Annotated in this window: 49 protein-coding genes and 2 pseudogenes (1 of these 51 only partly in view); 29 read left to right on the top strand and 22 right to left on the bottom strand. The window is 68.7% G+C overall.

The genetic code is table 11. The annotated features are described in order from the left end of the window. The 7 genes from C4B68_RS38860 to C4B68_RS38835 all read left to right on the top strand — a co-directional run. Window positions 1-1265, top strand: the 3' portion of a protein-coding gene (locus C4B68_RS38860) for an ABC transporter substrate-binding protein (protein WP_099506532.1). 142 nt of this gene lie to the left of the window's left edge; 1265 of the gene's 1407 nt are visible here — the last part of the coding sequence; the start codon falls outside the window, past its left edge; the stop codon is at window positions 1263-1265. A 31-nt stretch (window positions 1266-1296) separates the two neighbouring features. Beyond that, complete coding sequence (locus C4B68_RS38855) at window positions 1297-2316, top strand: carbohydrate ABC transporter permease (protein ID WP_099506533.1); 1020 nt, start codon at window positions 1297-1299, stop codon at window positions 2314-2316. Between the two features lie 14 nt (window positions 2317-2330). Continuing rightward, complete coding sequence (locus C4B68_RS38850; protein WP_373682287.1) at window positions 2331-3197, top strand: carbohydrate ABC transporter permease; 867 nt, start codon at window positions 2331-2333, stop codon at window positions 3195-3197. A 19-nt stretch (window positions 3198-3216) separates the two neighbouring features. Next, window positions 3217-4416: an ROK family transcriptional regulator gene (locus tag C4B68_RS38845; protein ID WP_167459253.1), complete on the top strand. Its 1200-nt coding sequence runs from the start codon at window positions 3217-3219 to the stop codon at window positions 4414-4416. A gap of 33 nt (window positions 4417-4449) precedes the next feature. Beyond that, entirely contained in the window at window positions 4450-5343 is an 894-nt protein-coding gene (locus tag C4B68_RS38840) for a Gfo/Idh/MocA family protein (RefSeq protein ID WP_099506536.1), read from the top strand. A gap of 126 nt (window positions 5344-5469) precedes the next feature. Then, window positions 5470-5868: a hypothetical protein gene (locus C4B68_RS41505; protein ID WP_143674551.1), complete on the top strand. Its 399-nt coding sequence runs from the start codon at window positions 5470-5472 to the stop codon at window positions 5866-5868. Next, window positions 5865-6653: an SAM-dependent methyltransferase gene (locus tag C4B68_RS38835; RefSeq protein WP_099506537.1), complete on the top strand. Its 789-nt coding sequence runs from the start codon at window positions 5865-5867 to the stop codon at window positions 6651-6653. Before C4B68_RS41505 ends, C4B68_RS38835 begins: the two co-directional genes overlap by 4 nt. A gap of 1372 nt (window positions 6654-8025) precedes the next feature. Here C4B68_RS38835 and C4B68_RS38825 read toward each other — a convergent pair. Continuing rightward, complete coding sequence (locus tag C4B68_RS38825; protein ID WP_099506539.1) at window positions 8026-8388, bottom strand: SDR family NAD(P)-dependent oxidoreductase; 363 nt, start codon at window positions 8386-8388, stop codon at window positions 8026-8028. Between the two features lie 585 nt (window positions 8389-8973). Here C4B68_RS38825 and C4B68_RS38820 point away from each other — a divergent pair. Next, on the top strand, window positions 8974-10413 hold the full coding sequence (locus tag C4B68_RS38820) for a dihydrolipoyl dehydrogenase family protein (protein WP_099506540.1): 1440 nt from the start codon (window positions 8974-8976) through the stop codon (window positions 10411-10413). Window positions 10414-10455: 42 nt separating this feature from the next. Here C4B68_RS38820 and C4B68_RS38815 read toward each other — a convergent pair whose 3' ends face one another. Next, window positions 10456-11436, bottom strand: a complete 981-nt coding sequence (locus C4B68_RS38815; protein ID WP_240634620.1) for a LysR family transcriptional regulator — start codon at window positions 11434-11436, stop codon at window positions 10456-10458. 354 nt (window positions 11437-11790) lie between these two features. Between C4B68_RS38815 and C4B68_RS38810 the strand changes: the two genes are divergently transcribed. Continuing rightward, complete coding sequence (locus C4B68_RS38810) at window positions 11791-12573, top strand: SDR family NAD(P)-dependent oxidoreductase (protein WP_099506542.1); 783 nt, start codon at window positions 11791-11793, stop codon at window positions 12571-12573. Window positions 12574-13240: 667 nt separating this feature from the next. Further along, window positions 13241-16018, top strand: a complete 2778-nt coding sequence (locus C4B68_RS38805; RefSeq protein WP_099506543.1) for an AAA family ATPase — start codon at window positions 13241-13243, stop codon at window positions 16016-16018. Between the two features lie 446 nt (window positions 16019-16464). Here C4B68_RS38805 and C4B68_RS38800 read toward each other — a convergent pair whose 3' ends face one another. The 11 genes and pseudogenes from C4B68_RS38800 to C4B68_RS42275 form a co-directional block, all read right to left on the bottom strand. Then, complete coding sequence (locus C4B68_RS38800; protein ID WP_167459252.1) at window positions 16465-17103, bottom strand: isochorismatase family protein; 639 nt, start codon at window positions 17101-17103, stop codon at window positions 16465-16467. Window positions 17104-17609: 506 nt separating this feature from the next. Next, complete coding sequence (locus C4B68_RS38795) at window positions 17610-18848, bottom strand: CaiB/BaiF CoA transferase family protein (RefSeq protein ID WP_099506545.1); 1239 nt, start codon at window positions 18846-18848, stop codon at window positions 17610-17612. A gap of 5 nt (window positions 18849-18853) precedes the next feature. After that, window positions 18854-20068 (bottom strand): acyl-CoA dehydrogenase family protein, encoded by a 1215-nt coding sequence (locus tag C4B68_RS38790; RefSeq protein ID WP_099506546.1) that lies wholly within the window; start codon window positions 20066-20068, stop codon window positions 18854-18856. A 1-nt stretch (window position 20069) separates the two neighbouring features. Then, window positions 20070-21020, bottom strand: a complete 951-nt coding sequence (locus C4B68_RS38785; protein WP_099506547.1) for a 3-hydroxyacyl-CoA dehydrogenase NAD-binding domain-containing protein — start codon at window positions 21018-21020, stop codon at window positions 20070-20072. Continuing rightward, entirely contained in the window at window positions 21017-21763 is a 747-nt protein-coding gene (locus tag C4B68_RS38780) for an acetoacetate decarboxylase (protein WP_099506548.1), read from the bottom strand. Before C4B68_RS38780 ends, C4B68_RS38785 begins: the two co-directional genes overlap by 4 nt. A 1-nt stretch (window position 21764) precedes the next feature. After that, window positions 21765-22532 (bottom strand): crotonase/enoyl-CoA hydratase family protein, encoded by a 768-nt coding sequence (locus tag C4B68_RS38775; protein ID WP_099506549.1) that lies wholly within the window; start codon window positions 22530-22532, stop codon window positions 21765-21767. A gap of 160 nt (window positions 22533-22692) precedes the next feature. Continuing rightward, window positions 22693-22922 (bottom strand): annotated as a pseudogene (locus C4B68_RS43890) (HoxN/HupN/NixA family nickel/cobalt transporter); the annotation flags it as partial. A gap of 5 nt (window positions 22923-22927) precedes the next feature. Further along, the gene (locus C4B68_RS43885; protein WP_180289402.1) at window positions 22928-23077 is read right to left on the bottom strand and encodes a hypothetical protein; all 150 of its coding nucleotides are present in this window, start codon (window positions 23075-23077) and stop codon (window positions 22928-22930) included. A 660-nt stretch (window positions 23078-23737) separates the two neighbouring features. Next, window positions 23738-24397 (bottom strand): response regulator transcription factor, encoded by a 660-nt coding sequence (locus C4B68_RS38760; protein WP_099506551.1) that lies wholly within the window; start codon window positions 24395-24397, stop codon window positions 23738-23740. A gap of 119 nt (window positions 24398-24516) precedes the next feature. Then, window positions 24517-24753: an MmyB family transcriptional regulator gene (locus C4B68_RS44930; RefSeq protein WP_373682288.1), complete on the bottom strand. Its 237-nt coding sequence runs from the start codon at window positions 24751-24753 to the stop codon at window positions 24517-24519. Between the two features lie 410 nt (window positions 24754-25163). Next, complete coding sequence (locus tag C4B68_RS42275) at window positions 25164-25304, bottom strand: hypothetical protein (RefSeq protein ID WP_167459250.1); 141 nt, start codon at window positions 25302-25304, stop codon at window positions 25164-25166. A 114-nt stretch (window positions 25305-25418) separates the two neighbouring features. Here C4B68_RS42275 and C4B68_RS38755 point away from each other — a divergent pair, with 114 nt between their 5' ends. Further along, window positions 25419-26171, top strand: coding sequence for a sigma-70 family RNA polymerase sigma factor (locus C4B68_RS38755; RefSeq protein ID WP_167459249.1), 753 nt, complete (start codon window positions 25419-25421; stop codon window positions 26169-26171). Next, entirely contained in the window at window positions 26158-26829 is a 672-nt protein-coding gene (locus tag C4B68_RS38750) for an enoyl-CoA hydratase-related protein (protein ID WP_099506553.1), read from the top strand. The genes C4B68_RS38755 and C4B68_RS38750 overlap by 14 nt, the downstream gene beginning before the upstream one ends. Before the next feature lie 452 nt (window positions 26830-27281). Here C4B68_RS38750 and C4B68_RS38745 read toward each other — a convergent pair whose 3' ends face one another. The 3 genes from C4B68_RS38745 to C4B68_RS44250 form a co-directional block, all read right to left on the bottom strand. Continuing rightward, entirely contained in the window at window positions 27282-28703 is a 1422-nt protein-coding gene (locus C4B68_RS38745; protein ID WP_104880052.1) for a CHASE3 domain-containing protein, read from the bottom strand. A 220-nt stretch (window positions 28704-28923) separates the two neighbouring features. Continuing rightward, window positions 28924-31305, bottom strand: coding sequence for a SpoIIE family protein phosphatase (locus C4B68_RS38740; protein ID WP_206337105.1), 2382 nt, complete (start codon window positions 31303-31305; stop codon window positions 28924-28926). A gap of 225 nt (window positions 31306-31530) precedes the next feature. Next, window positions 31531-31653 carry a hypothetical protein gene (locus C4B68_RS44250; RefSeq protein WP_257217528.1) on the bottom strand — a complete coding sequence of 41 codons (123 nt, stop codon included), beginning with the start codon at window positions 31651-31653 and terminating at the stop codon, window positions 31531-31533. A gap of 13 nt (window positions 31654-31666) precedes the next feature. On the opposite strand from C4B68_RS44250, the gene C4B68_RS38735 reads away from it, so the two are divergent. Continuing rightward, on the top strand, window positions 31667-31828 hold the full coding sequence (locus C4B68_RS38735) for an HNH endonuclease (protein WP_180289392.1): 162 nt from the start codon (window positions 31667-31669) through the stop codon (window positions 31826-31828). Window positions 31829-31935: 107 nt separating this feature from the next. Beyond that, window positions 31936-32028: pseudogene (locus C4B68_RS42270) on the top strand (IS5/IS1182 family transposase); the annotation flags it as partial. Window positions 32029-32417: 389 nt separating this feature from the next. On the opposite strand, the gene C4B68_RS38730 reads toward C4B68_RS42270, so the two are convergent. Then, entirely contained in the window at window positions 32418-32774 is a 357-nt protein-coding gene (locus C4B68_RS38730; RefSeq protein ID WP_099506273.1) for a LytR/AlgR family response regulator transcription factor, read from the bottom strand. Window positions 32775-33676: 902 nt separating this feature from the next. Between C4B68_RS38730 and C4B68_RS38725 the strand changes: the two genes are divergently transcribed. Continuing rightward, complete coding sequence (locus C4B68_RS38725) at window positions 33677-34150, top strand: VOC family protein (RefSeq protein ID WP_099506278.1); 474 nt, start codon at window positions 33677-33679, stop codon at window positions 34148-34150. A gap of 67 nt (window positions 34151-34217) precedes the next feature. Here the strand turns inward: C4B68_RS38725 and C4B68_RS43880 are convergent, their stop codons facing one another. Continuing rightward, window positions 34218-34823 carry a LysR substrate-binding domain-containing protein gene (locus C4B68_RS43880; protein WP_240634773.1) on the bottom strand — a complete coding sequence of 202 codons (606 nt, stop codon included), beginning with the start codon at window positions 34821-34823 and terminating at the stop codon, window positions 34218-34220. Next, entirely contained in the window at window positions 34820-35056 is a 237-nt protein-coding gene (locus C4B68_RS43875; RefSeq protein ID WP_240634780.1) for a hypothetical protein, read from the bottom strand. The genes C4B68_RS43880 and C4B68_RS43875 overlap by 4 nt, the downstream gene beginning before the upstream one ends. A 374-nt stretch (window positions 35057-35430) precedes the next feature. On the opposite strand from C4B68_RS43875, the gene C4B68_RS38715 reads away from it, so the two are divergent. The 14 genes from C4B68_RS38715 to C4B68_RS38635 all read left to right on the top strand — a co-directional run bounded on the left by C4B68_RS38715 (window position 35431) and on the right by C4B68_RS38635 (window position 52437). Next, entirely contained in the window at window positions 35431-36219 is a 789-nt protein-coding gene (locus tag C4B68_RS38715) for an SDR family NAD(P)-dependent oxidoreductase (protein ID WP_099506272.1), read from the top strand. A 103-nt stretch (window positions 36220-36322) separates the two neighbouring features. Beyond that, window positions 36323-36670 (top strand): carboxymuconolactone decarboxylase family protein, encoded by a 348-nt coding sequence (locus C4B68_RS38710; protein WP_099506271.1) that lies wholly within the window; start codon window positions 36323-36325, stop codon window positions 36668-36670. Window positions 36671-37585: 915 nt separating this feature from the next. Beyond that, window positions 37586-38281, top strand: coding sequence for a hypothetical protein (locus C4B68_RS38700; protein ID WP_099506270.1), 696 nt, complete (start codon window positions 37586-37588; stop codon window positions 38279-38281). Between the two features lie 5 nt (window positions 38282-38286). Next, on the top strand, window positions 38287-38979 hold the full coding sequence (locus C4B68_RS38695; RefSeq protein WP_099506269.1) for a DedA family protein: 693 nt from the start codon (window positions 38287-38289) through the stop codon (window positions 38977-38979). 6 nt (window positions 38980-38985) lie between these two features. Beyond that, complete coding sequence (locus C4B68_RS38690; protein ID WP_099506268.1) at window positions 38986-41085, top strand: PEP/pyruvate-binding domain-containing protein; 2100 nt, start codon at window positions 38986-38988, stop codon at window positions 41083-41085. Beyond that, window positions 41082-41975, top strand: coding sequence for a hypothetical protein (locus C4B68_RS38685; RefSeq protein ID WP_240634619.1), 894 nt, complete (start codon window positions 41082-41084; stop codon window positions 41973-41975). Before C4B68_RS38690 ends, C4B68_RS38685 begins: the two co-directional genes overlap by 4 nt. Before the next feature lie 28 nt (window positions 41976-42003). Continuing rightward, window positions 42004-42402, top strand: coding sequence for a MarR family winged helix-turn-helix transcriptional regulator (locus C4B68_RS38680; protein ID WP_240634618.1), 399 nt, complete (start codon window positions 42004-42006; stop codon window positions 42400-42402). Between the two features lie 853 nt (window positions 42403-43255). Further along, window positions 43256-44068, top strand: a complete 813-nt coding sequence (locus C4B68_RS38675; protein ID WP_099506267.1) for an SGNH/GDSL hydrolase family protein — start codon at window positions 43256-43258, stop codon at window positions 44066-44068. Window positions 44069-44953: 885 nt separating this feature from the next. Continuing rightward, a complete protein-coding gene (locus C4B68_RS38660; RefSeq protein ID WP_167459248.1) occupies window positions 44954-46378 on the top strand; it encodes an ABC transporter substrate-binding protein in 1425 nt (474 codons plus the stop codon). A gap of 7 nt (window positions 46379-46385) precedes the next feature. Then, the gene (locus C4B68_RS38655; RefSeq protein ID WP_099506265.1) at window positions 46386-47465 is read left to right on the top strand and encodes a carbohydrate ABC transporter permease; all 1080 of its coding nucleotides are present in this window, start codon (window positions 46386-46388) and stop codon (window positions 47463-47465) included. Further along, window positions 47462-48295: a carbohydrate ABC transporter permease gene (locus C4B68_RS38650; protein WP_099506264.1), complete on the top strand. Its 834-nt coding sequence runs from the start codon at window positions 47462-47464 to the stop codon at window positions 48293-48295. Before C4B68_RS38655 ends, C4B68_RS38650 begins: the two co-directional genes overlap by 4 nt. Further along, the gene (locus C4B68_RS38645; protein WP_099506263.1) at window positions 48292-49110 is read left to right on the top strand and encodes a carbon-nitrogen hydrolase family protein; all 819 of its coding nucleotides are present in this window, start codon (window positions 48292-48294) and stop codon (window positions 49108-49110) included. The genes C4B68_RS38650 and C4B68_RS38645 overlap by 4 nt, the downstream gene beginning before the upstream one ends. Continuing rightward, window positions 49107-50987 carry a glycoside hydrolase family 125 protein gene (locus tag C4B68_RS38640; protein ID WP_099506262.1) on the top strand — a complete coding sequence of 627 codons (1881 nt, stop codon included), beginning with the start codon at window positions 49107-49109 and terminating at the stop codon, window positions 50985-50987. The genes C4B68_RS38645 and C4B68_RS38640 overlap by 4 nt, the downstream gene beginning before the upstream one ends. Window positions 50988-51003: 16 nt before the next feature. Further along, window positions 51004-52437 carry an extracellular solute-binding protein gene (locus C4B68_RS38635; protein ID WP_099506261.1) on the top strand — a complete coding sequence of 478 codons (1434 nt, stop codon included), beginning with the start codon at window positions 51004-51006 and terminating at the stop codon, window positions 52435-52437. Between the two features lie 589 nt (window positions 52438-53026). On the opposite strand, the gene C4B68_RS38630 is transcribed toward C4B68_RS38635, so the two are convergent. The 3 genes from C4B68_RS38630 to C4B68_RS38620 all read right to left on the bottom strand — a co-directional run bounded on the left by C4B68_RS38630 (window position 53027) and on the right by C4B68_RS38620 (window position 57392). Then, window positions 53027-53989, bottom strand: a complete 963-nt coding sequence (locus tag C4B68_RS38630; protein WP_099506260.1) for a sensor histidine kinase — start codon at window positions 53987-53989, stop codon at window positions 53027-53029. Beyond that, entirely contained in the window at window positions 53986-54330 is a 345-nt protein-coding gene (locus C4B68_RS38625) for an STAS domain-containing protein (protein WP_099506259.1), read from the bottom strand. The genes C4B68_RS38630 and C4B68_RS38625 overlap by 4 nt, the downstream gene beginning before the upstream one ends. A 224-nt stretch (window positions 54331-54554) precedes the next feature. After that, the gene (locus C4B68_RS38620; protein WP_099506258.1) at window positions 54555-57392 is read right to left on the bottom strand and encodes an AfsR/SARP family transcriptional regulator; all 2838 of its coding nucleotides are present in this window, start codon (window positions 57390-57392) and stop codon (window positions 54555-54557) included. Between the last annotated feature and the right edge of the window lie 279 nt (window positions 57393-57671).

The raw sequence follows: 57671 nt of genomic DNA, 5'->3' as shown, positions 1-57671 counted from the left end.
ACCTGCCGGACCGCGTCGCGGCCCAACAGAAGATCATCGACGGGTTCGAGAAGGAGACGGGGGTCAAGGTCCGTCTCGTCGGGGTCGACGAGGGACAGATGCCTCAGCTGATCATGTCGGCGGCGGCCTCCGGCACGCTGCCGGACGTCATCGGCGCGGCCCCGATGGGCCAGGTCTGGCAGATGTACACCAACGGCCTGCTCAACACGAGCATCCCGAAGGAGATCATCAGCGAGCTGGGGAGCGGCACCTTCAACGCCAACGCCCTGGACCTGACCTCCGACGGGAAAACCAGCCTCGGAGTGCCCTCCGACGCCTGGCTCCAGCTGCTGGTCTACCGCAAGGACCAGTTCGACCAGAAGCAGCTGGCGGCCCCCGACACCTACGATCGGGCCCTGGGCGCCGCCAAGGCGCTCACCACCAAGGGCCACGACGGCATATCGGCCGCCACCGACCCCGGTGACGTCTTCACCTCGCAGAGCTTCGAGAGCCTGGCCCTGGCCAACGACTGCCAGCTGGTCGACACCAGCCACGAGGTCGCCCTCGAATCCCCGCAGTGCGAGACCGCCTTCAAGACCTACGACGAGCTCGCCCGCACCTACGGCGCCCCGGGCACCCAGACCGTGGACTCCACCCGGGCCACCTACTTCGCGGGCCAGTCCTCGATGATCATCTGGTCGTCGTTCCTGCTCGACGAACTCGCCGGTCTGCGCAAGGACGCCCTGCCCAGCTGCCCCGAGTGCCGCAAGGACCCGGAGTACCTCGCGTCCAACAGCGGCATCGTCACCGCGATGAAGGGTCCGGACGCCAGCGAGGCGGCGCAGTTCGGCGAGATCACCTCCTGGGTGACCACGAAGACCGCCGAGACCGCCGCCTCCCGCGAGTTCATCGAGTACATGATGGGCACCGGTTACGAGTCCTGGTTCGGCATGGCGCCCGAGGGCAAGATCCCCGTCCGGCAGGGCACGGCCACACAGCCCGAGCGCTACATCAACGCGTGGCGGCACAGCGAGATCGGCGTCGACACCAAGAAGCCCTTCGACCAGGTCTTCCCCGCGAGCCTGCTCAACCAACTCGCCGACGGCGTCAGCAACATGCGTCGCTGGGGCATCACCCAGGGCGAAGGCGCGCTCGTCGGCGCCACCAACGGTGAACTGCCCGTGCCCAAGGCCATCGGCGCCATGACCACCGGCCAGACCTCCCCCTCGGAGGCGGCACGCGAAGCCGGCGACGAGGTCGCCGCCCTCAAGAAGTCCCTGCAGTAGCCGCCCGCCTGCACGTCACGAAGGTCCCCTCATGACTACAGCTCCAGCCGGCGCGCCGCAGCGCCGGGACACCAGCCCCGGGCCGGCCGACCGGCCCGCTCCCCCGGGCCGCCGCCCGATGACCGCCAGCCGTCGCGAGAACCGCGCGGGGCTCGCGTTCGTCTCACCCACCTTCCTCGTGGTCCTCGTGGTGGTCATCCTGCCCATCCTGTGGACCGTGCTGCTCGCGTTCCAGGACGCCAAGCTCGTCGACATCCAGGGCATGGGCCTCTTCGGCAACTGGTCCCTGGACAACTTCGCCGAGGTCTTCGACTCCGCCGGCTTCTGGTCCAGCCTGACCACCACCCTCATCTACACCGCGGGTGCCACGATCGGCTCCGTCACCCTCGGACTCATCGCCGCGCTCGCGCTGCGCAAGCCCTTCCGCGGCCGCGGTCTGCTGCGCGCCGCGATGCTGCTGCCGTATGTCGCCCCCGTCGTGGCCGTGGCCTTCGTCTGGGAGGTCGCGCTCAGCCCTCAGTACGGCGTGGTCAACGACTGGGGCCGGCGCCTGTTCGGCTGGGACGACCCCATCGCCTTCCTCTCCACCCGCGAGTACGAAGTCCACCTGCTCGGCCTGCACTTCGACATCCCCCTGGCGCTGCTGACCGTCATCGCCTTCGAGTGCTGGCGCTACTTCCCCTTCGCCTTCCTGTTCATCCTCGCCCGGCTGCAGGCGGTCCCCGACGGCCTGGAGGAGGCGGCCCTGGTGGACGGCGCCACCCCCACCCAGCGCTTCCGCCACATCCTGCTGCCCCAGCTCATGCCGGTCATCGCCCTGTTGTGCGTGCTGCGGTTCATCCTGACCTTCAACAAGTTCGACGACGTCTACCTGCTGACCGGTGGTGGCGCGGGCACCGACGTGGCCGCCGTCCGGGTCTACGACTTCCTCACAGCCCGCTACGACGTGGGTGCCGCGGCTGCCCAGGCGCTCGTCCTGGCCGTCGTGCTCATGATCCTGCTGGGCCTCTACTTCAAGTTCTTCGGCAACAAGGTGAAGGAGGAATCGTGACCCGCAAGGCCCCCCTGACCCGGGCCCGATTCGAGGACGGACTCTTCGGAGTCCTGCGCTGGATCGTCATCGCGTTCCTCGCGGTGATCACCGTGGTGCCCTTCTACTACATGCTGTTGCTGTCGCTGAAGCCCATCGACGCCCTGCTGCTCGACCCCGGATCCCTGTGGATCTCGGCCAAGGACTTCACCCTGTCCACGTACCGGGACGTGCTGCGCTCCACCGACGACGGCGGCCAGGGCTTCTTGAAGTTCCTGCTCAACTCCGCACTTGTCTCGCTCGGTACGGTCGCACTGACCATGCTGGCCGCCGTGCCCGGCGCCTACGCCGTGAGCCGGCTGAAGTTCTTCGGCCACCGCCAGGTCAGCGCGCTCTTCCTGGCCGTCTACATGTTCCCGGCGACGCTGCTGGCCGTCCCCCTGTTCGTCGTCTTCGCCAAACTGGGGCTGTCCTCCAGCCTGGTCGGACTCGCCATCGTCTACGTCGCCCAGACCGTGCCGGTGTCGATCTACATGCTCCGCAACTACCTGGTCACCATTCCCTACTCCATCGAGGAGGCGGCCGCACTCGACGGCGCCAGCCGGATGCAGACCGTCCGGAAGGTGATCCTGCCGCTCGCCCTGCCCTCCCTCATGGCGACCGGCCTGTACATCTTCATGATCGCCTGGAACGAGTTCCTGTTCGCCCTGCTCTTCCTGGCCGCCGAGCCCGGCAAGTGGACCGTCCCCCTCGGGCTGGCCCAGCTCTCCAACGGCATCGAGGTCTCCAAGACCGTCCTCATGGCGGGATCAGTGGTGCTGACGATCCCCGTGGTACTTCTGTTCTTCGCCGCCGAGCGCCTGCTCACCGAGGGCCTGACCAGCGGCGCCGACAAGAGCTGACACCGTGAGGGAACCTTCGATGACGCCGAACCAGGTCAGCGCGGGAGAGCTGCTGCAACTGATCCGCAGCGGCCGCGCCAACACCCGAACTGACCTGCAACGCGCCACGGGCCTGTCCCGCTCCACCGTCGGACAGCGCCTGGACCTCCTCAACCGCGCCGGGTGGCTGCGGCACAGCACCGGCAACTCCACCGGCGGACGTCCCTCCCACCACATCGCCTTCGACCCCACTCACGCCTCGGTCATCGCCGTCGACCTGGAGACCAGGCACGCCCGCATCGCCGTCCTGGACCTGGCCGGCACGATCCTCGCCGAGCACACCGGACCCCTCCACATCAACGAGGGCCCGGAGTGGGTGCTGGACCAACTGGCCTCGTGGTTCCCGGACCTGATCGACGCCGCCGGTGTGGACGCCACCCACATCTGCGGCGTCGGGCTGTCGGTGCCCGGCCCGGTCGACTGGGAGACCGGCAGGGTCGTCGAACCCCCCATCATGCCCGGCTGGGACCAATACCCCATCCGCGAACGCCTCCAGAAGGCCTACGCCGATCACGTGGGGCCCAGCATGGAGGACGGGCCTGTGCCCGTCTTCGTCGACAACGACGCCAACCTCATGGCACTGGCCGAGCACCAGGCCAACCACCGGTCCTGCTCAGCCTTCGTCCTGGTCAAGGTCTCCACCGGCATCGGCGCGGGAGTCGTCATCGGCAACAGCGTCTACCGCGGCATCGACGGGGGCGCCGGCGACATCGGCCACATCCGCCTCCACGACCGGCCGGACGCGCTGTGCATGTGCGGCTCCCACGGCTGCCTGGCCGCTGTCGCCAGCGGCCGGGCACTGGCCAAGGAACTCTCCAGCCTCGGCGGCGACATCACCTCGGGATCCGATGTCAAACGTCTGCTCACCGAGGGCCACCCCGACGCCATTCGCCTGGCCCGGGAGGCCGGCCGACGCATCGGCGAGGTCCTCGTCACCGTCGTCACCCTCCTCAACCCCGGCGTTCTGATGCTGGCCGGGGAACTCTCCGGCGTCCCGTTCATGACCGGCGTGCGCGAGCTGCTCTATCAGCGCGCCATGCCCCGCACCACCGCCAACCTGCAGATCGTCACTTCACGCCTCGGCGACCATGCCGGCCTGATCGGCGCCACGACCATGGTCGTGGAGTGCCTCTACTGCCCGGCCCGCGCCGACGCCCGCCTCAATCGCCTCGCGCTCTGACGGCGCAAGCCTCCGCACGCAGACAGGAAACCCGTGACCGAGATACCCACCGCCTGGACCCACCGGCCCGTCGAGGTCGGCCTCGTGGGCGCCGGCCCCTGGGCCCGGGCCATGCACGCCCGCATGCTGGCCGCCGGCCCGGAAACCCGGCTGGCCGCCGTCTGGGCTCGCCGCCCCGAAGCCGCCCAGCAGACAGCAACCCCCTACGGGGCCCATGTCGCAGCAAGCTTCGACGAACTCCTCGACCACTGCGAAGCCGTCGCCTTCGCCGTCCCGCCCGCCGTCCAGGCCGACCTGGCACCGCTCGCGGCCAAGAAGGGCAAGGCCCTTCTGCTGGAAAAGCCGCTCGGCCCCGACCTGCCCTCGGCACAGCGCGTCGCCGAGGCCGTCGCCGAGGCAGGCGTCATCTCCCAACTCGTCCTCACCAAGCGCTATCACCCCACCACACGCGCCTTCCTCGACACCGCCCGCACCCTCGACGTGCTCGGCGCCCGCTCCTGCTACCTCCATGGGGCGTTCCTCGGCGGCGACTTCGCCACCGGCTGGCGCCTCGAACACGGCGCACTCCTCGACCTCGGCCCCCACCTGCTCGACCTCCTCGACGCCGCGATCGGCCCGATCACACACATCCGCACCGCCGGCGACCCGCGCCGATGGGTCGAGATGACCTGCGAGCACGCCAACGGCGCCGTGAGCCAGGCATCACTGTCCGGTTCGGTCAACGTGCCGCGCGCCCTGACCCGCCTCGAACTCTTCGGCCCCCAGCCGAACGTCGTCTACGACACCGCCGGCATCGACCACGAGCAGTGCTGGCCTATTCTGCGACGCGAGTTCGCCACCGCCCTGCGCACGCACACCCCCACCGAACTCGATGCCCACCGCGGCCTGTACCTGCAGACCCTCATCCACCAGGCCACACCGAGCTGAACGCAGGGCCCGCCCCCGTGCGCGGCCGCCGCGGCGTCTGCTGCCCGGCCGACAACGCGACGGACCCCAGAACACGGACCAGCCGTGTCTGATCCCCGGTGCTGAGTAGCCTGGCGGCATTGCGAGTTGGCCTTCTCCGTGCTGTCCGACCTGGGCAACCAGCTCGCCACCTCCCTCGGCATTCTCACCCACCCGACCAACGGCGCTCGTGAGTCCCGGGCAGCCCTCGGCCTCGACGCGGCAGGCGGCAGGCGCACCCGCCCTGGCGTCGACGCGATCGGCCGCCGCCTCGTCAAGAAGGGAACCCTGCGGCGCATCAACCCGGCGTCGATTCCTGCAATGCCGTCACGCGATCCCCGTTCCCTCTGGCCCGGCCGGGCTCGCCGGAAGCCGCCCGCGCCGGTTGTGACAAGCGATCACAGGACCGGCAACCGCCAACTCCCGTTACGGGCAGGCGAGATGCTGTGCCAGACTACGGTGATCGTAAACACCGCTGACCGCCTCGCGCGCTGGAGCCCGTCATGACGCCCGACATACCCAGCCCCTTGCGTTTCACCACGGACACGGCGCATCCCGCCAGGGTCTATGACTGGCTCCTGGGCGGCAAGGACAACTACCCCGTCGACGAGGCAGTGGGCGAGAAGCTACCGCCCGAAGCACGTGACGCGGCCCGGCAGAACCGTCAGTTCATGCACCGGGCGGCCGCCTGGCTCGCCGCACAGGGCACCGATCAGTTCCTCGACATCGGCACCGGCATCCCCACCCGGCCGAATCTGCACCAGATCGTCCAACAGATCACGCCGACGGCGAAGGTGGTCTATACCGACAACGACCCGATCGTGCTGCGGCATGCGGAAGCCCTGCTGATCAGCGATCCCGAAGGGGTCACGGACTACATCGAGGCCGATGTACGGCAGCCGGACTCCATCCTCGAACGCGCCCGTGCCGTACTGGACTTCAACCGCCCGATCGCGCTGTCCTTGATCGCACTGATGCACTTCATCACGGACGAGCAGGACGCCCACGGCATCGTCCGCAGCCTGGTCGCCACTCTGCCGCCAGGCAGTCACCTCGTGCTGTCGCACGCCGCCTCCGACCTCTACCCGGAACTGGCGGAACAGGTCACCGCCGAATACGCCAAGGGCGGCATCCGCCTCGGCTTCCGCACCCGCCCGGAAGTCACCCGCTTCTTCGACGGCCTGGACCTTCTCGACCCAGGCCTGGTCACCGCCCCCGAGTGGTTCAAGACGGCCCCCGCACCCGCGCCCGAGGGCAGCGGTATCTACACCGGAGTGGCACGCATCCCCTGACAACCGTCACCATGCTCCTCCACCTCGTCCCCCGGTGGCCGGCAACCCTGCTCCGCCGGCACACAGGGTGCAGGGGACGGCCTTCCGGCCCCCCTCACCAGCCAGGCCGGTCAGCTCGCCGGGGACAGCGCCTTGTCCACCGGGCCCGGGGATGAGCCTCGCCTGCGGGGCGTGCCCGGGCGAGACCGTGGGTGGTAGCCCCAACGGAAGGACCGCAGCCAAGTGTCGACCGCTGCCGGGGCGCGTGTCGCCGAAAACCTGGCCCACGGCTCCGGCACACAACAGTTGGGTGTGACACCTACACGGCCCCACGATGTCGGCTTAACCTGGACCCGTGGTGTGAAGATCCATGACTGCTTGAAGTCGCCCTCATGGACAGCGTCTGCGGCTCACGGTGCCGATCGCCACATGGCGGGCTGGCGGGACTTCCGCAGCCGCGATCGGTAGGCATGAGCCCCTCGCTGCAGGGCGCCACCTTCGGGCGAATCCGCAGTCGGCTCAGCGGCATACAGACAGGCGTCGAGGCCACCCTGGGCCGGGCGATCACACAGGCTGGGTTCAGCTGCTGCTGGGACCAGCAGAGGCGGTAAAAGCCCCGGTCTTCCCCGCCCGGCTCTCCGTTATGGCCAGGCGGTTGCCCGAAGCCGGGGCGCGCACTGTGTCCCGGATTCGCCGCCTAACTAAAGCCTGTCCCCCAATGATCACTTAAGCCGGGCGACGGTGAGGGAGCAGCCGCAGCAGTGCGACTCACCGGCCAATGTGCCGCGTCACTGCGCATCGCGCTCGCACAACGCTGACTTCTTTGTTGTATTGCTCCGTGGCCTCCCGGCCCCGACCCGACTCCCAAAACCCGCAGGGTAAGCTCCAGCCCTCGTAGAGGCAGCACAGAGCGGCGGTAATTCCGTCGGACGCAACACGACGTCATAGAGCAGCCGCATCGCGGATGGTGGGTAAGAACTGCGACACATCGCTCAAGCACGACCGGCGGCAGCGCGCTCGGCTTCGTAGCAGAGTTCGCACGTCAGTCGTCTGGCTTCGGGCATCGGGGTGGAGGAGATGGGCGGGCCGGGAAGCGGGTCGCTAGTGACATGCGCATGCCTGCCACAGATGCCGGCTCCGCACCGAGCGCAAACGGCTGCAGCGACGGCCGGGCTTGCTGGGACGGTCGAAGCACGACTCTCGAGAACGCAGTCAAAGCAGTGCATGACGACTTGCCTTTCTGGGTCTCGAAGCCTTGCCGTTCCTCATAATAGTAGGCTCGACCCCTTTGGGGCGCGCCGTAGGCCCTCCCTTGGGAAATCACGGATTGTTATCCGACTGCGGAAGGCCTGAGGTCAAGCCGTTTAAAGAAAGTCCCCTGAAGAGGTCCAGATCACAAGTCTTGACCTCTCCTGTGCAGGATCCGCTGCAGCGGTGATCCAGTCGGCCTGGTCGGACAGGAGGAGAGGAAAGCCACGGTGGGAGCGACGTCCTCGGGGGTTCCGATGCGGCCGAGAGGGTGGAGGTCGTTGAACGCCTCGAGCGCGGAGTCGAACAGGTCAGCGGCCAGGCCGACGGCGTTGCCGAATTCGGCCAGCTCGGCCGCAGCCTCGGCGGCGCTGGCCTGCGTCCGGCCGGTGACGACGGCACTGCCGCCGCCCTGAAGGACACGGCGGGCGACGGCCAGTCCCATACCGCTGGTGCCGCCGATGACGACGACCTTCTGCCCGGTGAAGTCGAGAGTGTTGCTGGACATGCGTGTGCTCCTGGATGCGTGTTCAGCCGCTTGCGAATCGCAAGCCGGAAGGGACCGTAGATCGCTCCGCGCGGCTCCGGTAGAGGATCATGAGTAATGCGGGCATAGCGGGTGGCTATAGCCAGGAGGAGGGAGCCGTGAACATCGAGGCGTTGCGCTATACCTTCGCCACGTTCAGCTCCTCTTTGGGCGTGGCCAATCGGCGCAGACATGACCGTCACCTACTTGACGGGTGGCGAATCAAGTGGCAGTCCGGCACTTGCTCAACTGGGGCAGATCGGGTTGCGGTACCCGCATCTATGAAGGTGAATGGTCTCCGACATCGAAACCGCCCGCGCGGAGTTCGCCATGCGGTCACCTTCAGCGACCGGCCGGCATGGCTGGGCGCTTCAGGCTCGTCTGCCCTATCGAAATGCAGTCATCCGGTGAAGCCGCAGTTCCCGGCGGGGCTGACAGCCTTCGGTCCCCCAGGCCAGCCGGAACGGCCGAGCACCGCGGGCCGCGGGGAAGTGGGCCTGGACGCCCGCGCGCGCCCTCGCTTCAGAATCCAAGCCCGCGAAACCGAGAAAGACACAGGAAACAGCTGTGAACGACACTCACCGCACCTACGACGTCGTCGTCATCGGCGCGGGCCCCGTGGGCGAGAACGTGGCCGAACGGACCCATGCCGCGGGACTCAGTACCGTCATCGTGGAGCGCGAGCTACTCGGCGGCGAGTGTTCGTACTGGGCGTGCGAGCCCAGCAAGGCGCTGCTGCGGCCGACGCTGGCACGTGCCGACGCCCTCCGCGTGCCGGGACTGAAACGGGCGGTGGACCGACCCCTCGATGTGGCCGCCGTCCTCGCACACCGCGACGACATCGTCAGGCGCTGGCAGGACGACAACCACGTCGCCTGGCTGGAGTCGGTCTCCGTCGACCTCATGCGCGGCCACGGCCGCCTCGACGGCCCCCGCCAGGTCGTGGTGACCACCCCCGACGGCGAGACCGTGCGGCTCAGTGCCCGCCACGCGGTCGCTGTCTGCACTGGCACTGGCCCGGCAATGCCGGACCTCCCCCATTTGGACGACATTCGTCCGTGGACCAACCGTGAGGCGACCAGCGCCGACCGTGTGCCCGGTCGTCTCGCCGTGGTCGGCGGCGGAGTGGTGGCCGTCGAAATGGCCACCGCCTGGCGTGCGCTCGGCGCCCAGGTGACCATGCTGGTCCGAGGCAGCGGGCTGATTGCCCGCATGGAGCCGTTCGCCGGCGAGATGGTCGCGGACGCATTGCGTGAAGCTGGCGTTGACCTGCGATTCGGAGCCTCCGTCACGTCCGTGACACGAGAGGGAGGAGCCGACGGGGAGGCACGCATCACCTTGGCGGACGGCGGGCAGCTGACCGCCGAGGAGATTCTGTTCGCGACCGGCCGGGCCCCGCGTACCGGCGACATCGGCCTGGAGACCATCGGGCTCACTCCCGGCGACTGGCTGACCGTCGACGACACCTTCCGGGTCAGCGCCGTCACGGACGGATGGCTCTACGCGGTCGGCGACGTCAACCACCGCGCCCTGCTGACCCACCAGGGTAAGTACCAGGCCCGGATTGCCGGCGCCGTAATCGGCGCCCGCGCCCACGGCGAACCGGTGGACGACAGCAAATGGGGCCCACACGTCGCAACCGCCGACAGCGAAGCCGTACCGCAGGTGATTTTCACCGACCCCGAGGTCGCCGCCGTCGGCCTGACCACGCGGGAAGCGGAGCGCACCGGGCGCCGGGTCAAGGTGGTGGACTACGACATCGGCCGCGTCGACGGCGCCGCCCAGTACGCGAAGGGGTACCGCGGCAAGGCTCGTATGCTGGTCGACACCGACCGCGGCACCGTGGCCGGAGTCACCTTCGTCGGCCCAGGCGTCGCAGAACTGCTGCACTCGGCAACCATCGCGGTCACCACCGAGGCGCCGGTCGAACGACTCTGGCACGCCGTCCCCGCCTTCCCGACGATCAGCGAGGTCTGGCTACGGCTGCTGGAGACCTATCGCGGGTAGGCAAGCGGTTCACAGCACAGCCGGAGGTCGTTTTCGTATGGATCAGCCGGAGTGGCGGCCCTGCTGCTTGCCCAACGGCTGAGTCTGGCGTCCGTGACCTTCGCTCATCTCCCGCCCCCGGGGTGCGGGGTCGGGTCCGACCAGTGGGGCCTCTCCGGCCACGGTAAGCGCCGTGACCAATTCCTCCAGGTCGGCTCCAAGAGGGGTGTCGCAGTCCCAGACGGCCTCGTAGGCGATCTCGACGGGTGTCCCAGCCCGGAGAAGGGGGCGGCAGCTCGCGTGCTCGTGTGTGACCTTGGAGCGGGGCAGGAGTGCTGCGCCCAGGCCTATCGCTGCCCACTCGTCCACCGCCCGGAAGCTGGCGGCTTCGCCGGGGTAGGTACGCAGCGCCAGGTCGTGGCTGTGGAAGAGTTCGGTGGTGAAGGTGGTCAGGCCGCAGGTGCTGGGCCCGAGGATGTAGGCGGCGTCCGCTACGGCCTTGAGCTCGACCGGGCCGTCGTCCCCGGAGGCGGCCGGGTCGATCACGACCACCGGTTCGCGGGCGATGACGCGGTGCCGGAACGTGGGCATGCCGGACACGGCGGGGACGAGGACGATGTCCAGGCGGCCTGTCTGGAGTTCGCTGCGCAGGGGCTCGAGGTCCGCCTCCCGCAGGACCAGGTCGCGTGGACGCTCCAAGGTACGGGCAGCCTGGAACGCCCGTCCGACCAGGTCGGCCCCGATCAGGGGTGAAACGCCCATGCGGATCGCTTCGGTGACCGGACGGGCCAGCCGCTGGGTCTCGGCGAGAAGCGTGTCGAGGTCGTCGAGGACGCGGTCGATCAGCGGCAGAATCCGTGCGCCGTGTGCCGTGGGCTTGACTCCGCGCGGTGAGCGGTCGAAGAGCTTGACGCCGAGCTCCTCCTCCAGCCGGGCGACACCGTTCGACAGGGCCGGCTGGGTCACCCCGTAAGCCCGCGCGGCGGAACTGAAGGACTTCGTCCGGGACACGGCCTGGGCGTAGCGCAACGCCTCGATGTTCACGATTCGACTCTCTCCTCTGCGGCATAGTCGTCCGTTATATCCATATTCGCCCTGGTCCTCTACCGGAGCCTTGCGGAGCGCCCTACAGTCTGAGGCGTTCCCCGGATATTCGGGGACCGGCCAGTACCGCGAGGCCCCGAGCCAGCCTCTGCATGAGTTGCAAGCGACTCGGCCGCCTTTGACGCTTTGCTCGCGAATAGCAAGCAAGGAGCACATCTCTGGCGCTCAGGATGGGTACCCGCCCTCGTGCGCGTAGCTCATATCCGCACATCCCCTTTTATCAACATACAACCCAAACGCGAGCCCATACGGGTCCCTGCAACCCGCACAGAACACGCATCCAGGAGCACACGCATGTCCAGCAACTCTCTCGACTTCACCGGGCAGAAGGTCGTCGTCATCGGCGGCACCAGCGGTATGGGACTGGCCGTCGCCCGCCGTGTCCTTCAGGGCGGCGGCAGTGCCGTCGTCACCGGCCGGACGCAGGCCAGCGCCGCCAAGGCTGCAGCCGAGCTGGCCGAATTCGGCAACGCCGTCGGCCTGGCCGCCGACCTGTTCGACCGCGCCGCCGTGGACCGCCTGCGCGACACCCTCACCGAACAGCACGCCGACGCCACCCTCCTCGTCAACGCCGCCGGCGTCTTCGAGCCCAAGTCCTTCCTGGAGCACACCCCACAGGACTACGACCGCTACCAGGCCATCACCCGGGCCTTCTACTTCGTGACCCAGACCGTCGCCCGCAACATGATCGCGCGCGGCACCAAGGGAGCCGTCGTCAACATTGGAGGCATGCTGGTGCATCAGGCCATGGCAGCGACACCCTCCTCGGCTTACTCGGTGGCCAAGGCCGGCGTGCACTCCCTCACCCAGCACCTGGCCCTGGAACTTGCACCGCACGGCATCCGGGTCAACGCCGTCGCCCCCGCCGTGGTCCGCACCCCGATCTACGAGGCGTTCATCCCCAAGGACGACATCGACTCCGCGCTCGAGGCGTTCAACGACCTCCACCCTCTCGGCCGCATCGGAACCCCCGAGGACGTCGCTCCCACCGTGGCTTTCCTCCTGTCCGACCAGGCCAGCTGGATCACCGGCGCCATCTGGGACGTCGACGGCGGCGTCCGGGCCGGACGCCGCTGACCGGCCGCCACTCCCCGTTCCCGGACACCCAGCCGACTGCGGGACGCCACCACGCCCCGCGCCCCGCAGCCGACCGCACAGGAGCACAGCGCGAATCTGGCTGCCATGCGCGGCCACTTCCTCGACCGTTTGTCCGGCCTGGATCTCAAGCAGTTCGCCGCCGCCCTGCGGAACGTTGCGACCTGCGCTCTGCGCACACTCTCCGCATGTGCCCTCGCCGAGCCCATGGTGAGTCGCCCCGGCCCAGGGGTGGCAGACCCGCTGCCCCGGTGGCCGGTCGGACGGCAGGCGTTCCCTCGCAGCAGGCTTCGGCACCGCCGCTTCAACGAAGAAGGCGGTTACTGCCCGTTCCCGAGGAACCCGGCGCCAGTGCGGCCTCATCACGGCTGCGTCAATGCAGTTGCGCCGTCCGTCAGGCCCACGACCAGGCAGCGGCGCTGGTCACTGCCGGTCGGACCATCTACGCGAAGACGATCAAAACTGAATAGTTGCTTAACGTAGCAATTTTGCGTGCTCGGTTCCGCCCGGCACGTGCGGCCCCTGCGGCAGTCCCCGAATGCCCTGCCGGGCGACGGGATGGCCGTGCTCGTCCACGACCGTCCGACCTCCACTTCATGAGCAGCGAAGAACCCACCCCGGGCCGAACAACGGAAGCGAGGCGAGAGCGATGAGTGGGAGCGAACCGTGGAGCCGACGGTCGCAGATCGTCGGCCGCATCCAGGACGTGCAGTGGGTGTGCGCGTTCTTCGAGGACGAGTCCAGCCGGGGCCGCGGCTTGCACGTGGTCGGCGAGGCCGGCGTCGGCAAGACCACACTGCTCGACGCGGTCACCGAGGCTGTGAGGGCGTCCGGCACTCGGGTACTGCGCGCCGACGGCGTCGAGTTCGAGGCGGACATCTCGTTCGCCGGACTGCATCAGATCCTGATGCCGGTGCTGGACGACGTCGAGCACCTACCGTCCGAGTATCGCCAAGCACTCCTGGTCGCACTCGGCTGCGGCACCGGTCCTGCTCCGGACCAGCTTCTCCTGGTCAATGCCACCCTGACCCTGCTGCGGCAGACAGCGGCCGAGGCTCCGCTCCTCCTGATCGTCGACGACCTGCCGTGGCTGGACCGGGCCAGCGCCGTGGTCCTCAAACTCGTCGCCCGCCGTCTGTCCGGCAGCCAGATCGGCTTCCTGGCAGCCTCCCGGACCGGCGGGGAGAACATGTTCGACCGCAGCGGCCTGTACGAGATCGACCTGGCGCCGCTCGACGACGACTCGGCGCACCTGCTGCTCGCGGCCCGCTACCCGGGGCTGGCCGCCCGGGTCCGGGCACGGGTGGTCGCCGAGGCTCGCGGCAATCCGCTGGCCCTGATGGAACTGCCGGAAGAACTTACCGGACCACAGCAGACCGCGCAGGAGGAACTGCCGGCGGTGCTGCCGCTGGGCGAACGCCTGCGTGCCCTGTTCGTCACACGCGTCACCGTCCTCACCGAGGCCGCACGCCGGCTGCTGTTGCTGGCCGCGCTGGACAGCACCGGCGATCTCGGAGTCCTGCACCACGCCGCCGGGCAGGACACCGCCATCCTGGCGGACCTCGCCACCGCCGAGCGTGGGCGCCTGGTCCGGATGGACACCGCCGCCCGGCGCCTGACGTTCCGTCACCCGCTGATCCGCTCGGCGGTCGTGGCGGCCTCCACCCTGGCCGAGCGCCGTGCCGCGCACCTGGCGCTGGCCGACGCACTGGCCGACCGGCCGGAGCGCCAGGCCTGGCACCTGGCCGAGGCGGCGATCAAGCCGGACGAACAGGTGGCCCAGCTGCTCCAGGACGCCGGGCACTCGGCGCTGCGGCGCGGTGACGCGGCCGGCGCGGTCACCGCGCTGACCCGGGCCGCCGATCTGAGTCCTTCGGGCGGCGACCGCAGCCGGCGGCTGGCCGAGGCGGCCTACCTCAGCGCGGAGGCGACCGGCGACATCGCGGGCGCGTCGGAACTGCTGCGGCGGGCGCAGCACGCCGATCCCGGCGGAGGCGCCGCCCTGTACGCGGCAGCCGCCGCGGTGTACGTCCTCGTCAACACCGAAGCCGACCTCGGCACCGCGCACCAGCTGCTGGTCGGCGCGATCGAAGCGGCCGGACCGGTTTACGACGTCGGTGACCGGGCTCTTGTCGACGCGCTGCACACCTTGCAGTTGGTCTGTTGGTGGAGCGGTCGCGAGGAGCTGTGGGCGCCGTTCGTCGAGACGGTGGGCCGGCTGAAACCGGCCCCGCCGCCAGTGCTGGCACTGGCCGCACGGACGTTCCCCGACCCGGCGCGCACTGGCGTCGCGGCCCTGTCCCGCCTCGACGAGGTCCGTGAGGTGCTGCGTCGAACACCTGATCCGACGGTGCTGGTTCGCGGCGCGACCGCGACGGTCTATCTCGACCGGGTCGGCGAACTGCGCGACCGGCTCTGGGAGTTGGTCCGTCTGGGCCGTGACGGCGGCGGACAGGTCCGTCGGCACCTCGGGGCTCTGGTGCACCTGTGCATGGACGACTTCCTGACCGGCGAATGGGAGGAAGCACAGCAACTGGCCGACGAGGGAGCGGCGTTGTGCGACACCGGGTATCCCTTCTTCGCCTGGTACTTCCAGTACAACCAGGTGCTGCTGCACGGGGCACGAGGGGAAACGGAAGCGGGGGACGCCCTGGCCGAACGGATGGTGCGCTGGGGGACGCGCCGCGGCGTCGGCACGGCCGCGGCCTTCGCCCACCAGGCACGGACCCTGGTCTGCCTCGGCGGCGGCGACTACGAGGCCGCCTACCGCCACGCGACCGCCCTCACCCCGGCCGGGAGTGTGGCCCCGTACGTGGCGCACGCGCTGTGGGGCGCCTACGACCTGGTCGAGGCGGCCGTGCGCACCGGCCGCGACACGGAGGCCGCCGCGCACGTCCGGGCCCTGCACGAGCTCGGGATCACCCGACTGTCCGACCGGTACGCGATGCTCGTCTCGGGCGCTGCCGGCCTGTGCGCTCCGGACGAGGAGGCGATCGCGCACTTCGAGCACGCGTTGTCGGTTCCGGGCGCGGACCGCTGGGTCTTCGAGGCGGCGCGGATCCGTCTGGCCCTCGGTGAGCGGCTGCGGCGTACCGGCGCCAAGGGCCCGGCCCGCGAGCCGCTGACGGCTGCCTTGGACCTCTTCTCCCGGCTGGGGGCCGCACCGTGGGCGGAGCGGGCCCGCAAGGAGCTGCGCGCGGCCGGTCAGACGAGCCGACCCCAGACCACACCGTCCCTGCTGACGCCGCAGGAACTGGAGATCGCGCACCTGGCGGCGTCCGGCCTGAGCAACAAGCAGATCGGGGAGCGGCTCTACCTTTCGCACCGGACCGTCGGCGCTCACCTGTACAAGATGTATCCGAAACTCGGGATCACCACGCGGGCGGCGCTGCGCGACGCGCTGACCGCGCTGGACGACGCGGCATGAGCCAGCGCGTTGGGTACGTCCGGTCTGGGTGCCTCCGGTCCTGCCGAGCTCACCGACGTCGCCGAAGTCCCCTGTCCGGGCCCGGTTCCGGGGCCACCGGTCTCCTCGGCGGCCTGGGAGATGACATCGGGTACTCGCCCAGCCAGGGCGTGGACGGTCTCGCCGTAGGCTCCGACTCCCAGCTCGCAAAGAGCACCGAGTGCTTCCTCGAGAATCTCGTGGGCTTGGGAGTCGTCTTCCAGTCGTATGACCGTGTCGGCATCGGCCCGGTGCTGATGCCGGGACGTGCAGCACGGTGTCCGGGTGCCTCGCCGCGCGCCGCGGGGACGGTACGGGTCCAGAGGGTCCCGGTCCTGACATCCGTCCCCACGGCGTCAACAGGCCGTCGAGTGCGCCGTCACGGCATCAACGCCGAGCGGCCGGCAGGGCGGGTGACCGCCCTGCCGTCACACCAGCCCCTTGAACTCCACGAACTTCGGGTCCCGCTTGAGTGCCGCCCACTCCTCCTTGTAGGGCACCCACAGTTCGCGGGCGAATTCGGCAAGGGGCGACTTCCAGTCCCGGAAAAACTCGGCCATCATGGCGGTCGTCGTCATCGGCACAGCGCCCGCCTGGACGAGCCTGAGCATCGCGGTGTCGTGAATCTCCTTGGTCGCGTCACCCACCGCGTCAGCGACGATCGCGACCTCGTAGCCATCGGCCATCGCGTCGACCGCCGGGTAGGCCAGACACACCGACGTGACGAGGCCCCCCATCACCAGCTTCTTGCGGCCGGTCGCCTTGACCGCGTCCACGAAGCCGGCATCCTCCCAGGCATTCATCTGGGATCGGTCGATCTCCTCGACATCCGGCAGCTCCGCCCGGAGCGTCGAGATGGTGGGCGTGTTGACGCCCATCTCGACGCCGACCGTGCTGAGTACCACCGGGATACCGATGGCCTTTGCGAACTTCGCCAGGTAACGGGTATTGAGCTCGATGACCCTTCGGTCCTGCTCGAAGATCAGATCGAGCACGCCGTCCTGATAGTCGATCAGCACCAGCGCGCACTCCGACGCGTCCCATATGGGCGTGTTCTTCTCAGCCATCTCTTTCCCTTTCACGTGGCTTGCTCTCGACAGCGAGTCTCGCTGCGGCGACGTGTGCGCCATATCCGTCGCGCGACTGTCGTTCGACACACGAGTTCGGCACGGTCATTCGACGGCGGTGACGAGCAAAGGACACATCGCGGGAATCCGGGCCGGCCATGAAAGGCCGGACCACCTCGGCTTGTGCTGAGCGAACAGAGCGGCCACCCTGGGCTGCGTACTCGTCCACGGGAGTGGCGTCCGGCATGCGTTGCCGTGCTCATCCCCCGGCAGCAGGAAGGTTGCGCCGCAATCGTGACGGCACCTGCCGGCAGCTGGCTCCCGCTACCGGCCGCACGAGGCCCGACGGCGAGGCGGCCGATCTGGATGCGGCGCGTGCTCGTCGCCGTGAGCAGCAGGGGCAGCGTCTGGAGCGGGCCCGGCAGCAGGCCGCGGACGTCGAGCGTGCGTCAGTACGCCGCCGCGCCGCTCGTGGAGCACCCTGTCGGCCGCTTCGGATGCCGTGCTCACGCCCCTTCCGCTTCCGTGGTGCCGGGGATCGCCCCCTGGGCGTGCAGCACGGCGATCTCGGAGGGGCTGAAGCCCAGTTCGGCGAGGATTTCGTCGTTGTGCTCGCCCAGGTCCGGTGCCCGCTTGGCGGGGACTTTCGGTATCCCTCGGAGGTTGACCGGGCTGTTGATGGTGTAGTCCAGCCCGGCGACTCCTTCCAGGGGCACGACGATGTCGTTCACGCGCAGTTGCGGGTCCTTGGCGGCCTCTTCCGGTGTCTGGATGGGGCTGTAGGTGATGCGTTCCCGCTCCAGGGCATCCTTCCAGTGGGTGAAGGGGCGCGAGGCGAACTCGGCGTCGAGCAGTTCGCTCGCCGCGGCGGCGTTCTTGACCAGGCCCTCGATGTCCGCGAATCGGGGATCCTCGCTCAGTTCGGGGCGCCCGATGGCCCGCGTCAGTCCCGGCCAGTTCACGGGTGAGGTTGCCAGCATGAACCATTGGCCGTCCGCCGATTGGTAGGGGTTGGTCAGCGCATTTACCGGCGCGTTGCGGTCGTGCAGCTCGAACGGTGTGCCGTCGGCGAGCGCGCCGGCCACGAGTGTTCCTGTGGCCCACACGCCCGTGGCGAGCAGCGACGTTCCGACATTGGCTCCTTGTCCTGTCCGTTCGCGGTGGTAGAGGGCGGTTGCGATCGCCGCGTAGATGGCGATCGCCGTCGTGTAGTCGCCGCTGCCCCAGACCGGTACCGTCGGCGGCGCTCCCGCGTCGCGGGTGGAGGCCAGCAGTCCGCTGCGCGACCAGTAGGCGGTCAGGTCGAAGCCCGGCTGGCGGGCGTCGGGGCCGGCGTCCCCGAAGCCGGTGAGGTCGGCGTAGATGACTTTCGGGTTCCAGCTCGATACCTCGTCGTAGCCGAGGTGCAGCCTCTCGCGCGTGCCGTGCGGGAAGTTGGTGATCACCACGTCGGCCCACTCGACGAGCCGTTTGAGGACCTCGGTGGTCGCCGGGGACTTGAGGTCGATCACCATGCCGCGCTTGTTGCGGTTGGCGAGGTGCCAGCCGTAGTTGGCCTGTGCCCGGGGGCTGGGCGGCACGAAGCTCAGCCGTCGCTGGGGGTCGCCGTGTCCCGGCGGCTCGATCTTGATGACGTCCGCTCCGAAGTCGGAGAGCACGGTGGCTGCGGCCGGTCCCGCGATGTAGCTCGACGTGTCGAGGACCTTCAGGCCGGTGAAGACGGATTCGGTGGTTTCGGTGGTCATCGCTGTCACCCCACGAAGGCGCTGTGGCCGGTGATCGACTTGCCGACGATGAGGGTCTGCATCTGGTGGGTGCCCTCGTAGGAGTAGAGGGCTTCGGCGTCGGCGAAGAACCGGGCGACGTCGTATTCGAGGACGATGCCGTTGCCGCCGAAGATCTCGCGGCTCCAGGCGACGGATTCCCGCATCCTGGCCGCGACGAACTCCTTGGCCAGCGCGGACTGTTCGTCGCGGAAGATGCCCTGGTCCTGCAGCCGGGCGAGCTGCACCAGCATGCCCCAGGAGGCGGTGATGTTGCCCAGGATCTTCACCAGCAGGTCCTGCACCAGCTGGAACTTGGCGATCGGACGGCCGAAGGCGATGCGCTGCTTGGCGTAGTCGAGCGCGAGTTCGTAGGCGCCGATCATGACGCCCAGGGCCTGCCAGGCGACCCCGCTGCGCGTCTGGCGCAGGACCTCGGCGACGTCCCGGAAGCCCTTCATGTTCTGCAGCCGGTTCCCGTCCGGTACGCGTACGTCGGTCAGGGTGATCTCGGCGTTCTGGACGATCCGCAGCGCGATCTTGCCTTCGATCTTGACCGGCTCGAAGCCGGGGGTGCCCTTCTCGACGACGAAGGCCTTGACCTTGTTGTCGTCGACGTCCCGCGCGAAGACGACGACGTAGTCGGCGAAGGTGGCGTTGCCGATCCACTTCTTGGCGCCGTTGAGGACCCAGGTGTCGCCCTCGTGCTTGGCGGTGGTGCGCATGCCGCCGGAGACGTCGGAGCCGCCGAGCGGTTCGGTCAGGGCGAACGCGCCGATCTTGTCCATCGTGGCCATGGCGGGCAGGAACCAGTCGCGCTGCTCCTGGTCGCCGCCGTAGTAGATGGAGTAGAAGCCGAGCCCGTTGTGGACGCCGAAGAAGGTGGCGCACGAGGCGTCGGTGCGGCCCAGCTCCATGGCGAGCATGCCGCTGAGCAGGTGGCTGATGGCCGGCTGGTGCTCGCCGTAGCCCTCGTAGGCCAGGGCGGTCAGTCCGCTGCCGCGGAACTTCTCGATCAGCTCCTGGGGCAACTCGCCCTTCCCCCAGGCATCGTTGACCAGCGGCTTGACCTCATCCCCCATAAGGGTGCGGGCCTTGAGCAGTATCTTGCGCTCCTCGTCCGAGAGCAGCGCCTCGTAGAGGTAGAAGTCGGCGGCGAGCTGGTCGTCCAGCTGCGTGAGCGGGGTGGCGGTGGTGGTCATCTCAGTTCTCCTTGTTGTGCTGGTTGGGGCGGTTGTCTTCCAGGGCGGACAGGACGGCGAGTTGCCTGCGGTCGCGGGCTTCGGCGAGGTCCGTGTACGGCGTGGAGGCGTACGCCTTCTCCACTGCTTGGACGACTCGCTCCCGGTCCTCGGGGTCCTGCGAGGGCTCACCGAGGGTCAGCTGCTGCATGGACTTGCCGATGTGCTCGGTGATGTGGCGGTAGCCGCCGGGCCCGCCGCCCAGGTGCGCGCCGAGGAACGGACCGACCGTCGCCCAGCGGATGCCGAGCGAGTGGGTCACGACGGTGTCCAGGTCCTCGGGGGTCACCACGCCCTGCTGGACGAGATAGACGGCCTGGCGGCTGAGCGCGTTCTGGAGCCGGTTGCCCACGAACCCGGGGATCTCCTGGCGTTCGACGACGGGGCTGCGGCCGACGGCGGTGTAGAAGTCGACGGCAGCCTGCACGGCTTCCTCGGTGGTGCGTTCGCCGGGTACGACCTCGACGAGCGGCAGCAGGTGCGGCGGATTGAAGGGGTGTCCGATGAGGATGCGGCCGGCGTCCTCGAGTTCCGTGGTGAACGCGGTCGCCGGGATCGCCGACGACGAGCTCAGCAGCAGTGCGTGTCCGGGGGTCTCCCGGACCAGCTGGGCGAACAGCTCCTTCTTGAACTCGACGCGCTCGGGGCCGTTCTCCTGGACGACGTCCGCGTCCCGGACGGCTTCGGTGACGTCGGCCGCGAGGTGGACCCGGTCGGCGAGGCCGTCGGTGTTCACGCCCTGGGCGGCCAAGTGCGGGGTGAACTCCGCCAGCGCGGAGTCGATGGCCTCGGCGAGGTCGGGGCGCGGGTCGCTCACACGGACGGTCAGGCCGTGGCCGGCGAACAGTGCTGTCCAGGACAGTCCGATGGTGCCCGCGCCGATCACGGCGGCGGTGCGGAAGGGGTGTGTCATTGCGTGGCTGCCTTGAGGTAGTCGAAGACCGGCTTGACCGGGGCGAGGGTCAGGTCGGTGAGGACGTGGCTGGCGGAGACAATCTCCAGGACGGGCAGGTCGGCCAGCGGGGCGAGGACGTGCTGGAACAGCTGCAGCCGAGCCGGACCGGAGTAGGCGGCCTTGACCACGATGTCGGTGATCTCGGTGCGGACCAGCTCCAGCACGCGCGGGGCGCCGTCGTAGCCCGGGATGGCCTTGAGCATGAAGGTCGGCACGGTGATCTGTGCTTCGGCCTCGCACGTATCGAGTGCGTAATGCTTGTAGCCCATGGTCGCGGTGGCGACCCGCAGCGTGCCGTAGTCGAGGGTGCCGACCAGTACGTCGTGGTCGACGTACAGCTTCGGTGCGCCGATGACCTTCGGGTAGGCGCTGACCTCGCGTCCGGCCGCGGTCGCCGGGAAGTTGTCGAGGTACATCGCGTGCAGGTACTCGCCCCGCTCCCCGTCGAAGCTGACCTGGACCGCCTGGCCGCCCTCGGTGTAGGGGCCGAACCCGGTGACGTCGTTCATCTTCATGATCTCGAACCGGACCAGCGGCTCCTCGATCCGCAGGGGCTCGGGGACGACGGCGCGCAGCGCCTCGGGGTCGGTGCGGTAGACGATGTTGAGGTACTCGCGGTCGGTGAACCAAGGGACCACGGGTGCGAACGCCGGGCGGGTGAGCGGGGTGGTCGCATGGCGTCGTACGTCTTCGATTCTCATGTCACTTCCCCGTCCACTGCGGGGCACGGTGCTCGGCGAAGGCGGTCATGCCCTCCCGTACGTCGGCCGAGGCCATCAACGTGTCCATCACCGTGCGCTGCACCGCGAACGCGTCGGCCTCCGGTACTCCGTCCGCGGCCCGTACCACCGTCTTCACGGCGGCCAGCGCGAGCGGTGCGTTCGCCGCGAGCTGCTCGGCGCGCAGGAGGGACTCGTTCACGGCTTGACCGGTGGGGACGACCCGGTTGGCCAGGCCCAGCTCGCCCGCCCGTCGGCCGCTCACCGGCTCACCGGTCAGCAGGAACTCCATCGCCAGGTGGTAGGGGATGCGCTTGGGCAGCCGGATCACGCCGCCGCCCGCGGCGATCAGGCCGCGCGTGACTTCGGGCAGGCCGAAGTGCGCGTCCTCCGCGGCGACGATGAGGTCGCAGGCCAGGGCGAGTTCGAATCCGCCGCCCACGGCGAAGCCCTCCACGGCGGCGATCAGTGGCTTCGTCCGCTCGACCTCGGTCACGCCGCCGAACCCGCGGCCCGGGATATTCGGGGACTCGCCGCGCAGGGCGGCCTTGAGGTCCATGCCGGCGCTGAAGGTGCCATCGGCGCCGGTCAGCACGCCGGCCCGGAGCCCGGGGTCGGCCTCCAGCTCGTCCAGGGCCTTCGAAAGGAGGGCGGCGACCGCGGCGTTGACGGAGTTGCGTGCCTGTGGTCGATCGATCGTGATCAGCAGGGTTGTGCCCACCCGATGGGTGCGCACGTCAGTGGTGCTCATGGCTTGCTTCTCTCAGCGGAGGTACAGGAAATCGCAGCGTGTCGGTCATCGGGACCTCGATGTGCCGGCACAGCCCGGTGCCGCAGCGGTGCAGCAGGGCGACGAGCACGTAGACGATCGTCAGTGAGGAGACTTTGTTCGCGATGACGGCCGGCAGGCAGACCGGCGTGCCCAGCGCGCGTAGGCCCAGGGAAAGGAGGAGGCCGGCGCGAAGACGATGCTGGAGTGCCCCAAGGACAACCAGAAGCCCACCGACAGTGGCCGTTGGCCCTCATGCATCAGCTTGCGCGTGGTGTTGTCGATGGCCGCGATGTGGCCGGCGTCGAAGACGTGCCTCATGCCCAGGCTTTACGCCGTCACGCCGATCCCGATGCCGAACATCTGGGTGCCGGCCCTCAGGGTGGAAGCCCCGAGGGGATGTCCTCGCCGGCGAGCGAGTGGCACATGTGCAGGACGAAGACTGTCCCGCGCTCGCCGCGGAAGACGGTCGGTGATGTCCAGCCGAGGGTCTTGGCGGGCGATGGGGGAGTCCATGTGGTGGGCATGTTCGCATTCGCATTCTTGCGTGACTGATCCGGATGGCATGCGAGGGCGGCGATTACTGAAATCCGGGTTCCGCCTTCGCCAGGGTTCTTCGTCCCTGTGTGAGCTCCGGCCCTGTTTGCATGCAATCCTCGCGAAAGCGCGCGGCGGATTCTGTCAGGCGGCCTCCAAACACCATTGGCCGAAATCCCGAGCCAGCGCATGGTGTTCCCTCAAGTGACGATGTGGGGTTAACCCCATGGACGTACCCGCAGACCAGATCGGCCGCGCCACCGCCATTAACCCGTTCGCTGAGAAGCCCACCTGAGAGTGCCGTGTGGCCCGGCAGCGGCCCAGGCGGGTATCGCCGACAGATCCGCCATTCGGAAATTCCGCAGTGACCGCTCCCGGGCCCCGGGAAGACAATGTCCTGCCCCTCTGCATGGAAAGTGCGCGGCACGTTCTTCTCTGCTGCTGGAGGGCGCACTGGCCGTCGCCGAAGCGAAGAGGCTCCGCTACCTGCTGCTGCAGCCTGCCGCCCGCATCACCTGTGGCGGCCGTCGTCTTCACTTCCAAGAAAGGCCCGCGTGCCGGGCAAGCGATGCCCACCCGGCCACGATCAATCAGGACCACCGCTTCACCGCGATCAGACCAGCTCAGCTATCCGAAGCGAAACAAGGAGACTAGCTCTTGAGATACTCCAGGACCGCGAGCACTCGTCGGTGTTGCGAGGACTCCGCCTGCTGCAGACCCAGCTTGAGGAAAATGCCGGTGACGTGACGCTCGATCGCAGGAACGGTCACGACCAGCTTCGCCGCAATGCCTGCATTGGAGTGTCCCTCTGCCATGAGGGCAAGAACCTCACGTTCCTTGGGCGTCAGCTGATCGAGCGGGTCAGCCGCGCGCTTACGGCCCACGAGGGTGGCAATCACGTCCGAGTCGAGGGCCGAACCACCACTCGCCACGCGTTCCACCGCGTCACTGAGGATCTCGGGCTTCGCGACCTTCTCCTTCAGCAAGTACCCCACACCGCGCGGGTTGTCCCCGACCAGATCGAGGGCGTAGCTCGCTTCAAGGTACTGCGACAGCACGATGACGCCCATCCCAGGATGGGCGGCTCGAATCTGCAGGGCAGCCCGCAGCCCGTCGTCCGCCAGACCCGGAGGCATCTGGATGTCTGTGATCACCACGTCGGGCCGGTGTTCCGCAGCGGCCTGCACCAAGTCGACAGCGTTGTCGACCGCGGAGACGACATTGATTCCGGCACGGGTGAGAATCATCGTGACACCCTCCCGGACGATCGGTTGGTCCTCACCGAGGACGGCGCGGATCGCAGCTTTCATGACCCATCCTTTGACAGGTTCCACGCGATGATGGGCACGCCTTCGGCGTGGCCTGGGGCAATGCGGTCCACCGCATCAGGTCCCTCACGACACAGGGGCGGCTCCGTTGGTGACCAATATCAGGAGTCCGAGTGCCTCCTCACTTGCGGAGCCCGGCTCCGCCTGAAAGGTTCACCAGCTGCTGACGCGCGCAAAGCGGCGGCACTGCTCTCCATGATCTCGTCCCAGTCTACGTAGAACTTCCGTGACGCGGCGTCGAAAAGACACGTCGCGCCGCATTGGTTCGCGGGAAACAATGCATTGCCCAGCTGGTTCGCCGCCAAGACATCAAGGCGGGCGTAATCCCCCTCGCTGATCCGGGCCGGCGCGGCGGCCTCTTCGCGGCGGAGCTCTGCCGTCCGTCGAGGCGCACCGTCGAGCTGTGCAGGTGTCGTCGCAGCCCCTGCGAGCGCGTATGGACTCGCCGAGCGAGTTAACGCTGTGCAGGTGAATTACCTGTCACGTGCACCCACGTCGGGCGGCAAGCCGTGGGTTTTCCCCACAGTCCTCGGACGGGCATGCCTGCAGTGAAATGTGGGGGTCGCTCGACAGCTTGTTGGGCGCCGACAGGAACACGATGGGGATCGCCCCGGAAACCGGTACGAAATCTTCCCCACCCGACGATCCGGATTCGAGTCGCACATAAAACCGCGACGCGGCCTTCCGCTCCGCCGCCCGACAAGATCTTGATCTTTCAATTCCGGAGAACGCCATGCACACATCGACACTAATGACCGAGGACCTCCCACACCCGCCGGCGCTCGCCGATACCGGGAACGGCCGACACCGTGGACGAGCAGCGTCCGAAAGCCTGCGAGACCTCAAGCGTGCCGGTGAAGGACAGCATCGCCGACCCGGCGCTCTGCATTCCCCAAGGAGAGACGTGAGCCGAAGCCCCTCCCACACCGGGCAACCCGCCCTCGAAGGGCACGCGAGCGAGAAACCCGGTGAGAGCAGCGCCCCAGGGCGACGAGAACCCTTCATGGATCGACGCGCCCGCACCCCCGATGACACCCACGCGGAGATGCTCGCCCCGCTGGGCCCCGGCATGGCGAACGGCCCTGACAGCACTGCACCGGATGCCGCCGACCTCGTCGCGCGGTTCGAACGCGAAGCCCTGCCGTTTCTTGACCGGCTGTACGCAGCCGCCACATGCCTGACCCGCGACCGCGGCGCCGCAGCGGAGCTGGTTCAGCAGACGTATCTGCGGGCTTTCGACGCGTTCGGGTCGTTCACCACGGGGACGAACATGAAGGCCTGGCTGTTCTATGTCCTGGCCGACACCGCGCACGGCGCCGACGGCGAGCGGCAGAACCTGCCGCGCCCGAGCTGTTCGCCGGGACAGCCCCGCGACCGACTGCCGGGTAAGAAACACCCGGCACCCTCTGTTCCTCCGACGGCCGCAGCACAGGCCCTAGACCTCCTGCCCGACCATGAGGTGAAGGCCGCGCTCAACCAACTCCCGCGGGAGATCGCGATCGTTGTGCACCTGGCTTACGTGGAGGACTTCTCCTCCGAGGAGATCGCGGAGCTCTTGGGCATCCCCCCGGGCACCGCGATATCCCGGTTGCACCACGGACGACAACGCCTGCTCCGGCTGCTCATCTACGCTGCACGCCGACAGGGCGACTCGATCATTCCGTTCCCCACCGCAAGCACACACGCTGGAAACACCAACGTCCGATCCGGACATGAGATCGGAACAACCCTCAGGAGCACACATGCCAACCCTTGACCGCCAGGACGACGTCTTCGTACTCGACCTCGGAGACGATGAGAACCGCTTCCACCCCGACTGGATCGCCTCCGTCAACACCGCCCTGAACGAAGTGGAGAAGGCAGAAGTGCCCCGCGCCCTGGTGACGACCGCGAGGGGCAAGTTCTACTCCAACGGCCTGGACCTGGAGTGGATGGGCGCCCACGCTGATCAGGAGGAGAGCTACCGCAGCTCCGTCCATGAGCTCTTCGCCCGCATGCTGTCCCTGCCGGTGATCACCGTGGCGGCCCTGCAGGGGCATACCTTCGCCGCCGGCGCGATGTTCTCCCTCGCGCACGACTTCCGTGTCATGCGCGCCGACCGCGGCTTCTGGTGCCTGCCCGAAGCGGACATCAACATCCCCTTCACGCCCGGCATGGCCGCCCTGATCCAGTCCCGGCTGGCGCCGCAGACCGCGCACGAGGCCATGGTCACCGCGCGTCGCTACGGTGGGTCGGACGCCGCGGCCGCCGGGATCGTCGAACGGGCGGTGGACGAGACCGCTGTGCGTTCCACGGCCGTAGAGATCGCCGAGGCACAACTCGGCAAGGCCGGCGACTCCCTCGGCACCATCAAGGCACGCATGTACGCCTCGGTCCTGGCCACCCTGCGCGATGCACCCCACCCGCTCGGCTGACACCGCCATCAAGAACGCTCGTCGATAACCCACAGCGGCTACTTCCACGCCGGCGCCGGATCACGCCTTCGAACTGCCGAACCCCCTCGGGGTACGGGCCGAACCTGCCGATCATCAGGTAGGGACGCTGAACTCCCGTTCCCCCTCTGCCAGTTCCACCCGCGTCACGCAAGACGATCGACCGGATCAGGTTCCGCCTGGTGGGCGCCTGTGCGCAGATTGATCACGTCCGCACACGCGTGCCGCACTTCCCTGGCGGCGTCTGGCCGAGCGGCACGAAGTCGGCGTCTCGCACAGCCGCACGAGGTCATGTTGGCGCTCCGCATGCTCGGTGCCCTGGAGCACAGCAGAGCCCCAAAGGGCACCCCAAGACGGACGAACGGGCAGCAAGCATCACCCGCAGTCGTCCACGCCCGTGACGTGCACCCGGGGACGCCGGGTGAAGGGCCCGTTTACGGGCGCTGGGCACTGGGCGCTTCAGGCCGTATCGGGATCTGCACCATGATCGAGGTGCCGCCCCCCGGGGGCGACTCGATGGTCAACGTACCGCCGATGGCGGCCAAGCGGCCCGCCAGCCCGGTCAGACCGCTGCCGGCCATGGTCTCGTCCACTCCCCCGATACCGTCGTCAACGACCCGGAGCCGAAGGATTTCCCCGAGTTCGAGGGAGATGTCGATCCGGGACGCCTGGGCGTGCTTCACCGCGTTCGTCACGGCCTCGGCCACGATGAAATACGCGTTCGATTCAACGGCCGAGGGAAGCCTCTGGTCGCACTTGCTGTCGACGACGGCGGGAATCGGGCACCGGTCCGCCAGGTCCTTCACCGCCGCCGCCAGCCCCTTCAACGTCAGCACAGTGGGGTAGATCCCCGATGCGAGTTCCCGCAGCTCGCCGATCGCCGTCTGCGCGTCGGCCATGCACTGGTCCAGCAGCTCGGTCGCGGACGATTCCCCATCGGAGATCTCGTCTCGCGCGAGCCGCAGCCCGATCATCAGGCTGATCAGCCGTTGCTGCGCCCCGTCGTGCAGGTCCCGGGCCGTGCGTCGGTGTACCGCATCGACACTCTCCATGATGCGTGTGCGGCTGTCCTGCAACGAGGCCGCCATGGTGTTGAAGGACGTGCCCAGCGTGCCGATCTCCGCCACGTTGCTGGGGGTGATCCGCACCCCGAGGTCACCGTCCGCGAACCGTCCCGCCGCGGCCGCCGCCGCCCGCACCGGCCGCACGACGGCGCGGTGCTGGAACACCGTGAAAGCCGCCACCAGCGCAGTCGACGCCGCCAGCCCCACACCTGCCGCAATCACCGCCCGACGCCCGTTGACTCCCGCGGTGTCTTCACGCGCCGCGAGATTGGCACGCTCCTCCACCGTGTACCGGTCGAACTGGGCACGCAAAGCATCGACGCGCCGCTTCCCCTCGGCAGTCGCCGCCAGACCGGATGCGGCGGAATCACCCCGCCGGACCGCCTCGACCAGCGGAACCGAGTAGTCGGTTATCAAAGACTCGACGCCCCGCGTGATCTGCCCGGCACTGCGGCGCTGTTCAGGAGAGGTAGCAGTCTCGGTGAACCGCCGCGCCTCCGCAGGAAACTCCTCGCGCGCCGTCTGCCACGGCTCGAGGAACTCCTCACGCTTGGTGATCACAAAGCCGCGCTGCCCCGTCTCAAGGTCGCTGACCAGCTGTTGCAGGCTGCCGGCCTCGACGATGGCCGTCCGGGAAGCGCGTCTCGCCGATGTGGCGCTGTTCGCGTCAGCGATCGCCCACAACAAGACCGCAAACGCGGCGCCTATCAGCAAGGCAAGCAGGCCGCCCGCCGCAATCGTGAGGCCCGTCAGCCCCGGTCGCGAACCCGCACACCCCGGCCGTGCCCTCATGATCCACCTATCGAAGGAAAGGATCTAGACGCCCTAGATGAACAATTTATCCGTGTTCAGATAGAAATGTCCGAACGGGGAAGGCATCGGTCAGTTGTACTGGACCTCTCCTGAAGCGGTGGTTCGCTGGTCACGGCCAGGCACAACTGAAACGCCCCCTGAATCGTTTCCGGGGTGATCAGTCCGATTCGACCCGCTGACGGCCTCCGGGCGGTGGTCATTAGTGGGGCGTCGTCATGGGGCAGGGAAGCGCCTGCTCGCACCAGATGGTCTTGCCGGTCTTGGTCTGCCGGCTACCCCAGCTCTGGGTGAGGGCTGCGACGAGGAGCAGTCCACGCCCGCCTTCGTCGAAGGTCCGGGCATGGCGGAGGTGCGGTGTGGTGCTGCTGGCGTCAGAGACCTCGCATATCAGTGTGCGATCGCGGATGAGGCGGAGATGTATGGGCGGTTCTCCGTAGCGGATGGCATTGGTGACCAGTTCGCTGACCACCAGTTCGGTGATGAAGGTCGCCTCCTCCAGTCCCCATTCGACGAGCTGTCCGACGCCCAGCTTGCGGGCATGCTCGACCTGGACGGCGTCGGCGGCAATCTGCCAGGTGGCGACTTGCTCCGGTGACAGGGCGTGGGTGCGGGCCAGCAGCAGGGCAACGTCATCGGCCGGGTGGCCTCTGAGCAGGGATCCGATCACGTTGTCGCAGGTCTCCTCCAGGGTGGCTGCGGGTCGCGCCAGCGTGTGGCACAGCTTGGTCAGACCGCTGTCGAAGTCCCGGTCCCGCGTTTCGACGAGGCCGTCGGTGTACAGGGCGAGCACAGAGCCGGCGTCCAGTTCCAGGTCGGTGGCTTCGAAGGGCAGGCCGCCGATGCCCAGGGGCGGTCCGGTGTCACCGGAGACGACCCGCACGGTGCCATCGGGTGCCAGCACGGCGGGCAGCGGGTGGCCTGCGGTGGCAAGGGAGCACTGGCGGGAGACCGGGTCGTAGACCGCGTACATGCACGTCGCGCCGAGGTCGGCCGCCGAGACCTCGTCCTGGGCACTATCGCCGACGTGGAGGACGATGTCGTCGAGGTAGGTGATCACTTCTTCTGGAGGCAGGTCTACTTCGGCCAGGGTGCGCACGGCGCTGCGCAGGCGTCCCATTGCGGCGGAGGCGTGGATGCCGTGACCGACGACGTCGCCGACGACGAGGGCGACCCGGCTGCCCGACAGTGGGATCACGTCGTACCAATCGCCGCCCACCCCGGTCTGCGGCCCGGCGGGCAGGTAGCGGGAGGCCACCTCCACTGCCGTCTGGCCGGGCACCTGCTGCGGCAGCAGGTTGCGCTGCAGCGTCAGCGCGGTGGACCGCTCCCGGGTGTAGCGGCGCGCGTTGTCGATCGCGACCGCCGCCTTGGCGACCAGCTCCTCGGCGAGGTCCACATCGTCCTGCCCGAACGGCTCGGGTCGGCAGCGCCAGAAGCCGACCGTTCCCACGGCCACTCCTCTGGCCATGAGCGGCGTCCTGATCAGCGAATGGATGCCGTAGTCGAGGATGCGTGCAGCTTGCTCCGGCTCCCGCGAGCCAGAGTCGGGGATGGTGCGCAGGTCGACGTCGATTGCCGCCCGCCCGGTCTTCAGGCCGCGCACCTGCGCCGTGGAAAGGCCCGGCGCCATCAGGTCCCCCACGTTGCGCAGCGGGGCGTCCTGCCGGATACCGGCCAGCGCCACCCGGCGCAGCTGCGCACTCCCCCTGGCCGAAACCTCTTCGCCGCGCAGGACAGGCGCCAGCAGATCGACGGTGGTGAAGTCGGCGAAGCCGGGTACGGCCACCTGCGCCAGCTCCCGGGCCGTCTGCTCCACATCCAACGTGGTGCCCACCGACACACTCGCCTCGTACAGCAGCTCCAAACGTTTGCGTGACTCCTCGATGCGTGTGCGGCTGTCCTGCAACGAGGCCGCCATGGTGTTGAAGGACGTGCCCAGCGTGCCGATCTCCGCCACGTTGCTGGGGGTGATCCGCACCCCGAGGTCACCGTCCGCGAACCGTCCCGCCGCGGCCGCCGCCGCCCGCACCGGCCGCACGACGGCGCGGTGCTGGAACACCGTGAAAGCCGCCACCAGCGCAGTCGACGCCGCCAGCCCCACACCTGCCGCGATCACCGCCCGACGCCCGTTGACTCCCGCGGTGTCTTCACGCGCCGCGAGATTGGCACGCTCCTCCACCGTGTACCGGTCGAACTGGGCACGCAAAGCATCGACGCGCCGCTTCCCCTCGGCAGTCGCCGCCAGACCGGATGCGGCGGAATCACCCCGCCGGACCGCCTCGACCAGCGGAACCGAGTAGTCGGTTATCAAAGACTCGACGCCCCGCGTGATCTGCCCGGCACTGCGGCGCTGTTCAGGAGAGGTAGCGGTCTCGGTGAACCGCCGCGCCTCCGCAGGAAACTCCTCGCGCGCCGTCTGCCACGGCTCGAGGAACTCCTCACGCTTGGTGATCACAAAGCCGCGCTGCCCCGTCTCAAGGTCGCTGACCAGCTGTTGCAGGCTGCCGGCCTCGACGATGGCCGTCCGGGAAGCGCGTCTCGCCGATGTGGCGCTGTTCGCGTCAGCGATCGCCCACAACAAGACCGCAAACGCGGCGCCTATCAGCAAGGCAAGCAGGCCGCCCGCCGCAATCGTGAGGCCCGTCAGCCCCGGTCGCGAACCCGCACACCCCGGCCGTGCCCTCATGATCCACCTATCGAAGGAAAGGATCTAGACGCCCTAGATGAACAATTTATCCTCTTTCGGGTGGGAGGACTCGCGGAAGGGAGCCGCCCTTGCGCTCGTCTCGGCGACATCCGGCTCGTCCTAGCCGGTCAAGCCGGCGTTCTGCAGGAACACGGTGAGATCGTGGCGGCTGTAGGCGGTGCCGAGAGTCCGGTCGTTGATGCTCTTTTTGCGGCCCCCGCCCTTGGACGTCTGCGGGGACACCGGTGATGTCCAAGTGCATCACGTACGAGCTCTCGCCGACCTGGCCCGCGCCGGATGGCCGCCGTACGACTGGGCGCGCGTCATGCTCGACCGGCGCCGCAAGAGCCTCGTGGCGTGCGACGCCTGTCATGACCGCATCCGCCAAGCGAAAGCGGCCGGGTCACACACGCTGTAGTCACTGGAGAGCCGGATGACAGGGAAACCGTCAAGTCCGGTTCGGCGGGAGGCCGCGCGGAAAAGGACCTGCCACGGCAGGCACCTCGCCGCGCGGCCGACCTAACCTCCTGGCTGCACGGCTTCCGCCGCTTACGCATCCGATGGGAGCGACGCGACGACATCCATGAAGCCTTCCTCGGCCTCGCCACCTGCCTGATCGCCCACCGCCACGTCCAGCGCCTTTGTCAGGACCTCTTAGCCTCCGACACAGCGCGCGGCCCGACGGCCACCCAGTTCTGCCGCAGTCGACCGCAGCGCAGCCAGCTTGTCGGCCCGATACCGACTGGCCGGTGATCTCGATGGCGACGCAACGGGCCCCAGAGGCGGCGCCGAAGGCCCGATCCACGACAGTCCGGTTGTCGCAGCCCACGAGGGAGTCGACGGGGTCCAGACCGGCCAGTTCGGCGATCGGCACGGCACGGCGCTTCGCCAATGGATGGTCTGCCGGCACAACGAGAACGCACCGAGGTGGTGAGGTCGGTCAGCGGGATGCCTGCCGGGCACGGACCGAGCAGGGAACCGACGCGTGGTTGCGGCCCTGGAATATCTCAAGGGCTAAGCAGCCTGGCCAGGTCAGTGTCGTAGAGCAGGTCCTTCGTCACGAAGGCCTCCACCCCCGCAGCAGCCAGTTCCTCCCCCGACCATGGCGACCTATCGGTCGATGTCAGGACCACCCGCGGAGGATGCGGGCCTTCCCGCAGAACCCTCGCAACGGACATGCCGTCCTGGTCGGGAAGGTGAACGTCGAGCAGAACCCCGTCCGGCTCGTGCGCGCGCACAGCGGCTACAGCAGAGGCGCCATCGGCACACTCGGCCACGACGTGCATGCCGCGCGCCCTCAGGAGCGCGTAGGCCACCTGCCGGAAGCCGGGATCATCGTCGACAACCAGAACGTTTACCGCCACGTACCCCAGATTGAGGCAGCAGGGAGTACAGGGCCATGGGGCCAACCCCACGTTTCCGCCCAGACCGGAGGGAACTGGCAGGTGGACGGTGCGGCGGAGGGAACGGCACACCACCCGGTCCGGGTAAGCCTTGCACCGTCTTGTGCTTGGTCAGCCCACCAGTCCGGCGGAGGAGACCGGCCACTGCTCTGGTCGTCGCAAGCAAGGCGCGTGGTCTCCAGCTACGGCCGACGGCGCAACAGGGTCGTTACGCGCCCTGAGCCGGCGGAAGCTTTTGGCCATGACCCGGCAGTTGGCCCCCGCGTGGCCCGCCGCCCCAGGATCGGCGGGCCGGCACCTCGGAGGGCGCCGACGCGGGGTGAGAGGAACCTATGCTTCCGCAGGCCAAAACGGAAGACCCCTTTCCCTCTTGCCCCCACGTGCAGACGCATCGTGGACCCAACTCGCCGCAAGGGAGCGCACCATGAGCCGAGTCACCGACACACACCGCGTCGTCGAGTACTGGACGGACAAGGGCACTCACGTGATCTTCCCGTCGAACGAAGCGAAGAAGTTGACCTCATGAGCGACGAGCAACTGATTTCGAGGTACGGGAATCCCGAAGACGGCACAGTCACATGCATCGTCCGGTTCCTTCGGAATGCGCATCAGCCACGCTCGAGGCACACTGGCAGGGCGCGTATCGGCCGCCTTCCGGAGCCTACTTACCAGCGGTAATGCCTTGGGCATCCTGCAGCCTTGTCGACTGTGGCGCGTCAACGGAGACGTCATCGCCGTCTATTTGACAGGTGACGGACCGAGTCCCACCCTCCGCCTTGCTCAACTGATCGACTGAGTTCAGGCGTCCACCTGCTCGACTGATATCGCATTGTGCTGGATCCGATTCCATGAAGGTGAAAAAGATGGATCTGAAGCTCGAAGTCATCGTGCTGCCCGTCTCCGACGTCGATCGGGCCAAGAGCTTCTACGAGGCGGTGGGATTCCGCCTGGACGTCGACAACACGTTCAGTGACGAATACCGGCTGGTGCACTTCACGCCGCCCGGCTCCGGGTGCTCGATCATCTTCGGCAAGGGAATGCTCTCCGCGGCCCCCGGCTCGACCCAGGGCCTGTACCTCATCGTCTCGGACGTCGGGCAGGCCCGCGCGGAGCTCGTCGGCCGCGGCATCAAGGTGAGCGAGGTGTTCCACGACGCGGGGGGGCTTCTCCACCACGGCCACGAGGCCGGCGACGCCGTCCACCACGGCGCAGGCCAGGAGCGGATTCCCGGCCCACACCCCGACCGCACCTCTTATGCCTCCTACGCCACCTTCAGCGACCCGGACGGCAACGGCTGGGTACTTCAGGAGATCACGGAGCGCCAGCCTGGCCGGTGACACTGCGCCAGGCACTCAAGCTCATGCAGCTGGGCATGAGCAACGCGGAGGCGGGCCGGATCGTCGATCAACACCCTGACGGGGAAGCGGTGGCGCAACGGCCGCGCCCCGTAAGGCTCCTCCCGCTGGGCACCGTCCCTCTGCCGCCCAGGCCCGTGCGATGCCCGCTGGCCCCGCCCGACTGCAGGGCACCGCCGCAACGGTGTCCGCCCCGGGCGCCGTGGGCGGCAGCGGCACCGTGCAGCCATAACCTCCGCTCATTGCTCGCCCCTTGGCGCCGTGCCGGGCGCGGCCGGAAGGACCTCCCCGGCCCCCGTGAGCGCGGTGACGAATTCCTCCAGGTCGGCTCCGGGGGCGTGTCACAGTCCCAGACGGCCTCATAGGCGATCTCGACGGGTGTGCTCGCCTGAAGCAGAGGGCGGCAACTGGCATGCTGGCGCGTGACCTTGGAACGAGGCAGAAGCGCCGCTCCCAGGCCCATCGCCGCCCACTCGTCCACCGCCCGGAAGCTGGCGGCCTCGCCCAAGTACGTGCGCAGCGCCACGTCGTGGCTGCGGAAGAACTCGGTGGTGAAGGTGGTCAGTCCGCAGGTGGGCGGCCCGAGGATGTAGACGGCGCCGGCCGCGGCCTCAAGCTCGACCGGGCCGTCGATCGTGGCCGCAGGGTCGATCACGACCACCAGTTCACGGGCGATAACACGGTGGCGGAAGGCGGGCACGGCGGGCACGAGCAGATGGCCAACCGGCCCGCCTCCAGGTCGCGACGCAGGGGGTCGAAGTCCGCCTCCCGCAGGACAAGTCCGCGTGGACGCTCCAGGGTACGGGCGGCATCGAAGGCCCGGGCGACCAAGTCGCCGAGCTCCCCCTCCAGCCGCGCAACGCCGTTCGACAGGGCGGGCTGCGTCACCCTTAAGCCCGTGCGGCGGCGCTGAAGGACTGCGTCCGGGAGACGGCCTGGGCATAGCGCAACGCTTCGATGTTCACGGCTCCCCTCCCGGCCATAGCCACCCGTTATACCGGCATGACTCCTGATCCCCTACCGGAGCGGCTCGGTGCAATCTACGGTCTAAGGCGTTCCCCGGCTCTCGGCCACACCGGTCCAGGTCAGAATGAATCAGTCATTCTTCATGGTGGACACATCTCGACTAAATGGACCTATTGCTTCCGTTCGTCGCACCGTAAGAGGTGTGACGCAACGCCACGGTTTCCCGCCACGTGCGCAACCGCGCCGGCAGCGACCCGTGCCCGGCCGCCAACCCGTAAAGACCCCAGGAGAGCACCATGTCCAGCAACACTCTCGACTTCACCGGGCAGAAGGTCGTCGTCATCGGCGGCACCAGCGGTATGGGACTGGCCGTCGCCCGCCGTGTCCTCGAGGGCGGCGGCAGCGCCGTCGTCACCGGCCGGTCCGAGAACAGCACCGCACAGGCGGTGGCCGACCTGGCCCCGTCCGGGAAAGCCGTCGGGCTGGCCGCCGACCTGTTCGACCGCGCCGCCGTGGACCGCCTGCGCGACACCCTCACCGAACAGCACGCCGACGCCACCCTCCTCGTCAACGCCGCCGGCGTCTTCGAGCCCAAGTCCTTCCTGGAGCACACCCCACAGGACTACGACCGCTACCAGGCCATCACCCGGGCCTTCTTCCTCCTGACCCAGACCATCGCCGGCAACATCATCGCCCGCGGCACCAAGGGAGCCGTCGTCAACATCGGAGGCATGCTGGCGCACCAGGCCATGGCCGCCACCCCGTCCTCGGCGTACTCCGTGGCCAAGGCCGGCCTGCACTCCCTCACCCAGCACCTGGCCCTGGAACTCGCCCCGCACGGCATCCGCGTCAACACCGTGGCCCCTGCCGTGGTCCGCACCCCGATCTACGAGGCGTTCATCCCCAAGGACGACATCGACTCCGCGCTCGACGCGTTCAACACATTCCACCCCCTCGGCCGCGTCGGAACCCCCGACGACATCGCTCCCACCGTCGCCTTCCTCCTGTCCGACCAGGCCGACTGGATCACCGGCGCCACCTGGGACGTCGACGGCGGCGTCCGGGCCGGACGCAACCACTACTGACCGGCCCCCACTCCCCCTTCTTTTCGCTTTTCCGCACATACCCAACCGGCCGCGGGACGCCACCGCGTCCCGCACCCCTCGGCCGACCGCACAGGAGCACACCGTGGCCTACCACGAGCACACCGACCACCAGTACGCCAAGCACATCCGCGCCGGCGCCCCCGAGGCCTTCAAGGCGTTCATGGCCTGGGACAACCAGGTCCTGCGCGGCAGCGACAAGACCATCTCGCCCAAGTACACCGAACTCATGGCCGTGGCCGTGGCACTGACCACCCAGTGCGCGTACTGCATCGAGGCCCACACCAAAGCCGCGCACTCCGCCGGCGCCACCCAGCAGGAACTGGCAGAGACCGTCATGATCGCCGCCGCGCTGCGCGCGGGCGGCGGCTACGCCCACGGCTTCATGGCCATGAAGTTCTTCGACCAGGCCGTGAACAACGGCGCCCAGTGACCTGACGCGACGACCGTCGCCGGGCACACCACTCGGGCCCGCCCGGCGGCGGGCTGGGACTTCGTCGCCGGATGCGGGCGGCAGGTCACCGCGGCGCCGGAACGGCGGCGAGCGCAGGGGCCGGAGGTCCGCGCGAAGGTCTGGTGCAAAGAGATGCGGCTGCCCGCAATGGAGTACCTGGTCTTGATGCACCTGTCCGGGATCGGGCTGTCAGCCGCGCATGGGCGATCTCGCCGTCACCTGCGAGATGTCGCCCAGCGGCATGACTCGTCTCGTGCACCGGCCGGCGAGCCAGGGGTTCGTCAATCGGGTGCGGTGCTACCAGGATGGCCGCAGCCGGTACGCCGTCCTCACCGAGCAGGCCTCCCCCGCCTGGAGGAAGCCTGGCCGACGGATCTGGCTGCCATGCGCCGCCACTTCCTCGACCGTCTGTCCGGCCTGGATCTCAAGCAGCTCGCCGCCGCCCCGCGGAACGTTGCGACTTGAGCGCTGCGCACCCTCTCCGCATGTGCCCTCGCCGCGGTTGCTGCCCGTTCCCGAGGAACGCGGCGCCAGTGCGGCCTCGTCACGGCTGCGTCAATGCAGTTGCGCCGTCCGTCAGTGCGTCCACGACCAGGCAGCGGCGCTGGTCACTGCCGGCCGGACCATCTACGCGAAGACGATCAAAACTGAATAGTTGCTTAACGTAGCACTTTTTTTATCCATGTGGTTGAAGTATCAACTACACCCACTAGCCAAGGTTTTCACCATGGAAACTGACACTGCGACCGCGACGGACACCGCGCTCGCATCGCGCCACTCGACCGGCCAGGCAAATCGCTCACAGGGAATCGGGCTCACCCCATGCGCCGATCGCATCCGAACCGGCAACCACCGCGCCGCTGTTGAGTTCGGGCGGATCCGTTGAAGTCCACCATGCGTGCCCCCTTGACGCGGTCGGTCGCCGTGAAGCGGACGTTGCGCCACGCAGGCACGGGAGCGGCGGCGCTCGCCCTCCTTTACGCGGCCCTCATCGCGCTCTTCCCCGGCGACCGAAACCAACTCGGCCTGCTGGAGTTGGCGCACGCCGTCTCACAGATCCACGCCATCGCCCCCTTGGCCCTGATGGCACTGACCCTGCTCTGGCTGGCCCACCGGCATCCCGCGGCCTACGCACGCGCGGCCATCGCGTTGCTGCTGTGCATCACGGCCGGCCTCGTCGTCGGCAAATCCCTGTCCGTGCCCGGGCTGCCGACGCCCGAGGGGTCTGTAGTCCGTGACTATGTGGCGCTGCCCGGGGCCCTCGCGGGTTGGTACCTGGTGATGGGGCTGGCATTGGCCGCCGGCCTCTCGGTCGTGCGGGCGCGCATCGCCGTGATGGTGGTCGCTCTGTCCGCGGTCGCGACGTCCGTGCTGACCGCCGACCACCAGATGCACGGCGCGGCATGGGCCGCGGGTGTGCCCCTCGTTGCGTGGTACGTCGCAGGACGCATCCAGCGGCCCCGGACACGTGGTCGCGGGACTGCGGACGCCTGGGACCCCGAAGGCCGGGTCGTGCCGTTCCGGCCTCGTGACGGGGCGACGCGGCAACGGCCGGCCACCGTCTCCGTACCGCTGCGGAAGACGGGCTGACGACCTTGCACATCGATGGTTTCATCGCGGCGGCCGGATGGTGGTCCTACGCCGTCGTGTTCGCCGCGTCAGCCAGTGGGACCAGCGACTTCATCGGGCTGCTGGTCCCCGGGGAGACCGTCATCCTCCTCGCCTCCGCCATCGCGGGCCGAGGCGACCTCAACGTCCTGATCCTGGCCGCCGCCGTCGTGACCGGAGGAATCACCGGCGACAACCTCGGCTATGCGCTGGGCCGTCGGTGCGCGCGTCATCCCGGCAGACGGCGCTCACGCCGGGCCGACCGCCATCACCTGCACGGACGGGCACAGGCCTTCCTGGTACGTCACGGTGGCGCGGCGGTGTTCACCGGCCGGTTCATCGGTTTCGTGCGGACCTTCCTTCCCTACGCCGCCGGCGCGTCGGGCATGCCGTACCGCCGCTTCTTCGTCTACAGCACCGCCGCCGCGTCACTGGTCTGGGGCATCGGCACTGTGCTGCTCGGCTACTTCGCCGGGGCGGCCGCCGTCGACTTCCTGCACTCGGCCGGGCCGATCGGCATCGCCGTGCTCGCCACCGCGACCGTGGCGGCCTACGGCGTCGAAAGGCTCCGCAGACGCCGCCGCGTCACGCCGACCCCGTCCAGGGTCGTGGCGTACGGCGAGGCCAAGGGGGCCTCCGATCCAGGGCCGGTACACGCTTTCACGCATTCACAGGAGTAGTAAGCCATGTCAATCGACGATCTCGAACTGGCGGTCATACCGCTGGACGCCCCGGAGGCCCAGGACCCCAACCTCACCGGCGCCAAGGCCGCGCACCTGGCCCGCGCCGCCGTGGCGGGGCTGCCCGTGCTGCCCGGCTTCGTACTGGTGCCCGCGGAGCGGGCGCCCGAGGCCCCCACCGGACAGAAAGCGGTGCGCTGCGCCTGGCAGGCACTGGCCGGCGCACACGGTTCCGCGCGTGCGGTCGTCGTGCGCTCCTCCTCCGTGTACGAGGACACCGAGTACTCGTCGATGGCGGGGCGCTTCGAGTCGGTCCTGGACGCGCGGGGCTGGGAGCAGTTCACCACGGGGGTACGCACCGTCCTCGGTTCCGCCCGGCGGGTGCGGCCCGTGCGGCAGTCCCCGAATGCCCTGCCGGGCGACGGGATGGCCGTGCTGGTCCAGCCCATGCTCACGTCGGCCGTAGGAGGCGTGATGTTCGGCGCCGACCCGGTCGAGGGCCGTACCGACCGCATCCTGGTCAGCGCGGTACGCGGCGGCCCGGACCAACTGGTCGACGGCAGCACTCAAGGAGTGCGTTACCAGCTGACCAGGCGTGGCCGGCTCGTGCGGGCCGAACCGGCCGAAGCCCACGACGACCGGCTGCTCCCGCATCGGCGGACCGCACGTCTGGTGGCGCTGGCCAGAAAGACCGAGCAGGTCTTCGGCAGCCCGCAGGACATGGAGTTCGGCTTCGACGCCGAGGAGCGGCTGTGGCTTTTCCAGGCTCGGCCGATCACGGCCATGGCCACGCGCCCGCCGCGCGGCGCCCGCCTGCTGGGCCCCGGCCCAGTCGCCGAAACCCTCCCTTCCGTTCTCCAGCCGCTGGAGGAGGATCTGTGGGTGGCGCCGATGTCCCACGGGCTGACCGTGGCCCTTGACGTCGCCGGAGCGGCATCCCGACGCCGGCTGCGCAAGGTGCCGGTGGTGACCACCGTGCAGGGTCGTGCCGTGGCCGATCTGCGGCTGTTGGGTGCGGCACCCTCCCGCCATCCGTTCCTCGAGCGCCTCAATCCCGCGCCGGGGGCACGCCGCGCTGCGGCGGCATGGCGCGTGGGCAGGCTGCGCACGGCTCTGCCGCTGCTGGCCGTCGACCTGATGGCGGATGTGGATCGCGCTCTGGCCGACTTCCCGCCGACTCGGGAGATGCTCGGCGGGCAGTTGCTGGACGCGGTCGGCTGGGGCCGCAAGGTGCTGTCGGCGCTGCACGCCCAGGAGTCGCTCGCCGGTGCGCTGCTCGACGGGGGACGTGGCGCCACGGCCGCGGGCGAGGCGCTTGCGGAGCTGGCCGAGGGCCGCGCCCGGGGACTGGCGGAGGGGGAACTGGTGGAACGCCGCCCTGTTCTGCTGGCTCTGCTGCCGCCCACGCTGGCCGACCGCGCACCTCTGCCTGCGCCGATCGGGCGCACCGCGTTGCCGCGGGGTGTGGGAGCGCTGCCGGTGCGTGAGGGGCTGCGACTGCGCATCCGCTGGGTGCAGGAGATGCAGGCCCAGATGGTGAGGGAACTGGCGCGCCGGCTCGGCGTGGGTGCCTGCGAACTCGGCCTGCCCCGCCTGGCGTTGTTGCGCTGGGAGGAACTCGTGCGGGCGGCACGGGGCGATGGGCTTCCGGCCGACTTCGCCGAGCGGGTGCCGCGAACGGACGCCGGTGTGCTGCCGGACGAGTTCCGTCTGGCGGCCGGCGTTCCCGTGGCCGAGCCCAAGTCCGGTCCCCGAACTGCGGGGCAGGGGTCGGGCGGCGGCTTCGGCACCGGCACAGCCTGGGACGGCCAGGGTGAGCGCCCCGACCGCCCGGTGCTGGTGGTCCGCTTCCTGGATCCCGCACTGGCTCCCCTGCTCCCGGACCTGGCCGGGCTCGTGGCGGACACCGGCAGCCCTCTGTCCCACCTGGCTCTCCTCGCTCGCGAATACCGCATTCCCACCGCGGTCGGCGTACCGGGAGCGACCGAGCGCTTCCCCACCGGCACGCCCCTGGCCGTCGACGGCCGGACGGGCGCTGTGACCGTGCGCGACCTTCCCCGGGCCGCGTCCCTCCCCGTTCAGGCACGACAGGAGTCTGCAGCGTGACGACCATCCGACTTGCCGGTTACACCGTCGGCGGGCTGTCCGCCGCCTACGCCGGCTACTACACGGTGCTCTACCTGACCAGATGGGAATGGCAGCGGGCCCTGATCTCCGCGGTCCTGCTCGTCATCGTCGAGGTCCTCCTCGCCACCGTCCTGCTGCTCACCCGTTTCTCCCGGCTGGAAAGCCGGCTGGAGGAGTCCGAGGCCCGCGCGGAGGATGTGCGCAGCCGACTGGAGCAGACCAGGACGCCCACGCGAAACCGCTTCGCCTGGCTCGCCTCCACCGATCCGAATGCGCTGAACGGCACGCAACGCACCTTCGTGTTCGTGCCCGTGCTGATGGTCGCGGGCGCGGTCCTCTCCGCAATCGCGATGGTCATCCAGAAGATCGCCGGCGCGAGCGCCGGGCCGGGCGCGGAACGCCGCCTGGCCGCACGCCTGACCGCCCTGACAGCACCGCCGGTCCACGAAGCGGTCTCGTTGGAGGAGCGCCCCGCCGTGGCCCCCGCACGCCCGGGACGCAGAGCACTCACCGTGACCGTGGCCGCAGCGAGTTTGCCCCTCACCCTGGTCCTGTGGTCCGCACTCGCGGACGCGACCCAGACCCGCCCCGAGCGCACGCCCGACGCGTCGAGTACGACGTTGGTCTTCGAAGTCGCGACCCACGGGGAGCAGGACTCCGAAGTCGTTCAGCTCGCCGCCAACGACCTCTGGGAGACCTGCCGCCGCTCCACAGCCGCCCAAAACGACAAGGCCGGCCTCCAGCGGATCGGCGACCACCTCTTCGCCGGCGTTGTCAGCCCCGCCCTGCCCCCGCACGACGTGATGCGTCTGCGTGGCTGCATCCAGGACGCGAACACACACCGCACGAGCGCGTTCGTTCTGGACTGATCCGTCGCTGCGACACACAACCCGCCTGATGCGTGTCATGATCGCGCTCCCGCGCTCGCTGGACGCAGACCTGCTGCGGTCCACGGGCCTGTCGCTCACCGATTACATCGTCCTCGTGAACCTCTCCGAGGCTGAGAACCAGGAGCTGCGGATAACGGACCTCGCCGCGGCCTGCGCCCTGTCGGCGAGTCGGATCACCCGGATCGTGGAGACGCTTCAAGCTCGGGGGCAGGTGGTCAAGCGGCGCCATGAAGGCGACGGCCGGGGCCATGTGGCCTCGCTGAGCCCGGAGGGGCTGCAACGTCTCCGGGCTGCTTACCCCGTTCATCTGGCGAGTGCCCGCCAGCGGGTCGTCGACCAGCTCGACGGACGGTCCCTGCCCGCTCTGGTCAGGCAGGTCGAAGCCGTGGTGAAAAGACTCGACTGAATCAGGCGATCACCAAGTGGGTCACTTTTGATCCGCCGTCAGAGGGTCAGCGTTCGGCCGTCGTCGAGAGATGCCGTGCCATACGCGTGCCAGATCGTGCGGAGAACCACGGGGAACAGCGGGGACTTGCCATGGGTGCGCCCCGGGCTCCGACACCGCTCCGCCGCAGGTCAGTGCAGCAACTGTTGCCAAAGAACCCGAGCTTCCCAAGCTGGGAGCGCGAGTTCGATTCTCGTCACCCGCTCCACGTGGGACCCCAGGTCGTGGACCCGCGAGTGCACCACCTGGCGGGCAGTTCGCCAGATCCGCACCGCGAAGGGTCCGATCCCTGGGCACCTGGGACGGCAACGGCCCATGTTCGCGTGCGGTCAGGCGCGGCGCTTCCACGACGGGTCGCGGCCGCACGACGGAGTGCACGCACGGCCGTCACCAGCTGTCACCACCTTCCACGCCTACGCTGCCTCAGTGATCCCACCCCCAAACCGCCCGGTCGAGCTCTTGGACGAGCCTCTGGAGTGCGGACCACAGCGTCACACGGCGTCGCCGAAAGCGAGTGGGGCCATCTTGGCGGCGCTGAGGTCCCGGGGAGGATGGTTTGCGGTGAAGGCGCGGGACAGCCAGCGCGCGCCGGCGTCGTCCCCGCTGCGACACGGGCAGCCAGATGAGTGACGGCCCTTGGAGTGAGGCCTGCCCGAGGTCCGGCGCGCCAGCCGCGACCCCCAGGTTCGGCACAAGTACCCTTCTGTGCCTGTCGCTTCACGACCGCCCCGGCCGTCGGAGGATCTCCATCGCGGCTGAACAGAGGGGACGGCCGCAGCAGTCGGGGGCGAAAGAGCCGTGTTACAGGAGTTCTATGAGACACTCCCGCATCACTGCCTGTGCATCCTCCCTCCTCCTCGCCGCCGCCTGCACCTTCACGGGTGCCGCGACAGCGCAGGCACGTCCGCAAACCGCCGCCAAGGGCTACGTAGCCCTTGGCGACTCCTACGCCGCCGGTGTCGGAGCCGGCAGCTACCTCGCCTCCAGCGGCGACTGTCTGCGCAGCAGACGGGCCCATCCCCACCTGTGGGCCGCGGCCCACGCACCGTCCTCGTTCAGCTTCACCGCGTGCAACGGCGCTCGCACCACCGATGTCCTGGCCCGCCAGCTCGGCCCGCTGAATGCCCGTACCGGCCTGGTCAGCATCACCGTCGGCGGCAGCGACTCAGGCTTTTCCGACGTCCTGACAACCTGCGTGCTGCGCAGCACCAGCGCATGCCTGACCGCCACCGCCACCGCACGCTCCTTCATGGACAAAACCCTCCCCCGCGACCTGGACCGCCTTTACACGGCCATCGGCAACAAGGCCCCGGCCGCCCACGTCGTGGTTCTCGGCTATCCGCATCTGTACAAACTCAACGGCACCTGTGTGGCAGGCCTCGCGGAGAAGGCGCGGTCCGCCCTCAACAACGCCGTGGACCATCTCAACGGCGTGATCGCGAAGCGAGCCGCCGACCACGGATTCACCTTCGCCGACGTCAGAGCCGCCTTCACTGGGCACGAGATCTGCTCCGCCGGCCCCTCCTGGATGCGCAGCGTCAACTGGCTCGCCCCCACCGAGTCCTACCACCCAACAGACCTCGGCCAGTCCCGCGGCTTCCTGCCCGTCTTCACCAGCGCCGCCTGAACACCGCCCCGGGCATACGCAAAGCCCCTTCACCGAGGTGCTCGTTCTGTCCGTACGCCACCAAGGTGCCGGTGGCTCTGTTCATGAGAATGAGCAGCGCCTCGACCACGGTTCGGGCGGCAGTGGAGCCGTATCGGCCGGCGCGAATGTTCACGTGTTTCGACAGCACTGGGCGGCGCGCGCGAGGGCGTCAGGCAGGCAGGGCCGCGGCGTGGACCTGGCCGCGCCTCCTGGCACCCCTGTACGCGCCGTGGCACCGGGCGTCGGCGATCCAGGCGTTCAGCAGTCCGTTGACCTCGGCGGGGCGTTCTGGATCCAGTGGCCGCAGCCGTCGAGATGTGCGAGGAGACCAGGCCCGACAGCGTGACCGAGTACGCGTTGATCGCGTCGGCCAGCCATGTCGTGGAAGCGTCCAGGCTGCCGCCGATGAACAGGGACGGCTGGGTGATGGGGGCACCGTCGAAGACGGCGAGGTCCTCCCAGTCGCGGTCCATGTTTCGGTAGCGGTTGAGCGCTCCGGTCACGCCGGTCCGTTCGAACTCCCCGGCGTAGACGTCGAGGTCCCTCTCGCTGAGCCAGGCGGGCAGCCGCTGCGTTCGTCTGGCGGGCGAAGGCAACGACCTGCGGCACTCCCTGCCTGCGGCCCCCTACCCCTTGCGCCCCGGCCAGGCATGCCCGGCGGTGTGGCAAGCCCAGGTGTGCAGTGGGGACCTCAGGCGTAAATCGTAAAACGCACATTCGGCTCGACATATGACAAATGACACGACTACATGGCCGCGACTGGCGAAATCCATGCTTGACATCTTCGAATGTGCGGCAGCAGACTCTGCGCACGCAATTCGTCATTGAGCAATGACAAATGGGGGCGGTCGGCGTAGCCGTCCGATGCCGTACGGCCGCAGTGGCTCGGCGCCTGCCCGGCGAGGCCCATGCCGGCGCACCCCGCGCCAAGTTCAGCGGCGACCGCCGATCACCGAAAGACCCGGAGGAAAGATGCGTTTCGTGACGGGCAGTCCGATACGAGTAATGACGGGGGCCGCGACGGCGCTGCTCCTCTGCACCGTGGCTGCGTGCGGCGGCTCGGGCGGCAGTGCTGCGAACGGCGGGAGCGACAGCGGCAAGGTCGAGGGAAAGCTCCGCGTGATGAGCAACTGGACCGGCAGCGAGGGCAAGGCTTTCGAGCAGGTCATCAAGGGATTCGAAGACAAGTATCCCTCTGTCAAGGTGCAGATCGAGACTGTTCCGTTCGATCAGGGTCAGGCCCTGCTGACCCAGCAGTTCGCGCAGGGCTCGCCGCCGGATGTGGCGGTGGCCCTCCCCGGACTGATCAGGACGTTCTCCGAGCAAGGGTTGCTGGTCGACCTTGACTCGACCTGGGACAAGTGGATCGCCAACGGCGAGTACACGCAGGTCGTACGCGACATGGCCCAGGGGGCTGAACACACCGACGCCGTCTTGTTCAAGGGCAATGTCAATTCCCTGGTCTGGTACGACCCCAAGCAGATGACGAAGCTCGGCGTGTCGGTGCCGCACACGTGGGCGCAGTTCACCTCGGTGCTGAACAAGGCGAAGGACAAGGGTGTCGCGCCGTTCGCGGTTGGCGGCAAGGACCAGTGGCCGCTCACGCAGTGGACCGATTCCATCCTGCTGCGAGTGGCGGGGGCGAAGCCGTTCAACGACCTCGCTCGCGGCAAGATCGCCTGGGATGACCCGGCAATCGTCAAGTCCTTCGAGGTCTACGCGGACATGATTCGCTCGTATTTCCCTGAGACATCGTTGTCAAGCAGCTTCGCGGACGCCACGTGCGCGCGCGTCTCGGGCAAGTACCTCTTCGAGAACCAGGGCGCCTTCATCAATCTGGTCGACCGCCAGGAGTGTGGCCAGAGCCTGGAGCCGGGCAAGGACCTGGCGTTCTTCGAGATGCCTGCGTACAGCGGCGATTCCGCACCGCAATTCGTGAGCGGTGACCTGTTCATGGGCGCCAAGGACTCCAAGAACCCGGCGGCGACCAAGGCGCTGCTGCAGTACCTCGGTTCGGCCCAGGCCCAGGAGATCTGGGCGAAGATCGGCGGCTACGTCGCGCCGAACGCCAAGGTTCCGGCGAGCGCGTACCCCAACGTCAATGACCGCAAGGCCGCCGCTCTGTGGCCCAAGTCCGCGTCGCAGCAGGCTGGTTACGACCTCGACGACTGGATCGGCGGAGAGATTCAGGTCAAGTACCAGCAGGCACTCTCCCAGTTCGTCCGCGACACCGACGTCAATGCCTTCATCGGGAAGATGAAGAAGATTGACACCCGTTCCCAAGGCTGAGGCAGCGATGACCACCTCAGTCAAGAGGTCACCGCACGTGAGTGGTCGCCGGTCCTCCGGTGACCACCGCGTCGGCGGCCGCAAGCGCACACCGTTCAGCAGCACCCGCAAGTCCGGCAAGAAGAGAGGCCCGTCCGGGGGGGCCTTCGTGACCCCACTGATGGTCATCTTCAGCCTGTTCTATCTGTGGCCGGTACTTCAGAGCCTGATCAGCAGCTTCTTCACCTGGGGGCTGCTGCGGCCGTGGGACCTGTTCGACCGCTCCACCTGGCAGTTCGCGGGCGTGGACAACTACCGGCGCACGCTGAGCGATCCGGAATTCTGGCACGCCGGCGCCAACTCGCTGCTGTGGCTGGTCCTCTTCCCGCTGCTGGTGGTGGGGATCTCCCTGGTGATGGCGGTGGCCATCTGGCACGCCCGGCGCTGGTCGGTGCTGTTCCGCACGGTGTTCGTGCTGCCTATGACGATCTCCCTGGCGGCGGCGGGCGTCATCTGGTCCTTCGTCTACAACTCGGACTCGCACATCGGGGTGCTCAACGCGGTCCTCAAGGCCCTGCACCTGCAGGGGACGCTCGATATCGGTCCGCTGCACCTGAACACGACGGGCCAATGGCTCGCCGACCCCGGCACGCTGAATCTGGGCTTCTATGACGTCCGCCTGGTCAACGTCTTCGTGATCATCGCGGCGGCCTGGGCGTTCGCCGGTTACGGCGTCATCACCTTCAGCGCGGGGCTGGCCTCGCTGCCGCAGGAACTCATCGACTCCGCGCGGGTCGACGGAAGTGGAACGGTACAGGTGGTGCGCCATGTCATCGTGCCCCACCTGCGGAAGCCCATGAGGATCGTCTTCGTGGTCAGCGTGATCTTCGCTCTGAGGACGTTCGACATCGTCTACGTGATGACCCAGGGCGGCCCCAACACGGACTCCACGGTGCTCGGACTGCTGCCCTGGCAGCAAGCCTTCGCCTTCCTCACTTCGCCGCAGGCGGGACAGGCGTCCGCCGTGGCCGTGCTGATGTCGGCCGTGCTGATCGCGCTCGGCTTCCCCTACCTCAAGTCCATGCTCCCCAGGAAGGAGTCACGGTGAGGAGGAACCGACTCACCCTCACGGCGCTCTACGGTTCGTTGACCGTCGGCAGCCTCATCTGGATGGTCCCGGTGGTCACGGCGCTGGCGATATCGCTGCTGCCGATCGGCCAGACTCGCGAAGGCTGGTGGAACGGGAGCCTGTCGCAGTTGACACTCGACAACTACCGGGACGCGTGGGACCAGGGAGTGTCCCAGTACGTCGTCGCCAGCTTCGTCATCACGCTCGGGTCGGTGGCGGTGTCGCTCGTGGTCGGCGCGCTCGCGTCGTACGCCTTCGCCCGACTGGAGTTCCGCTTCAAGCGGGTGGCGTTCTTCCTGCTGCTGACGACCATGATCGTGCCGGTCCAGATCATCCTCATCCCGCTGCTGCCGTGGCTGCGCACGCTGGGGCTTGACCAAGGCGGCCTGCAGTACCTCGGCATCATCCTGGTCCACACCGCCTTCGGAGCGGGCTGGGCGGTCTTCATGATGTCCGCGTTCTTCGCTGACGTGCCGGAGGAACTTCTCGAAGCGGCCCGGCTGGACGGAGCGTCACACCTGGGACAACTCAGGTATGTGGTACTGCCGTTGGCCCTGCCCGGACTGGTGTCGTTCGCCATCATCGATTTCGTTTTCGTGTGGAACGACCTCCTGCTGGGCCTCACCCTGCTCGACCGTGATCACCAACCCCTCACGGTCGGCCTGGCGAATCTGCAGTCGCCGCATCTGGCGCAGGAGAACCTGGTCTCGGCCGGTTCGATCCTGGTCATCCTGCCGCCGCTGCTGCTTTTCGTCGCCCTCAACAGGTTTTACGTACGCGGGTTGTTCGCTGGAGGAGTCAAAGGATGAGTGTGCTGGATGTTGTCGCCCTGCAGCTGGCGGCCGAACCGGGCAATGTGGCGGGGAACGTGGAACACCTGCTGGCCGCTCTGCGCAAACACGGTGCCGGCAGCGACCTGGTAGTCACGCCCGAACTGGTCACCACCGGTTACGACCTGGCCATGTTCGACGAGCGGGGCGCCGAACTCGCCGAGCCGCTGGACGGCCCCACCGTGACCGCTGTCGCGGAGGCGGCCGCGGAGCTGGGCACGACGGTCGTCCTCGGGATCCTGGAACGCGACGGCGACGTCATCTACGACACCGCCGCAGTCGTACTCCCCGACCGATCGGTGTACCCGTTCCGCAAGACCCACCTCTACCCCGATGAGCTCACCCGGTTCAGTGCGGGGCAGGACCTGATCACCGTGGACACGCCCGCCGGCCGGCTCGGCCCGCTGATCTGCTTCGAGCACGCGTTCCCCGAACTCGCCACCACCCTGGCGCTGGCCGGCACGCAAACGCTGGTCATCCCGTCGGCCGTGCCCATCGGCTACGAGTACCTGCTGACGCTGCGGACCAGGGCCCGCGCCCAGGACAACCAGATGTTCGCGGTCGGCTGCAACCTCACCGGCGGTGGCTTCAGCGGCCACTCCCTGATCGTCGACCCCTCGGGAGAGGTGCTGGCCTCGGCGGGTGCGGAGGAGGCCGTGCTGCGGGCACGTCTCGACCTCGGAGTGATCAGCCGGGAGCGCAACCAGGAGCCGGCACTGGGCATGCGGCAAGTCGATCTCTACCGTCCGGAGGCTGTGGGCCGCCTCGGTGCCGTGACGGCGGGCGACCAGTGAACAGGGACACAACGATCGTCGGCCATCTCAGCGCCGGCCTGCCCAAACCGCTCGACCTCGGCAACGGGCTCGTCGCCGGGTCCTTCGGCGGCGACGCGTCCTGGCTTTCCATCGGCGCCCCGCACCCGGTCCACGGTTTCGTCGAGTTGTCCGCGGCGCCGCCCTTCGACGAAGGGCATCGAGGTGACCCCGCTGCCGTCCGCCGCTATCGGGGGCAGCTCACCGAGGAGCGGTTCGCGTTCCTGCGCCTGGACCTGCCGGGCGAGGACGTGTCCGGGCGCTGGGCGGGCGTGGACGGCGAAGGCCGACTGGTCTGGCGGCGCACCGGAGCCGGATGGACCTGCTCTGTCACGGCGTGGGCACTGCCGGACGGACCCGCTCTGGTCCAGCACTACGTGATCGAGGCCACGCAGGAAGTGCGCGCCGCGCTGCGATGCGGCGGCCGACTGGAGCGCTGCGCGCTTGCGGAGATCACGGAGGTCAACCCGCCACAACCCCTTGAGCTGCACAGCGACATGGGCGTGTCGCCGGATGAACTCGTCATCAACGCATCCGATCTCGCCAGCTCGGCGCGAGTGGAGGTGCAGGCCGCGGCGGGCCACTGGATACCCGATGCCGACAGCACCGCGCGATGGGAGGTCATCGCGGACGCCGGTGAGACACTGGAGATCACGGTCACGGTGTCGCTGACATCGCCCCCCTGGCCGGACGACGAGCACCGCACCGCCACCACCCCCGCGCCGCGGATCACCGATCCGGCCGGGACGCTCGGCCGGATCACGGCCGGAGCCGTGCGGTACGTCCTCGGCTGCACCGCTGTCAGCGTCGGCGGAGGAGAGCGCGCCATCCTCACCGACCACCGGCTCCTGCCCCTGAGCTGGACCCGCGACGCCTACTACCAGGCACTGCTCCTGCTGTGCGCGGCACGTGACGAAGAGTCCGTCACAGATGTGGTGGCAGACCATCTGCGCTGGCTGTGGGGAAGAGGACGCGCACCGGGCACGCCCTGGATGCGCAGCCACCTGCCCGACGGCCGGCCCAAGGACCTGGCGGTGCAGGCCGATCAGCAGCTCTATCCCCTCCTGGAACTGGCCGATTACCGGCGCGTCACCGGCCGGTGGCCATCACCGCCGGGCGAGAGCGGCGGCGACCCGGCGAAGCGGTGGGGCGAGCTGGTCGCCGAGGTCTGGCGTGACCTGCCCCGGGACGGTCACGAGGGTCTGCTGGCCGGCGCGGAGAACCCCGCCGACGACCCCAGCGAGCTGCCCTTCGCCCTGTCCAACCAGATCCTGTACTGGCACACTGCCATGCAACTTGCCCCCTGGTCGGCCGAGCTGGGACTCGACGCACTGGGGCTGGTGAAGACCGCGGACGATCTGCGGGCCGCCGTCGCCCGGGCCTTCACGTGCAACGGGCCATTCGGACCGCAGTGGGCGTACGAGACCGACGGGCACGGCAACCACCGGCTCTACCAGGACGCCAACGACCTCCCCACAGCGTTCGCCCCCATCTGGGGCTTTTGTCTCGCTGATGACGAACGGTGGTCCGCCACCATGCGTTTCGCGTTCTCCGCACACAATCCCGGCCACGTCAACGGACGCTACGGCGGACTGGGGTCGGCGCACACACCAGGGACGTGGACGCTGGGCGACGCCCAGGAACTCGCTGTCGCGCGGACGACGGGCGACAGTGCCCGTGTGACAGCCGTGCTGGACCGGATCGACCGGGTGGCGGGCGTGGACGGCCTGCTCCCGGAGACCTACCAGGCCGACAACGCGCACTGGCTCGCCCGCCATTGGTTCGGCTGGCCCGCCGCTGTATTCGGAATCCTTCACCTTGGTATAACCGGTGCAAGGCCGAACGGATGGCACGAGTGAAGACGAGGAACCGCTGATGGGCACCGCGATCGACCCGGAGCAGCCGCTGCCTGTCTACGTTCAGTTGAAGACGCTGCTGATAGAGGAGATCATCAACGGGCGGTACGGCCCCGGCGACCGGCTTCCCACGGAGCACGAACTGTGCACCATCTACAACATCAGCCGCACCCCAGTGAACCGCGCCCTGACCGAGATGGCCGAGGAAGGGATCGTGCTGCGCCAACGCCGGCACGGCTCCTTCGTCAACCCGGACTGGGTGCCGCCGCACACCGCCGTGAACACCGTCGAAGTCGTCGTTCCGGAGGGCTGCTGGGAAGCGGTGGTGCGCGCGGCGGCCCCCCCGGGCCTGTCCTTGCACATCGTCCAAGTCGGGCTTTCCGATCTGCGCCAGGTGCTCATACGCGCGGTCGCCGAGGGCCGGGCCCCCGACCTGGCAGTCATGGACTCCGTGTGGGTTCACGAGTTCGCGGCGTCCGGCTTCCTCACCCCACTTGGGGAACTCGACGCCGACTGGGTTCGCGACGAGTACGAACGTGACTTCGTCGAACCGTTCCGCTCGGCGAACAAGTTCGACGGCCGTCCCGTCGCGGTGCAGGCCGAGGCGGACGTCGCCGGTATCTGGTACCGGCGGGCCGACGTGGCCGCCGTCGGGCACGAACCGCCCCGGACCTGGGGCGAACTGGCTGCCCTCGGCAGTGCCCTGGCCAAGCGCGGCACCGCCATACCGCTGACGCTGCCCGGCGGCTCCCTGGCCGGCGAGACGGCGACGTACTTCCTGCTCTCGCTGCTCGCGTCGAACGGCGCCAGCGTCCTCGGCCACAGCGCCGTCACGCTCGACACCGCTGCCGCCACCGAATCCCTGACGTTCCTTCGCCAGCTCCTCCACGCGGGCATCATCCCCGCCGAGTCGGTCAGTTACGAACGCGATGTACCGATGCGTCAGCTCGCCCAAGGCCGGGCGAGCATGGCCATCGGCGGCAGCTACGACGCACCGGCGCTCGCGGCCGAGGCGTCGCTCACCACGGAGGATCTGCTCGACGAGTTCGGGTTCATCGCCATGCCCGCAGGTCCCCGCGGGCCCGCCGCCACCCTCGCCGGCGGCATGGTCTACGGCATCTTCAGACAGGCGGCTTCACCGCAGCAGACCATGCGCCTGCTGCGCGCCGTCACCTCTGTCGACGCGCTGACCCGGATGTCCCAGGAAACCTTGCAGTTGGCCCCCCGGCACACGGCACTGGAGCGGGCCGCAGCACGGTCACCGTTCCTGCGAGCCACGGGCACCATGCTGGAGCAGGCTGCCGTGCGCCCGCCCACACCGCCGTACGCGCGTGTCTCGGCACAGCTGCACGCACTGCTGGAATCGGTCCTTTCCGAGCGCCAGGAACCTCAGGTCGCCGCCGCCCGAACCGCGGACCTCATCAGCGCCATCACGGGGCTGCCAGTGGCCTGACGGGAACCGCCGTGCGGCATTGCGGTCCCGGTCAATGGACGGTGACGGCTCAGGTGCCGCTCCAGGCGCCCGAGTTCGTCAGCGGTGTGCGCGTACCGGCGCGGGTGCACGACGTGAGCGCCCGCGTAGGGTTGCCGGTCTTCTCCGCCTCAGCCGAGCCCGGCCGCCGGCCGTTCGACGGCCCTCCAGCCGCCGGCGGGACAGCTCTGCGTGGGGCCCTCGAAGGCAACGCGTGGGTGTGGCCGGCCACCCTGGGAGATGCAGAGCGGCCCGTCATCACTACCAGGGACGCCGCTGCCAGGGAAGGCACCGGCACACCACTCTGGCCATGGCGGCCCATGCCTTCCCGCCGCATGTTCACACGGCTATGGCGTCACGGGACAGACCCGGATGACACGCCCACATCCCCCTGGCAGTAATCCCCCGGTGACCAGGGGGGAGCGTCCGCTGGGCGACAGCGGTACGGCTTCCGGCTGACCCCAGTCGCAACGTCGAGTGTGGGGCGCAGAAGTCGCAGGTCACAACGCTGCCTAGCACATAAAGGGACGCCGGATCCGGAACCTGCGTGTTGTTTCGAGACCCGCCCTCATCAGGCACATGTCCGCAGGCGTACGGTGGTGCCGTTCGCTCCCGTCCGCACTTGCACGGTGTCGCAGAGCATCCCAACTCCCCAGAGTCCGAATCCCGAGTCCACCGCGGACTCCGGCGGCCTCCAGCTGATGAACCCCTCGGGCTGCCAGTTGCCGGAGTCGGTGATCTCGCAGATCAGTCCGGCGTCGGGCCAGGCGCGCAGCGTCACCGGTGCGTCGCCGTGGCGGATGGCATTTGTGGCCACCTCGGTCACGGCGACGAGCAGGTTGTGCAGCGCATCGGCTGTCACCCCACAGCGCTTCGCCTGATCGACGACGAACGTCCTGACGGCGTGCAGTTCGGTGGGAAGAATCTGCATCGAGGCGGCGGACTGCGGGGAGGAGGGAAGGGGCTGCCGGTCGAGGTCGCCGACGAAGGCCTCGGGTTTCCGGTACTGCGGGTTGTCCCGCAGTGCGTCGCCCTCGAGGATCTTCGGGTGGGTCTGGCGCACGAGTGCGATGGCGTCGGATGACAGGACCGCCGTGTTGTAGCAGCAATAGCTCCGGAAAGGCACGTTGGCGAAGCTCAGGTTGAAGATCGAGTCGTAACGCACCCACTCGATCGCGTCGGGATATCTCGACCAGTCGTCCGACGCCACGACCCACGCCGGACGTGAGCCCAGCGTCTTGGCGACGGCGGTCATCGCGGCCATGGCCCGAACGGGATTGGTATAGACATCCGCGGGATCGATGAACTGTACGGCGTGGGCGTCCTGCCCGAGCGAGTCGCGCAGCGCCTGGGCCTCGCTCCGAGGTGTCACCACAAACGTTGAGGCGCCGGCCTCGATGCCCTCACGCAGGTGGGGAAGGGTACCCGCAAGGAACTCCCGCTCGTCGCGGTAGAGAAGCGCGTGGTGCCGGACCGCGTGGTCGCCCTTCTCGCTGTCCGCCACGGGCTGGTCGGCACGTGTCCCGGTCGTCATGAAGTCCCCTTCCGCCCCTGGGCGAGCCCAGGCAGGCGTTCCCAACCCACTGTCTCGATGAGGTGCCCCACCTCGGACGACAGATTGTCCAGGATGAGCCGGAAGCCGCCGCCGCGACTCTCCACAAAACTCGTCAGCATGCTGAGCGCACCGAGGTCGATAAAGCTCAACCCGGCCAGATCGAGCCGGACTTCACTGCCCTCGGCCACGAGCGAGGACAGCGCCTCGGAGACGTCTGCGTGCCGCGTCGCGTCGAGTTCACCCTCCAGCCGAAGGCCGGGCGGATCGTCGGTCCGGGTGATCCACAGAATGCGCGCTTCGCTTGGTGCAATGACTTCCATGAGACCTGCCGAGTCCTGGGATGGTGGATCCTGGAGAGAGTCGCGCCTGACCGTAGAGGAGGCTGAGGGATCCGGGAAGTCCCTGAGCCGAAGCGTGCGATGGGGCTCCCTGTGCGTTTCGCGGCCGGCGCTGATCCTCCCCCACTCTGTACGCGACCGGTATAGCGGCGGTAGACCGGTCGCACGGAGTGCGCCCCGAGACGGGTCCGGTGTCTGACATCCCCTCACAGCGGAGGCGAACCGAGAGTCTCCGGGCCGATCCGCAGGCTCAGGCAGGCGGGGAAGAACGCACTCCACGCGTGCCCCCGCCAGCTCACGTACGCCGCGAGGCTTCCCCCTCCCAGGGTCGCGGCGCGTTTAAGGTGCTCCTGTGCCTCCTGGTTCCTGCCCTGATCGAAACAGACGGCGCTGACCTCATGGAGGGCGAAGCTCTGCAGGCTCCTGTCGCCGAGCTCCCGCGCGTGCCGGCAACTCTTCTCGAAGCTTGTCAGGGCGTCCTCCGCGCGGCCCAGACCCCGGTACGCACGCCCGAGGTTGCCCAGGCCGGTCACCAGGGCCAGGCGGTCGTCGGCGTCGCGCGCGAGGTCGAGGTGCCGGGTCTGCAGGGCCACGGACTCCTCGTACAGCTCCATTTCCGCCAGCGCGTCCGCGAGGTAGTACAGGGAGCGCCGTTCGCCCTCGCGGTCGCCGATCTCACGCCAGATGGCCAGGGCCGACTCCAGGCACTGCCGCATCCCGTCGAACTGGCGGTGCAGCCAGTACACGGCTGACAGGTTGTGCAGCCCCCAGGCCTCGCTCTCACGGTCGCCGAGACGCCGGGCAGTACGGACGGCCAGCTCGCCCAGGGTCCACAACTCCCGGGCTCGGGCGTAGGGGTAGAGGTACCACTGCAGCAACTCCGTCAGCCGCACCGCGAGACGCGCCGTGGAGTCGGACTGCGTGGGGGCGTGCAGGACGGTGGCCATCAGGTTCGCACGCTCGGTCACCAGCCACGTCTCGGCCTCCGCCTGGTCCTTGAGGCGCGCCGTCGGGAGACCCGGCGTGCTGGCCGTGCCTGCGGACGACGGATCGTGCGCACGGCGGGCAAAGTACGGCGGCACCTCCAGGAACGCCACAGCCTGTTGTGTGGTGGCGAGATAGAAGCGCAGTATGCGTTCCAGAGCCCGTTCACGCTCGGCTTCGGGCTCCTCTGCACACACCTGCTCGCGTGCGAACAGGCGGAGCAGGTCGTGCATCTGGTAGCGGGCCGGGGCGGGGCTGTTCAGCAGGTGTGCGTCCACCAGCCGCTCGAGTGCGTCCTCGGCCCGACCGGTGGACACGCCGAGCAGCGCGGCCGCTGCCGGCAGACTCATGCTTGATCCCGGCACCACTCCAAGGAGCCGAAAGGCGCGCGCCGCGGCCTGGTCGGTGGGATTGTCGCCGTAGCAGATGGCGTGATAGCTCGCATGGAAGCTGGCACGCACCGACACGTCCCCCACACGGATCTCGTCGAGGCGGCCCTGGGCGTCGGTCAGCCGCTCAACGAAGGCGCTCAAGGGCCAGCTGGGTCGGGCGGCCAGCCTGGCGCCGACGATCCACAGCGCCAGAGGAAGACCCCCGCACATTCTGATGATCGCGTCTGCCGCGTCAGGCTCGGCGGCCACCCGCTCCGGGCCGAGGAGCCGCTCCAGCAGCGCTGTCGCCTGGTCGTGGAACAGGACACCGAGGTGGAGGTGCGTGGCACCCTCGAGGGCGGTGAGCATCTCCCGGCTGGTGATCAGTACGGCACAGCCCGGCCCGGCGGGGAGCAATGGGCGGACCTGATGCACACCGGCGGCGTTGTCGAGCACCACGAGGATGCGGCGGTCGGCGACCATGGACCGGAACGTCGCAGCCGCCTCGTCGGTGTTGGTGGGTATGGCCACTTGCGGCAGACCCAGCGTGCTGAGGAACCGGCCGAGCACCTCACCCGGCTCCAGGGGCGTCAGTCCGGCGGTGGCTCCGTGCAGATCGACGTAGAACTGGCCGTCCGGGAAGCGGTCGGCGAGCTGGTGGGCCGTGTGGATCGCCAGGGTCGACTTGCCCACGCCGCCGGTCCCGTCGATCGCGGCGATCGCCACATGTCCCTCGCCGGCGCGACCCAGCACCTTCTGCAGCACGGAGCTCTCGCTGGTGCGGCCGAGGAAGGCGGTGCCGATATGGGGAAGTTCCCTCGGGACCAGAGCGGGTACGCCTGCCGTGGTCGCCGTACCGTCGGCGGGAGCGCGTTCGGCGGGGCCACGGTCAGCCGGTCCACGGTCGGCGAGAGGCTCGGGTTCGAGAAGCAACGACGTATCGGTGGTAAGGATTCGCTGGTGGAGCTGCTGGAGCGGCGGGGCCGGCTCGATGCCCAGTTCCTCGGCCAGACGGTGGTGCAATTCCCGGTATGCGGCCAGGGCGTCGGCCTGCCGGCCCGACCGGTAGAGCGCCAGCATGAGCTGGCTCCGCAGGGCTTCCCGGAGCGGATGCTCGGCCACCAGTGCCTCGAGTTCGTTCAGCACCGCCTCGTGGCGGCCGAGCCGCAAGCGCGCTTCGATACGGAGTTCCCGCGCCTGCGTGTGACTCGCCGCCAGGCGCACGGCCTCGGCCTCCACGGCGGGTGTCGGCGGCACGTCGGCGAACGGGGCGTCGCGCCACAGGTCCAGCGCTTCGTCGAGCCGGGCGGCGGCGGCCTCGGCCGAACCCCGGTCGAGTTCCTGACCACCCTGCTTGATGAGTTCGGCGAACCGGTGGGAATCGACCTCGTCCGGTTCCACGACCAGCCTGTACCCGTGGGCCCGGTAACCGTGCACATGAGTCACCAGCAGCTCACCCGACTCATCGCCCAGCGCGCGCCGCACGCGCGAGACATAGCCCTGCAGAAGCTTGTTCACGCTCTGCGGAGGCCGGGCGCCCCAGAGTTCCGCGACCAGCCGGTCGGTGGAGACCACCTGGTTGGCGTCGCACAGGAGCACTGCCAGGAGCATCCGCCACTTGGCGGGCGCAAGCGGAATCTCTTCGCCGTCGCGCCAGAGCCCGAGCGGCCCAAGTATCCGATACCGCATGTCACGCTCCGTAAGCCGTCACCCGGACCGACAGGGTCGGGCGCAGGCTCGTCGCCCGGTGGGGACACGGGCGTCGGCCAGCTAACCGGACGTGGCCAACCATCTTGTGTCCCTCTCCGGAGCAACGGGAACGCAGAATGTTGTGGATCACGAATTCTCGGGTCGAACTCCTGTCGTTGGCAAGGTGCACGCGTATCCGCGTGTGCCCGACGGCGGCAAATGGGGCCCGGCGGTCCCGGCGGCGGGCGCATCCGGCCGAACGGCGGGCAGAACGGCGCT

Source organism: Streptomyces dengpaensis, assembly GCF_002946835.1.
Taxonomy (GTDB): domain Bacteria; phylum Actinomycetota; class Actinomycetes; order Streptomycetales; family Streptomycetaceae; genus Streptomyces; species Streptomyces dengpaensis.
Note: the sequence above shows the minus strand (reverse complement) of the source record. Positions and strands in the feature narration are given on the sequence as shown.

Excerpts from the sequence above, each read along its gene's own strand:
- C4B68_RS38855 (WP_099506533.1), top strand. The coding sequence starts at position 1,297 with ATGACTACAGCTCCAGCCGGCGCGCCGCAGCGCCGGGACACCAGCCCC.
- C4B68_RS38845 (WP_167459253.1), top strand. The coding sequence starts at position 3,217 with ATGACGCCGAACCAGGTCAGCGCGGGAGAGCTGCTGCAACTGATCCGC.
- C4B68_RS38835 (WP_099506537.1), top strand. The coding sequence starts at position 5,865 with ATGACGCCCGACATACCCAGCCCCTTGCGTTTCACCACGGACACGGCG.
- C4B68_RS38825 (WP_099506539.1), bottom strand. The coding sequence starts at position 8,388 with ATGTCCAGCAACACTCTCGACTTCACCGGGCAGAAGGTCGTCGTCATC.
- C4B68_RS38810 (WP_099506542.1), top strand. The coding sequence starts at position 11,791 with ATGTCCAGCAACTCTCTCGACTTCACCGGGCAGAAGGTCGTCGTCATC.
- C4B68_RS38805 (WP_099506543.1), top strand. The coding sequence starts at position 13,241 with ATGAGTGGGAGCGAACCGTGGAGCCGACGGTCGCAGATCGTCGGCCGC.
- C4B68_RS38800 (WP_167459252.1), bottom strand. The coding sequence starts at position 17,103 with ATGGCTGAGAAGAACACGCCCATATGGGACGCGTCGGAGTGCGCGCTG.
- C4B68_RS38795 (WP_099506545.1), bottom strand. The coding sequence starts at position 18,848 with ATGACCACCGAAACCACCGAATCCGTCTTCACCGGCCTGAAGGTCCTC.
- C4B68_RS38790 (WP_099506546.1), bottom strand. The coding sequence starts at position 20,068 with ATGACCACCACCGCCACCCCGCTCACGCAGCTGGACGACCAGCTCGCC.
- C4B68_RS38785 (WP_099506547.1), bottom strand. The coding sequence starts at position 21,020 with ATGACACACCCCTTCCGCACCGCCGCCGTGATCGGCGCGGGCACCATC.
- C4B68_RS38780 (WP_099506548.1), bottom strand. The coding sequence starts at position 21,763 with ATGAGAATCGAAGACGTACGACGCCATGCGACCACCCCGCTCACCCGC.
- C4B68_RS38775 (WP_099506549.1), bottom strand. The coding sequence starts at position 22,532 with ATGAGCACCACTGACGTGCGCACCCATCGGGTGGGCACAACCCTGCTG.
- C4B68_RS43885 (WP_180289402.1), bottom strand. The coding sequence starts at position 23,077 with ATGCCCACCACATGGACTCCCCCATCGCCCGCCAAGACCCTCGGCTGG.
- C4B68_RS38760 (WP_099506551.1), bottom strand. The coding sequence starts at position 24,397 with ATGAAAGCTGCGATCCGCGCCGTCCTCGGTGAGGACCAACCGATCGTC.
- C4B68_RS42275 (WP_167459250.1), bottom strand. The coding sequence starts at position 25,304 with ATGCAGAGCGCCGGGTCGGCGATGCTGTCCTTCACCGGCACGCTTGAG.
- C4B68_RS38755 (WP_167459249.1), top strand. The coding sequence starts at position 25,419 with ATGGATCGACGCGCCCGCACCCCCGATGACACCCACGCGGAGATGCTC.
- C4B68_RS38750 (WP_099506553.1), top strand. The coding sequence starts at position 26,158 with ATGCCAACCCTTGACCGCCAGGACGACGTCTTCGTACTCGACCTCGGA.
- C4B68_RS38745 (WP_104880052.1), bottom strand. The coding sequence starts at position 28,703 with ATGAGGGCACGGCCGGGGTGTGCGGGTTCGCGACCGGGGCTGACGGGC.
- C4B68_RS38725 (WP_099506278.1), top strand. The coding sequence starts at position 33,677 with ATGGATCTGAAGCTCGAAGTCATCGTGCTGCCCGTCTCCGACGTCGAT.
- C4B68_RS38715 (WP_099506272.1), top strand. The coding sequence starts at position 35,431 with ATGTCCAGCAACACTCTCGACTTCACCGGGCAGAAGGTCGTCGTCATC.
- C4B68_RS38700 (WP_099506270.1), top strand. The coding sequence starts at position 37,586 with ATGCGTGCCCCCTTGACGCGGTCGGTCGCCGTGAAGCGGACGTTGCGC.
- C4B68_RS38690 (WP_099506268.1), top strand. The coding sequence starts at position 38,986 with ATGTCAATCGACGATCTCGAACTGGCGGTCATACCGCTGGACGCCCCG.
- C4B68_RS38680 (WP_240634618.1), top strand. The coding sequence starts at position 42,004 with ATGCGTGTCATGATCGCGCTCCCGCGCTCGCTGGACGCAGACCTGCTG.
- C4B68_RS38675 (WP_099506267.1), top strand. The coding sequence starts at position 43,256 with ATGAGACACTCCCGCATCACTGCCTGTGCATCCTCCCTCCTCCTCGCC.
- C4B68_RS38660 (WP_167459248.1), top strand. The coding sequence starts at position 44,954 with ATGCCGTACGGCCGCAGTGGCTCGGCGCCTGCCCGGCGAGGCCCATGC.
- C4B68_RS38655 (WP_099506265.1), top strand. The coding sequence starts at position 46,386 with ATGACCACCTCAGTCAAGAGGTCACCGCACGTGAGTGGTCGCCGGTCC.
- C4B68_RS38645 (WP_099506263.1), top strand. The coding sequence starts at position 48,292 with ATGAGTGTGCTGGATGTTGTCGCCCTGCAGCTGGCGGCCGAACCGGGC.
- C4B68_RS38635 (WP_099506261.1), top strand. The coding sequence starts at position 51,004 with ATGGGCACCGCGATCGACCCGGAGCAGCCGCTGCCTGTCTACGTTCAG.
- C4B68_RS38630 (WP_099506260.1), bottom strand. The coding sequence starts at position 53,989 with ATGACGACCGGGACACGTGCCGACCAGCCCGTGGCGGACAGCGAGAAG.
- C4B68_RS38625 (WP_099506259.1), bottom strand. The coding sequence starts at position 54,330 with ATGGAAGTCATTGCACCAAGCGAAGCGCGCATTCTGTGGATCACCCGG.
- C4B68_RS38620 (WP_099506258.1), bottom strand. The coding sequence starts at position 57,392 with ATGCGGTATCGGATACTTGGGCCGCTCGGGCTCTGGCGCGACGGCGAA.